Origin of the sequence: Streptomyces sp. NPDC016640 (assembly GCF_043076215.1) — a bacterium.
In the GTDB taxonomy this organism is placed as follows: Bacteria; Actinomycetota; Actinomycetes; order Streptomycetales; family Streptomycetaceae; genus Streptomyces.
In genome coordinates this window covers 1-55,986 of the sequence record NZ_JBIBRG010000012.1, presented here as the reverse complement: position 1 = coordinate 55,986, position 55,986 = coordinate 1, and the positions used below count along the sequence as shown (strand labels likewise).

Annotated in this window: 52 protein-coding genes and 2 pseudogenes (1 of these 54 only partly in view); 18 read left to right on the top strand and 36 right to left on the bottom strand. The window is 73.0% G+C overall.

The features are described 5' to 3' along the window. From ACF07S_RS23725 to ACF07S_RS23665, 13 genes are all read right to left on the bottom strand, one after another. A protein-coding gene (locus ACF07S_RS23725) for a DUF72 domain-containing protein (protein WP_391975033.1) crosses the window boundary here: on the bottom strand, window positions 1–225 show its 5' portion. 666 nt of this gene lie to the left of the window's left edge; 225 of the gene's 891 nt are visible here — the first part of the coding sequence; it begins with the start codon at window positions 223–225; its stop codon lies off the left edge, out of view. 213 nt (window positions 226–438) lie between these two features. Then, window positions 439–5,538 (bottom strand): hypothetical protein, encoded by a 5,100-nt coding sequence (locus ACF07S_RS23720; RefSeq protein ID WP_391975032.1) that lies wholly within the window; start codon window positions 5,536–5,538, stop codon window positions 439–441. A 179-nt stretch (window positions 5,539–5,717) separates the two neighbouring features. After that, window positions 5,718–6,626, bottom strand: a complete 909-nt coding sequence (locus tag ACF07S_RS23715; RefSeq protein ID WP_391975031.1) for an S-4TM family putative pore-forming effector — start codon at window positions 6,624–6,626, stop codon at window positions 5,718–5,720. A gap of 172 nt (window positions 6,627–6,798) precedes the next feature. Beyond that, window positions 6,799–7,311 (bottom strand): O-acetyl-ADP-ribose deacetylase, encoded by a 513-nt coding sequence (locus ACF07S_RS23710; protein ID WP_391965621.1) that lies wholly within the window; start codon window positions 7,309–7,311, stop codon window positions 6,799–6,801. Continuing rightward, the gene (locus ACF07S_RS23705) at window positions 7,308–8,717 is read right to left on the bottom strand and encodes a phytoene desaturase family protein (RefSeq protein WP_391965620.1); all 1,410 of its coding nucleotides are present in this window, start codon (window positions 8,715–8,717) and stop codon (window positions 7,308–7,310) included. Before ACF07S_RS23705 ends, ACF07S_RS23710 begins: the two co-directional genes overlap by 4 nt. A gap of 46 nt (window positions 8,718–8,763) precedes the next feature. After that, window positions 8,764–9,678: an inositol monophosphatase family protein gene (locus ACF07S_RS23700; RefSeq protein ID WP_391975030.1), complete on the bottom strand. Its 915-nt coding sequence runs from the start codon at window positions 9,676–9,678 to the stop codon at window positions 8,764–8,766. Between the two features lie 98 nt (window positions 9,679–9,776). Next, window positions 9,777–11,606: a gamma-glutamyltransferase family protein gene (locus ACF07S_RS23695; RefSeq protein WP_391975029.1), complete on the bottom strand. Its 1,830-nt coding sequence runs from the start codon at window positions 11,604–11,606 to the stop codon at window positions 9,777–9,779. A 286-nt stretch (window positions 11,607–11,892) separates the two neighbouring features. Beyond that, complete coding sequence (locus ACF07S_RS23690; protein WP_391965617.1) at window positions 11,893–13,167, bottom strand: MFS transporter; 1,275 nt, start codon at window positions 13,165–13,167, stop codon at window positions 11,893–11,895. A 3-nt stretch (window positions 13,168–13,170) separates the two neighbouring features. Then, entirely contained in the window at window positions 13,171–14,043 is an 873-nt protein-coding gene (locus tag ACF07S_RS23685; protein ID WP_391965616.1) for an ABC transporter ATP-binding protein, read from the bottom strand. After that, a complete protein-coding gene (locus ACF07S_RS23680) occupies window positions 14,040–15,101 on the bottom strand; it encodes a FecCD family ABC transporter permease (protein ID WP_391975028.1) in 1,062 nt (353 codons plus the stop codon). The genes ACF07S_RS23685 and ACF07S_RS23680 overlap by 4 nt, the downstream gene beginning before the upstream one ends. Then, a complete protein-coding gene (locus ACF07S_RS23675) occupies window positions 15,098–16,141 on the bottom strand; it encodes a FecCD family ABC transporter permease (protein ID WP_391965614.1) in 1,044 nt (347 codons plus the stop codon). The genes ACF07S_RS23680 and ACF07S_RS23675 overlap by 4 nt, the downstream gene beginning before the upstream one ends. After that, entirely contained in the window at window positions 16,138–17,184 is a 1,047-nt protein-coding gene (locus ACF07S_RS23670) for an iron-siderophore ABC transporter substrate-binding protein (RefSeq protein WP_391965613.1), read from the bottom strand. The genes ACF07S_RS23675 and ACF07S_RS23670 overlap by 4 nt, the downstream gene beginning before the upstream one ends. 280 nt (window positions 17,185–17,464) lie before the next feature. Next, entirely contained in the window at window positions 17,465–18,235 is a 771-nt protein-coding gene (locus tag ACF07S_RS23665) for an AraC family transcriptional regulator (protein WP_391965612.1), read from the bottom strand. 276 nt (window positions 18,236–18,511) lie between these two features. On the opposite strand from ACF07S_RS23665, the gene ACF07S_RS23660 reads away from it, so the two are divergent. Further along, window positions 18,512–18,820, top strand: coding sequence for a PadR family transcriptional regulator (locus ACF07S_RS23660; RefSeq protein ID WP_391965611.1), 309 nt, complete (start codon window positions 18,512–18,514; stop codon window positions 18,818–18,820). 156 nt (window positions 18,821–18,976) lie between these two features. Here ACF07S_RS23660 and ACF07S_RS23655 read toward each other — a convergent pair whose 3' ends face one another. Further along, window positions 18,977–20,245 (bottom strand): APC family permease, encoded by a 1,269-nt coding sequence (locus ACF07S_RS23655; RefSeq protein WP_391965610.1) that lies wholly within the window; start codon window positions 20,243–20,245, stop codon window positions 18,977–18,979. A gap of 278 nt (window positions 20,246–20,523) precedes the next feature. On the opposite strand from ACF07S_RS23655, the gene crcB (ACF07S_RS23650) reads away from it, so the two are divergent. The 5 genes from crcB (ACF07S_RS23650) to ACF07S_RS23630 all read left to right on the top strand — a co-directional run bounded on the left by crcB (ACF07S_RS23650) (window position 20,524) and on the right by ACF07S_RS23630 (window position 23,919). Continuing rightward, complete coding sequence (crcB, locus tag ACF07S_RS23650; RefSeq protein WP_391965609.1) at window positions 20,524–21,006, top strand: fluoride efflux transporter CrcB; 483 nt, start codon at window positions 20,524–20,526, stop codon at window positions 21,004–21,006. Beyond that, the gene (locus ACF07S_RS23645; RefSeq protein WP_391975027.1) at window positions 21,003–21,371 is read left to right on the top strand and encodes a DUF190 domain-containing protein; all 369 of its coding nucleotides are present in this window, start codon (window positions 21,003–21,005) and stop codon (window positions 21,369–21,371) included. Before crcB (ACF07S_RS23650) ends, ACF07S_RS23645 begins: the two co-directional genes overlap by 4 nt. Continuing rightward, window positions 21,368–21,742 carry a fluoride efflux transporter CrcB gene (gene crcB, locus ACF07S_RS23640; protein ID WP_391965607.1) on the top strand — a complete coding sequence of 125 codons (375 nt, stop codon included), beginning with the start codon at window positions 21,368–21,370 and terminating at the stop codon, window positions 21,740–21,742. Before ACF07S_RS23645 ends, crcB (ACF07S_RS23640) begins: the two co-directional genes overlap by 4 nt. 207 nt (window positions 21,743–21,949) lie before the next feature. Then, window positions 21,950–22,621: a hypothetical protein gene (locus ACF07S_RS23635; RefSeq protein WP_391975026.1), complete on the top strand. Its 672-nt coding sequence runs from the start codon at window positions 21,950–21,952 to the stop codon at window positions 22,619–22,621. A gap of 407 nt (window positions 22,622–23,028) precedes the next feature. After that, on the top strand, window positions 23,029–23,919 hold the full coding sequence (locus ACF07S_RS23630; protein WP_391975025.1) for a CAP domain-containing protein: 891 nt from the start codon (window positions 23,029–23,031) through the stop codon (window positions 23,917–23,919). Window positions 23,920–24,146: 227 nt separating this feature from the next. Here the strand turns inward: ACF07S_RS23630 and ACF07S_RS23625 are convergent, their stop codons facing one another. The 6 genes from ACF07S_RS23625 to ACF07S_RS23600 all read right to left on the bottom strand — a co-directional run bounded on the left by ACF07S_RS23625 (window position 24,147) and on the right by ACF07S_RS23600 (window position 30,512). Then, a complete protein-coding gene (locus ACF07S_RS23625) occupies window positions 24,147–25,148 on the bottom strand; it encodes a TIGR03842 family LLM class F420-dependent oxidoreductase (RefSeq protein WP_391965604.1) in 1,002 nt (333 codons plus the stop codon). An 11-nt stretch (window positions 25,149–25,159) separates the two neighbouring features. Then, window positions 25,160–26,563 carry a dihydropyrimidinase gene (hydA, locus tag ACF07S_RS23620; RefSeq protein WP_391965603.1) on the bottom strand — a complete coding sequence of 468 codons (1,404 nt, stop codon included), beginning with the start codon at window positions 26,561–26,563 and terminating at the stop codon, window positions 25,160–25,162. A 31-nt stretch (window positions 26,564–26,594) separates the two neighbouring features. Then, window positions 26,595–26,798 carry a hypothetical protein gene (locus tag ACF07S_RS23615; RefSeq protein WP_391975024.1) on the bottom strand — a complete coding sequence of 68 codons (204 nt, stop codon included), beginning with the start codon at window positions 26,796–26,798 and terminating at the stop codon, window positions 26,595–26,597. 26 nt (window positions 26,799–26,824) lie between these two features. Continuing rightward, entirely contained in the window at window positions 26,825–28,111 is a 1,287-nt protein-coding gene (locus ACF07S_RS23610) for an aspartate aminotransferase family protein (protein ID WP_391975023.1), read from the bottom strand. After that, window positions 28,108–28,950, bottom strand: coding sequence for a nitrilase-related carbon-nitrogen hydrolase (locus tag ACF07S_RS23605; protein WP_391965601.1), 843 nt, complete (start codon window positions 28,948–28,950; stop codon window positions 28,108–28,110). The genes ACF07S_RS23610 and ACF07S_RS23605 overlap by 4 nt, the downstream gene beginning before the upstream one ends. A gap of 170 nt (window positions 28,951–29,120) precedes the next feature. Next, window positions 29,121–30,512 carry a hypothetical protein gene (locus ACF07S_RS23600; protein WP_391965600.1) on the bottom strand — a complete coding sequence of 464 codons (1,392 nt, stop codon included), beginning with the start codon at window positions 30,510–30,512 and terminating at the stop codon, window positions 29,121–29,123. A gap of 571 nt (window positions 30,513–31,083) precedes the next feature. Here ACF07S_RS23600 and ACF07S_RS23595 point away from each other — a divergent pair. The 5 genes from ACF07S_RS23595 (at window position 31,084) to ACF07S_RS23575 (ending at window position 36,643) form a co-directional block, all read left to right on the top strand. Continuing rightward, window positions 31,084–31,194: a keywimysin-related RiPP gene (locus tag ACF07S_RS23595; protein ID WP_106409850.1), complete on the top strand. Its 111-nt coding sequence runs from the start codon at window positions 31,084–31,086 to the stop codon at window positions 31,192–31,194. A 25-nt stretch (window positions 31,195–31,219) separates the two neighbouring features. Beyond that, entirely contained in the window at window positions 31,220–33,091 is a 1,872-nt protein-coding gene (locus ACF07S_RS23590; RefSeq protein WP_391975022.1) for a lasso peptide isopeptide bond-forming cyclase, read from the top strand. A gap of 50 nt (window positions 33,092–33,141) precedes the next feature. Beyond that, window positions 33,142–33,396: a lasso peptide biosynthesis PqqD family chaperone gene (locus ACF07S_RS23585; RefSeq protein WP_391965598.1), complete on the top strand. Its 255-nt coding sequence runs from the start codon at window positions 33,142–33,144 to the stop codon at window positions 33,394–33,396. Next, window positions 33,393–33,854: a lasso peptide biosynthesis B2 protein gene (locus ACF07S_RS23580; protein ID WP_391965597.1), complete on the top strand. Its 462-nt coding sequence runs from the start codon at window positions 33,393–33,395 to the stop codon at window positions 33,852–33,854. Before ACF07S_RS23585 ends, ACF07S_RS23580 begins: the two co-directional genes overlap by 4 nt. Window positions 33,855–34,114: 260 nt before the next feature. After that, entirely contained in the window at window positions 34,115–36,643 is a 2,529-nt protein-coding gene (locus tag ACF07S_RS23575; RefSeq protein ID WP_391975126.1) for an ATP-dependent Clp protease ATP-binding subunit, read from the top strand. A 48-nt stretch (window positions 36,644–36,691) separates the two neighbouring features. On the opposite strand, the gene ggt is transcribed toward ACF07S_RS23575, so the two are convergent. Further along, a complete protein-coding gene (gene ggt, locus ACF07S_RS23570) occupies window positions 36,692–38,515 on the bottom strand; it encodes a gamma-glutamyltransferase (protein WP_391975021.1) in 1,824 nt (607 codons plus the stop codon). Between the two features lie 151 nt (window positions 38,516–38,666). On the opposite strand from ggt, the gene ACF07S_RS23565 reads away from it, so the two are divergent. Continuing rightward, window positions 38,667–39,422: a hypothetical protein gene (locus tag ACF07S_RS23565; protein WP_391975020.1), complete on the top strand. Its 756-nt coding sequence runs from the start codon at window positions 38,667–38,669 to the stop codon at window positions 39,420–39,422. 279 nt (window positions 39,423–39,701) lie between these two features. On the opposite strand, the gene ACF07S_RS23560 is transcribed toward ACF07S_RS23565, so the two are convergent. The 7 genes from ACF07S_RS23560 to ACF07S_RS23530 all read right to left on the bottom strand — a co-directional run bounded on the left by ACF07S_RS23560 (window position 39,702) and on the right by ACF07S_RS23530 (window position 44,617). After that, window positions 39,702–39,998: a hypothetical protein gene (locus ACF07S_RS23560; RefSeq protein ID WP_391975019.1), complete on the bottom strand. Its 297-nt coding sequence runs from the start codon at window positions 39,996–39,998 to the stop codon at window positions 39,702–39,704. Window positions 39,999–40,189: 191 nt separating this feature from the next. After that, the gene (locus ACF07S_RS23555; protein WP_391965593.1) at window positions 40,190–40,597 is read right to left on the bottom strand and encodes a DUF6278 family protein; all 408 of its coding nucleotides are present in this window, start codon (window positions 40,595–40,597) and stop codon (window positions 40,190–40,192) included. 76 nt (window positions 40,598–40,673) lie between these two features. Further along, window positions 40,674–41,453, bottom strand: coding sequence for an exodeoxyribonuclease III (locus ACF07S_RS23550; RefSeq protein WP_391965592.1), 780 nt, complete (start codon window positions 41,451–41,453; stop codon window positions 40,674–40,676). A 52-nt stretch (window positions 41,454–41,505) separates the two neighbouring features. Further along, the gene (locus tag ACF07S_RS23545) at window positions 41,506–42,141 is read right to left on the bottom strand and encodes an MBL fold metallo-hydrolase (protein WP_391975018.1); all 636 of its coding nucleotides are present in this window, start codon (window positions 42,139–42,141) and stop codon (window positions 41,506–41,508) included. Window positions 42,142–42,189: 48 nt separating this feature from the next. Then, window positions 42,190–43,488: a 4-carboxymuconolactone decarboxylase gene (pcaC, locus tag ACF07S_RS23540; RefSeq protein ID WP_391965590.1), complete on the bottom strand. Its 1,299-nt coding sequence runs from the start codon at window positions 43,486–43,488 to the stop codon at window positions 42,190–42,192. A 32-nt stretch (window positions 43,489–43,520) separates the two neighbouring features. Then, window positions 43,521–43,976, bottom strand: a complete 456-nt coding sequence (locus ACF07S_RS23535) for a transposase (RefSeq protein WP_391965589.1) — start codon at window positions 43,974–43,976, stop codon at window positions 43,521–43,523. Beyond that, entirely contained in the window at window positions 43,928–44,617 is a 690-nt protein-coding gene (locus ACF07S_RS23530; RefSeq protein WP_391965588.1) for a transposase, read from the bottom strand. Before ACF07S_RS23530 ends, ACF07S_RS23535 begins: the two co-directional genes overlap by 49 nt. Window positions 44,618–45,042: 425 nt before the next feature. On the opposite strand from ACF07S_RS23530, the pseudogene ACF07S_RS23525 reads away from it, so the two are divergent. From ACF07S_RS23525 to ACF07S_RS23515, 3 genes and pseudogenes are all read left to right on the top strand, one after another. Further along, window positions 45,043–45,435 (top strand): annotated as a pseudogene (locus tag ACF07S_RS23525) (DNA-directed RNA polymerase subunit alpha C-terminal domain-containing protein); the annotation flags it as partial. Between the two features lie 210 nt (window positions 45,436–45,645). Further along, window positions 45,646–46,497 carry a YihY/virulence factor BrkB family protein gene (locus tag ACF07S_RS23520; RefSeq protein WP_391965587.1) on the top strand — a complete coding sequence of 284 codons (852 nt, stop codon included), beginning with the start codon at window positions 45,646–45,648 and terminating at the stop codon, window positions 46,495–46,497. Window positions 46,498–47,851: 1,354 nt separating this feature from the next. Beyond that, window positions 47,852–49,090 (top strand): PP2C family protein-serine/threonine phosphatase, encoded by a 1,239-nt coding sequence (locus ACF07S_RS23515; protein ID WP_391965791.1) that lies wholly within the window; start codon window positions 47,852–47,854, stop codon window positions 49,088–49,090. A 78-nt stretch (window positions 49,091–49,168) separates the two neighbouring features. Here ACF07S_RS23515 and ACF07S_RS23510 read toward each other — a convergent pair whose 3' ends face one another. From ACF07S_RS23510 to ACF07S_RS23500, 3 genes are all read right to left on the bottom strand, one after another. Then, window positions 49,169–49,336: a hypothetical protein gene (locus ACF07S_RS23510; RefSeq protein WP_167551660.1), complete on the bottom strand. Its 168-nt coding sequence runs from the start codon at window positions 49,334–49,336 to the stop codon at window positions 49,169–49,171. Window positions 49,337–49,372: 36 nt separating this feature from the next. Next, window positions 49,373–49,729 carry a PRC-barrel domain-containing protein gene (locus ACF07S_RS23505; RefSeq protein WP_059420885.1) on the bottom strand — a complete coding sequence of 119 codons (357 nt, stop codon included), beginning with the start codon at window positions 49,727–49,729 and terminating at the stop codon, window positions 49,373–49,375. A gap of 311 nt (window positions 49,730–50,040) precedes the next feature. Next, a complete protein-coding gene (locus ACF07S_RS23500) occupies window positions 50,041–50,871 on the bottom strand; it encodes a hemolysin III family protein (protein WP_391975017.1) in 831 nt (276 codons plus the stop codon). Between the two features lie 268 nt (window positions 50,872–51,139). Here ACF07S_RS23500 and ACF07S_RS23495 point away from each other — a divergent pair, with 268 nt between their 5' ends. Continuing rightward, the gene (locus ACF07S_RS23495; RefSeq protein ID WP_391975016.1) at window positions 51,140–51,730 is read left to right on the top strand and encodes a hypothetical protein; all 591 of its coding nucleotides are present in this window, start codon (window positions 51,140–51,142) and stop codon (window positions 51,728–51,730) included. Between the two features lie 142 nt (window positions 51,731–51,872). On the opposite strand, the gene ACF07S_RS23490 is transcribed toward ACF07S_RS23495, so the two are convergent. After that, window positions 51,873–52,076, bottom strand: a complete 204-nt coding sequence (locus tag ACF07S_RS23490; RefSeq protein ID WP_031104458.1) for a cold-shock protein — start codon at window positions 52,074–52,076, stop codon at window positions 51,873–51,875. A gap of 245 nt (window positions 52,077–52,321) precedes the next feature. After that, complete coding sequence (locus tag ACF07S_RS23485) at window positions 52,322–52,660, bottom strand: MerR family transcriptional regulator (protein WP_391965584.1); 339 nt, start codon at window positions 52,658–52,660, stop codon at window positions 52,322–52,324. 1,220 nt (window positions 52,661–53,880) lie between these two features. Here ACF07S_RS23485 and ACF07S_RS23480 point away from each other — a divergent pair. Both ACF07S_RS23480 and ACF07S_RS23475 read left to right on the top strand, forming a co-directional pair. Continuing rightward, window positions 53,881–54,270 (top strand): annotated as a pseudogene (locus ACF07S_RS23480) (ATP-binding protein); the annotation flags it as partial. Between the two features lie 49 nt (window positions 54,271–54,319). Beyond that, window positions 54,320–54,679, top strand: a complete 360-nt coding sequence (locus tag ACF07S_RS23475) for a hypothetical protein (RefSeq protein ID WP_391965583.1) — start codon at window positions 54,320–54,322, stop codon at window positions 54,677–54,679. A gap of 101 nt (window positions 54,680–54,780) precedes the next feature. Here the strand turns inward: ACF07S_RS23475 and ACF07S_RS23470 are convergent, their stop codons facing one another. The 3 genes from ACF07S_RS23470 to ACF07S_RS23460 form a co-directional block, all read right to left on the bottom strand. After that, window positions 54,781–55,089, bottom strand: a complete 309-nt coding sequence (locus tag ACF07S_RS23470) for an SCO5918 family protein (protein WP_391965582.1) — start codon at window positions 55,087–55,089, stop codon at window positions 54,781–54,783. 51 nt (window positions 55,090–55,140) lie between these two features. Continuing rightward, complete coding sequence (locus ACF07S_RS23465; RefSeq protein ID WP_391965581.1) at window positions 55,141–55,545, bottom strand: CBS domain-containing protein; 405 nt, start codon at window positions 55,543–55,545, stop codon at window positions 55,141–55,143. 45 nt (window positions 55,546–55,590) lie between these two features. Beyond that, the coding region (locus ACF07S_RS23460; RefSeq protein WP_391975015.1) for a helicase-related protein at window positions 55,591–55,986 on the bottom strand (396 nt) is incomplete at its 5' end.

Below are 55,986 nucleotides of genomic sequence, written 5' to 3'. Positions count from 1 at the left end.
CGCCTTGACGTCGAAGCGGAACCCGTCCGGCGTGCGTTCCACCCACAGTTCGCTGTTGCGCCGGCGGGGCAGCGCGTAGTACCCGGAGTCCACTTCGACGACGGGCAGCCTCGACGCGTAGTGCCGCAGCCGCCCTTCGGCGTCCCGCCGCCCGCGCGGATACCAGCCGCTCGCCACCAGCTGGGGGTCCGTCCACGAACAGGCCCCGACCAGAATGTCACCCATGGGAGCCCGGTTACCCCGGGCTCCCGGGAGTGTGTCCCCCCCGGTCCGGTCGCCGTCGGCCGGCGTACGGCCGCCACCGCCTCCCCGACGTCGGCCGACGGGCGCAACCGGCAGGCGCACGGTCGTGGCCCTCCTCGGTTCGGCAGGGTGCCGCGCGGACCGGGGACACACCGGATCGCGACGCGTGGTGACGGAGCGGCCACCGGGCCGGCGTCATCCCGGGACCCGGCCGGAGGGGAAGCGCTCCCCCTGTGGGACCGTGTGCGCTCCCGGCGCTTCCCCCGCCGGGCGGGTGCCGGCGGGATCGAGGGGCGGGAGCCAGCGTCGGCGGCTGCCCTCCGCGTGCAGGAGCGTGCCCACACGCACCGTCTCCCGGATCATGTCCGGCCATCGGCTGCTGTCGGCGATCGCGAGCAGGTGCGCCCCCGGATCGTCGGTGCGCTTGCGGATGCCGGCCCGGACGATCACGCGCAGGATCTCCTCGGGGCCCTCCCAGCAGCCTGCGACGAGCTCCCTCCACTGCTCGGTCGTGACGCGTTCGGCGAGACGGGAGAGCGGCCGGTACCAGCGCTGGGCCAGGGCCATCGCCTGCCCCCTGGGGAGGGCGCGCAGGGTGGCGGAGGCCGCGCCGACCAGTTCGACGGCGTCCTGGGGCGACACGTCGGCGAGCCGCTCCACGAACCGCCCCAGGACCGTCACGTCGTCCACCTCGGTGGCCCTCGCCAAGTGGCTCCGCGCGCCGGCACAGGCCCTGGCGACGCGCTGCGGCGAGTCCAGTCCGTGGTGCCGGCACACCAGGCCCGTCAGACACCGGCGGGCCACCGTCCGGACGTCCCCGTGCCGGCCCGCCGCGCCGCCCCCGTCGGCGGTGGCACCCGCCAGGCCGTGCAGGGTGTGCTCCAGCCGCCGCCATTCCGCCGTGTCGAGTGAGCCGTTCGGACTGTGGTCGATGACGGTCTCGACCAGGAACAGCACGGTCCTGACGTGATGCGGATGGCCGCCCGGGGCGAGGATCTCGCCGAGACGCACGGCGCTCGGGGGCGTCAGGACTCCCCGGACGAGGAGTTTGCCGCGCAGGTGGAAGGAGCTCTTGGCGTTGGCCGAGCCGTAGTCGCCGGTCCAGGTGAGGTCGCACAGCCGCTCCAGCGCGCCGGCGTGCCGGTGCAGCGCGGCCGTCAGCCGCCGGTCGGCGTCCACTCCGGGGCGCCGCAGGGCCTCGTTCAGCCACACCGGGTCCAGACGTGGGTCGATGGTGTCCCGCGCGAACAACTCGTCGAGCAGCTCGGGGTGTTCCGGCACCAGCCGCTGAAGACCGAGCGCGATCTTCTGGTCCTCCTGCGTCACCCCCTGATTGCGGGTGAGGCCCTTGACGTGGCCTCTCTCCGCCCGGTCGGCCCGCCACAGCCGCAGGGCCCGCCGGGCGTGCGGGTGTCCGGCCGCCGCGGCGGCCACCAGCAGGTGGACCGCGCTCCGCTCGGAGAGCCAGATCCGGCGCAGTCCCGCCTCGGCGTCCCGCGCGCCGCGGCCTCGGCCCGGGCGGGAGTCACCCCCGTGGTCCGGGCGGGGATCGCAGCCGTCGTCCGGGCGGGAGCCGTCGCGTGGCCATGCCTCGTCGACCAGCCGGGCCGCGGTGGCCACGTCGAGACCGCGGCTCCAGGTGTGCTCCGCCAGCCGGTGGGCGAAGCCGGCGGGGGCGGGGCGGTCCAGCTCGCGCAGGCTCCGGGCCAGCCAGGTACGGACCGTGGTCGTGGCCGCGGATTCCGGACCGGAGGTCCGGCTCGACGGCGCGTCGCCGCCGATCGTGCCGGCGTCGCCCCGCCCGGCCATCAGCAGGGGCAGCAGCAGGTGGTCGGTGAGCAGGGGCAGGGCCGCGGGGCCCGCGGTGTCCGCCACCGCGTCGAGCAGGCGGCCGACCTCCTCGGACGACGCCGCGACCGCCACCTCACCCACGGCGCGCACCTGCGGATACGACATCGGCTCCGCCGGGCGCCGGACCGCCGCGACCAGGACGGTCTCCGGCGAGGGCCGCCGATCGCCGGTCAGCCAGGCGGCGGCCGTCAGCTTGCCCAGCGCCACCTGGAGTTCGAACCCCTCCTTGTTGCGGGGCTGCTCACGGCCCCAGCGATGCCGGAGGACCGGCCGGACCGCCCGGTAGGGGCGCTCGGGCCAGTCCTGCCGCCGCGCCGCGAGCCGCAGGCACCGGGCCATCGGGACCAGGTCGCACTGCGGATCCGTCATCAGCGCGCGCAGCCGGGGCCACACCCAGTCGGGCCGCTTGGGCGCCAGCGCCTCCAGCACGGCCAGGAACTTGAAGATCTCCGACTTCTCCCGGGTCAGCAACCAGGCCCACAGGCACTCCCGGGGAGGGCAGCGAGGGCCGCGGCAGGCGCCGTTGCCGCGCGCCGCGGAGGGACAGGCTCCGTCGATGACCGCGACGACACTCTCGGGCAGGCTCTCCGCGAGCCAGCCCAGGGCGACGAGCAGGGGGTGTCTCAGCTCCTCGTGGCCACGGCGCCAGATGCCGAGCAGTTCCTCGACGATCCGCTCGCGATCGCGGTGGCAGGACGTGGGCAGTGCCTCCAGGTAGACCCTGCCCAGTACCGGCGGCAAGGCGGCGACGGCGGGGCCGAAGTGCCGCCGCAGTTCGGCCCCCGGGGCGGGCAGACGTGCGTAGACGCGCATCAGCATGGCCCGCAGTCCGTGCAGTTCGGGCGGGCCGTCCCGGGTCCCGGACAGCAGTGACGTCAGCAGCGTCGTGCCCGCCGCGGCGGTACGGCCGCCCGCGCGGCCCGCCTGGACGAGGGCCTGCTCGGCGACGGCCAGCCGGAAGTGGTCGTCGGAGTGCTCCTTCAGCCAGTCGAGCAGCAGACTCAGGTGGGACGGCCCTTCCGGCACGGCGGTCCGGGAGAGCCGGCGGCCGGCCGCGTACTCGAAGAGGGTCTGGTGGAAGTAGGAGTACCGCTCCCCGGCATCCGTGCGCCGGCGCTCCACCACCCCGCGTGCCACGAGGCCCCCGAGGTCGTCGGCGCGGCCCGCGTCCCCGGGACCGGAGCGCAGCCCCGTCCTCACCTCGTCCGCCGTCAGGTCCAGGCGGCCTTCCTCCAGCATCAGCCGGGCCACGTCCTCACCGGCTGCGGAGAGATCGGGCGGCGGTGCCGTGCCCGGTGCGTCCCCGGCCCGCCGGTCCCGGCCGACGCGGTGCTCCCAGTACAGGTCGTACAGGGTGGTGGCGTCGATCTCCTCCACCAGGGGCACCTTGGGCGCGAAGGTCTCGAACAGCATGCGCAGGGTGAGCGGGGCCCGGCACACCTCGCGCATCGGCAGGCCCCGCACCGCGGCGTGCGAGACCGTGCGGCAGACCTCGTCCACGGAGACCTCGGACAGGCCCTCGTAGAAGTACCGGGCGTGGGAGCGGATGGCGGCCCGCTGCTCCCGCGCGCTGTACGGGCCGAGCGTCTTCCACTCGAGCGCGGAGTCCTCGACGTACGGCCGCAGGGTGCGCGCTTCCTCCTTGCGGCAGGTCATCAGCACGCTCACGGAGTGCTCGGCGGCGATGCCGAGCAGGACCTGCGCCAGGACGAGTCCCGCGGTGTCGGAGACGAGCAGGTCCGCGGTGTCCAGAAGGAAGACCGCGGGGCCCGGCAGCCGACGGCAGGCGGCCCGCACCGTCTCCAGGGTGAGTCCGGCGCCGGGTGGGGGGTTCCACAGGTCGCCCGCGCGCAGGAAGTACGGGCGTGGCCCGGCGGGATCCGCGGACAGCTCGCCGTGCAGCCGCCACAGCAGTGTGGTCTTCCCGGTGCCGGGCTCGCCGGTCACGCACGCCGAACGGCCCTCGCCCAGCAGACCCAGCAGTGACCATTCCAGGTCCCTCGGGACGGCGAGCGCCGCCAGGTCCAGAAGGGGCCCACCGGGGCCCGACGAGGCGCCCTGGTGTCCCGCGGCGACGACGGCGGTACGGCTGTAGGCCTCGAGGCGGTGGAGTTCGACGGGCGGGTCCTCGTCGGCGGCGCGGCCCCTCGGGATGCGGCCCCTGGCCGGAGCGGGTCGCGCAGGCCCCTGGTCCCGGAGGCCGGGGGCGACCCCGGGGCCGGAGGAAGCGGGTACGGCCGGTGGGACGGACGCCGGGGTGTTCGGCGGGGTGTTCGGTGGGGTGACCGGCAGCCCGGTGGAGGCCGGCGGTCCCTCGAACCGCTTCAGCAGTTCACCGCCGGCGTGTGCCGCGAGCCGGAAGCACCACCACCGGCCCGCCTCCCCCTGGTTCTCGTACGTGCTGAACCGCAGCCCCGTGGCGACGAGGGAGAGCAGGAACTGCGCGTACCACATGTCGTACAGACCGCCCTCCGCGGCCCGGGCGCAGGTCTGCCGCACCGCCCGCACCAGGCGGCTCGTCGCGGGCGGGATCCGGTCCAGGAGGTCCTTGTGCGGGCGCACCAGGTACCGGAGCAGGGTGTCGTCGCCCCGGGCCGCCTCGGCGGGGATCTCCGGGGCCAGGGCGGACAGGAGCAGCATCGCCACGTCACGGGAGAGCGGGGCGTCGTCCGAGAAGGTCGCCAGATCGATGAGCCGGAAGTCCTCGTACGCGGGGCTGCCTTCCTGGTGCGGCACCATGATGTTGTGCAGGTGGAGGTCGCCGTGCGCCCGCCCGCGGGCGATGTGCAGGACGGGGTCCGGCAGTCCGGCCCGGCCGGTGGCCATCGCCAGGGGATTGGGCAGGGTTCGCCCGTCGAGGCGGATCCAGGGGGTGCCGGCCTCCAGCCCCGCGATCCGCGAGCCGTACGCGAGCGCCGAGCCTCCGCCGGAGACGAGCGCGCCGAGTTCGCCGCGCAGGAACGCCGAGACGCCGAGGGGGACGGTTTCCCGGCTTCCCAGGCCGTCGTTCCACTCCGTCAGCAGCCACTTCGTCACGAAGGCGCAGGCGTCCGGGAGTTCGTGGGTGCCCAGACGGGCCATCGTGTCGACGTCGTACAGGCTTTCGCCCGCGGGTGACTGGAAGGTCAGCATGCGCCCGCCCTCCACCGGCCACGTCCAGAGCAGCGGAGCCACGCGGTCCGGCGCCGTCCGCTGCGCCCGGGCATGGGTGTGGCCTTCGCCGGCCTGGTCGGCGGCGGACACCTTGACCACCACGGCCCCCGGACGGGGAGTGACCCACACCGCGGCCAGCAGGGCTCCGCTGGCGCTCACGCCGGACGGCCGCCACGGGGGGTCGAGCGGCAGGACCGTGCCACCGTGCACTCCGCCTCGGGCCCACTCCGTCAGGGCGCGGGAAGCCCGTACGTCGTCGAAGACGTTCTCGAGGCCGTTCTCGTCGTCCACCGCGCCTTCCCCGGTCCAGGACCCCGTCGCGCCCGGCACGCGCCCGGCGTCAGCCGCGTGGGGGTCCGGACGCCGCGCCACCGCGGGCCATCGCCGACGGTACATCACCGCGTCGGTCCCCCGTCGCGGGAACGTCGACGTCGTTCGCCGGCACGCCTGTCGGCCGAACGGCCACGGTGTCAGCCGGGTTGTGGCGTCGTGCGGGCGACGACGTCCCGCAGGTCGCGCATCGCGGCCTGGAAGTCCGCCCGGTCCGCGCTCTTGAAGCGGCGGAAGAACCATCCGGGCACCCGTGTGTGCCCCTGCCGGGACTGGAAGATGACGTCCTGTACCTGCCGGGCGAAGACCAGCAGGCCGGCCGGGTCACCGCCCTCGGCGACCCTGGCCTCCAGCAGTTCCATCACCCGCTCGCGGTCCGCGACCACCTGCCGCTGCGCACGGCTCACCTCCACGCCCATGACCACCGCACCGAGCGAGGGCACGTACCACAGCAGCAGCAGGTCGAGCACGTCCATGCGGGTGGAGACACCGACGACGAGCCCCAGGCCCAGCCAGACCAGCACGGCCGTCAGCACGGTCCGGGCGTAGCGACGACGGACCCGCGCACCCCACCCGAGGTTCTGCTGCTGGCAGGCCAGCACGTCGTAGGGGTGCGGCAGTTCGGGTATCTCGTAGTAGTCGCGCAGCTCGGCCTCGCTGCCCGTGTAGCGCCGGCTGAGGCTGCTGATCAGCTGCGGGGCGGGCGGCGGCCCCGCCATCGCGCTGTTCCACTCCAGGCGGAACAGCCGGACGTCGAACGACTCCTGCAGCAACGCCGCACGGCGGGCCTCGCTGCTCTCCCACGAGGTGAGGCCGACGGAGTGCGCCACGGCCCACAGTCCGCCCACTACCGTCACCCAGAGGGTGAGTCCGGGCAGGAAGACGGTGACGAGTCCGGCGACGGCCAGCAGCACCGACACCCCCATCCGGCCGGTGGCCAGCCGCTGGGCCCTGCGGTGGGAGACGGCCATGGCCCGCAGCCGGTGCCGCGCCGCCTCGGCGTTCTGTTCCGACGGGATGCGGGAGCCCCCGACCGGCTCGCTGCCCATGACGTCCCCCTCGTCCTCGGCCCCGCTCCCCACTGTGCCCGCTGGTCCACGCTCTGTACACAGGGCCTTCGGCCCGCGGCGGGCGACGGGCGAACGCGACCGCAGCGGCCACCGTCACCGGTCACCGGTGACCAGTGACCGGCCGCGCAGAACGAGGCGCTGCGCGGCCGCGTCAGCGCAGCTGCGCGGCGAACGTCTCGTACGCGCGCTCGTCGAAGAGCACGAACCGGACCTCCTCGACCGATGTCTCCGCCGCCCGCACCGTCTCCACGGCGATCCGGGCTGCGTCCTCCATCGGCCATCCGTAGATGCCCGCGGAGACCGCCGGGAAGGCGACCGTGCGGGCGCCGAGTTCGTCCGCCACCCGCAACGACTCCCGGTAACACGAGGCCAGCAGTTCCGAGCGGTCCGTCCCGTGACCGAAGCGGGGGCCGACGGTGTGGATCACCCAGCGCGCGTCGAGGCGGCCCGCGGTGGTGGCGACGGCCCGGCCCACGGGCAGGCCCCGGCCGTACCGCGAGGCGCGCAGGGCACGGCACTCCGCGAGGATCTCCGGGCCGCCGCGGCGGTGGATCGCGCCGTCGACGCCGCCTCCGCCGAGCAGGGAGGAGTTGGCCGCGTTGACGATCGCGTCGGCGGTCTCGCCGGTGATGTCGCCCCGGACGAGCGTGATGGCTGGGGTCATGTCCGGCGCAGCCTCCTCCAGACGGCCTTCGCCGCGTTGTGTCCCGACATGCCGTGCACTCCGGGGCCGGGCGGGGTGGCCGAGGAGCAGATGAAGACGGCCGGGTGCGGGGTCGTGTACGGGGACGGCGACAGTGTGGGGCGCAGCAGCAGCTGGAGTCCGGAGACCGCGCCGGTGGCGATGTCGCCGCCGACGTAGTTGGCGTTGCGGGCGGCGAGTTCGGGGGGGCCGGCGGTGGCGCGGGCCAGGACCCGGTCGCGGAACCCGGGCGCGTAGCGCTCCAGTTGGCGTTCGATGGCGTCGGTGAGGTCGCCGGTCCAGCCGTTGGGGACGTGGCCGTAGGCCCAGAAGACGTGTTTGCCGGCGGGGGCGCGGGAGGGGTCGGCGACGCCGGGCTGGACGGTGATCAGGAAGGGCGCGTCGGGGGCCCGGCCCTCCTTGGCTGCGGCCCGCAGGGCGGCGGCGATCTCGGTGCTGTCCGCGCCGATCTGCACGGTGCCGGCGACGCGGGCCTGCGGGGCGGTCCACGGCACGGGACCGTCCAGGGCATAGTCGATCTTGAAGACGCCGGGGCCGTAGCGGTAGTTCGCGTAGTGGTTGCCGAAACCGGCGATGCGGGCCAGGGCGGTGGGCGAGGTGTCGAAGACGTAGGCGCGGGCGGGCGGCAGGTCGTCGAGGCGCTTGACCTCGTAGTCGGTGTGGATACTGCCGCCGAGGTCCTTCAGATACGCGGCGAGGGCGTCGGAGACGGACTGGGAGCCGCCGCGGGCGACGGGCCAGCCGCGGGCGTGCGCGGCGAGGGCGAAGACCAGGCCCACGGCGCTGGTGGCGAAGCCGTCGAGGGGGGCCATGACGTGGGCGACGAGGCCGGCGAACAGGGTACGGGCCCGCTCGTCGCGGAAGCGGCGGGTGAGCCAGGTCGACGGGGGCAGCCCGGCCAGGCCGAAGCGGGCGAGGGTGACCGGGTCGCGGGGCAGCGCGGTTCCCGGCAGGGACATGAAGTCGCGGGCCAGGGTGTCCCACTTGGACAGGAAGGGTGCGACGAGACGGCGGTACGCGCCGGCGTCGCGCGGTCCGAAGGAGGCGGCCGTCTCACCGACCGACCGGGACAGCACGGCCGCCGTGCCGTCCGGGAAGGGGTGCGCCATGGGGAGCTCGGGGTGCAGCCACTCCAGGCCGTAGCGCTCCAGGGGGAGGGCGCGGAACGCGGGTGAGTTGACGGCGAGGGGGTGCGCGGCGGAGCACGGGTCGTGCCGGAAGCCGGGCAGGGTGAGTTCCTCGGTGCGTGCCCCGCCGCCCACCGTGGCCCGCGCTTCGAAGAGGGCGACGGAGAAACCCCGCCGGGCCAGCTCCACGGCGGCGGTCAGCCCGTTCGGCCCCGCCCCCACCACGACCGCATCGAGCATCGACGGCACCTTCGGACTCCTTATGTCAGCCGGTGGCCACTGGGGATCAGGATATGCCGGGGCGCCGGCGTTCTCCCGGGGACCGTGGTCCGGGGGCGGGTGCGGGTGCGGCCCCGTCCGACAGCAGCCCCGCGATCCGGTGGGCGGTGGCCGCGTCCCGGGCCGCGGTGAAGGGCAGGGCGTTGCCGCCTCTGATGCTGAAGGGCAGGCCGGCGCGGGTGAGGTGGGTGCCGCCCGCCTCCTCGACGAGGAGCACACCGGCCGCGTGGTCCCAGGCCGCTTCCCAGTTGAAAGCGGTGGCGTCCAACTCTCCGCGGGCGATGGCCAGGTACTCCAGTCCGGCCGAGCCGCAGGCGCGGGGGGCCACGCCGTCCGTCCGCAGGCCGAGCAGGGCGCGCTTCTGTTCGTCCGTCGTGTAGTCGGGGTGGGAGGTGGCCACGCGGAGATCGCGGCCGGGTTCCGGGGAGCCGGCGTGGAGCCGCTCGCCGTCGAGGTGGGCGCCGCGCCCCCGGACGGCCGTGGCGAGCCGGTCGTGTGCGGGGGCGTAGGTCCAGGAGGCGTACGGCACCCCGCGCCGGACGAGGGCGACCAGGGTGCAGAAGCCGGCGTCGCCGTGCACGAACTGGCGGGTCCCGTCGACGGGGTCGACGATCCAGACCGGCGCGTCGCCCTGTATCGCCTCGTACGAGGCGGGGTTGGCGTGCACCGCCTCCTCGCCCACCACGACGGAGCCCGGCAGCAGGGCGGGGAGCACTTCGGTGAGGTACAGCTCGGCCTTGCGGTCGGCGTCGGTCACCAGGTCGTGCGGGCCGGTCTTGAGATCCACCTCGTGCGCGGCGAGCCGGCGCCAGCGCGGCACGATCTCCTGCGCCGCGGCCTTGCGGATGGCTTCCTCCACGTCGAAGGCGTGCCCGGCGAGAAAGGCGAGAAACTCGTCGATGGTTTCGTTGTCCTCGATCATGCCTCCATGAGAGCACGCGCCACTGACAATCCCCACCGCTCCGGTGCACTCCGGGTGGAAGCGGTGTGAATTCGGGGTTCCCGCCCCCTGGGCGGGGCTCAGCGGCCCACCGCGTAGCCCTGCATGCCGCGCGGGTTGGCCGCCGCGGACAGGACGCCGGTGGCCGGGTCCCGTGCGACGGCGCAGAGCCGGCCCTCCGACCAGGCGTCCCCGACCGTCACCCGGTGGCCGCGGCGCCGCAGCTCCGCCACCACGGCCGGGTCGGTGCGGGACTCGACGGTGACGCTGCCGGGGCGCATGCCGCGCGGGTAAAAGGAACCGGGGAAGCTGTCGTTGTGCCAGTTCGGGGCGTCGATCGCGCCCTGGAGGTCGAGTCCGCCGCGTACCTCACCGCCCAGGACGACGGCGAGGAGGAAGTGCAGCTGCCACTGGTCCTGCTGGTCCCCGCCGGGCGTGCCGAACGCCATCACCGGCACCCCGTCGCGCAGCGCGACGGACGGCGTGAGGGTGGTGCGGGGGCGGCGGCCCGGGGTGAGGGTGTTCGGCAGGCCGTCCTCGAGCCAGGTCATCTGCAGCCGGGTGCCGAGCGGGAAGCCCAGCTCGGGCACGACGGGATTGGACTGGAGCCAGCCGCCGCTGGGGGTGGCGGCGATCATGTTGCCCCAGCGGTCGACGATGTCGAGGTGGCAGGTGTCGCCGCGGGTGCCCCCGTCGCCGAAGACGTCCGGTTCGCCGGGCACGGAGGAGGCCGGGCCCTTGGCGACGGTCGGCTCTCCGGCGCCCATGGGGCCGGAGCCGGGCTCGTCCGCGAGCACCGTGCGCGCGTGGGCGCTCAGCCGCGGGGTGCGCCCGCCGGGGCTGCCGGGCCGCAGGTCGTGGGAGGCACGGGGGCCGACCCTGGTCCGCCGTTCGGTGTTGTACTCGGCCGACAGCAGGTCCTCGAGCGGCACCTCGGCCGCGTCGCCGTACCAGGCCTCGCGGTCGGCCATGGCCAGCTTGCAGCCCTCGATCAGCAGGTGCACGTAGTCGGCGGAGCCGTGGCGGGGCAGTTCCGGCGGGAGCAGCGCGAGCTGCTGGAGCAGGACCGGGCCCTGGCTCCAGGGGCCGGCCTTGCACACGGTCCAGCCGTGGAAGTCGTACGTCGCCGGAGTCTCGTAGGTGGCGGACCAGGCGGCCAGGTCGGCGGCGGTCAGCGTGCCGCTGTGCCGCTCACCGCTGGTGTCCATGGTGGGCCGCGCCGCCTGCCGGACCAGCGCGTCGGCTATGAAACCCGTGCGCCACACCTCCCGCGCGGCGTCGATCTGCGCCTCCCGGTCCCCCGCCCCGGCGACCTCGGCCAGCAGCCGCCTCCAGGTGGCGGCGAGGGCGGGGTTGCGGAAGAGCGCGCCGGGGCGGGGCGCCCGGCCGCCGGGCAGGTACACCTCGCCCGAGGAGGTCCACTCCGTCTCGAACAGCTCCCGTACGGTCTCGACGGTCCCGACGACGCGCTCCACGGGCGGGTGCCCGTCCTCGGCGTACCCGACGGCGTACTTCAGGACGTCGGCCAGGGGCTTGGTGCCGTGGTCGCGCAGCAGGAGCATCCAGGCGTCGAAGGCGCCGGGCACGGCCGCGGCGAGCGGTCCGGTGCCGGGGACGAGGTCCAGGCCGAGGCCCCGGTAGTGGGCGGCGCTCGCCCCGGCCGGTGCGACGCCCTGCCCGCACAGCACCCGCACCTCCCCGCCGGCCGGTGCGAGCAGGATCGGCACCTCGCCGGCCGGGCCGTTGAGGTGCGGCTCGACGACGTGCAGCACGAAGGCTCCCGCCACGGCCGCGTCGTAGGCGTTGCCGCCGTCCTCCAGCACGGCCATGGCCGACTGGGAGGCCAGCCAGTGGGTGGAGGACACCATGCCGAAGGATCCCTGCAGCGTGGGCCGGGTGGTGAAGCGCATCTCTCACCTCAGTGTTCGCGTGTGTCCGCCGTTCCCGCCCCGCCCCGGACCCGCTGCGGGAGGAAGCCGGGAGAGCGGAGCTCGGTTCCGGTCGGCCGGATCAGGCGCCAGACTACTGACCGGTGGCGTTCCGTCGGCCGCGCCCGGCGGACGTACGCCCCGGCCGGTCCGCCGTGCGGCGCGGCGGGGCGGGGCGGGGCGGGGGACGGTGACACGGCCGGAGTCGGGTCCGCGCCGGTGGGGGACGTGACGGCCGCACCCGTGAGCGGGCCCGGACCACGTCACGTCACGGGGTCCCGGCGTCCCGGCCGGCGCGGCGGCGGGCGTCCTCGTCGGTGTCGGCGTCGTAGCTGACGAGCTTCGGCAGCGCGGCGGTGAGCAGGCCGACCGCGGCGACGCAGGCGAGTCCGCCGGTCCAGATCGCCGGGCGGGCGCCGGTCCAGCCGGCCATCGCCCCGGCGCGGACCTGGCCGAGTTGCGGACCGACGCTGTAGGAGAGGACCTCGATGCCGGCGAGCCGGCCGCGCAGCCGGTCGGGGATGGTCTGGTTCCAGATGGTGGAGCGGCCCAGTCCGCTCAGCATGTCCCCCGCTCCGGCCAGACCGAGGCAGGCCAGCACCAGCCAGATGTTCGCCGTCCAGCCGGCCGCCGCCATGGCCAGGCCCCAGCCCGTCGCGCCGAACACCACCAGCAGGCCGTGCCGCCGTGTCCGGGACACCCAGCCGCTGGTGAGGCTGACCAGCAGCGACCCGACGGATCCCGCCGCGTACATCAGGCCCAGCGACCAGTCGGCGTCGAGCTCGTCGGCGAGGAAGGGGAAGATCGTGTTGGGGAAGGCGAAGAACATCGCCGCCAGATCGACCGCGTACGTACCCAGCAGCACCGGCCGGGACCAGGCGTACCGGGCCCCCTCGACGATGCCGCGCAGCGACGGCCGGGCCGCGTGCTCGACGGGCGGCACGGGCGTCAGCCGGCGGCACATCAGGACCGACGCGGCGAAGCAGACCACCGTGGTGGCGTACGCGGGGCCGTTGCCCGCGTACGCCACGACCAGGCCCGCCAGCGCGGGTCCGGCGATCGCGCCGGCCTGCCAGCGCAGGGCGTTCAGCGCGGCCGCCGCGGCGAGCTGGTCGTGCGGGACGATCCGGGCCAGCAGCGAGTCCAGGGCGGGCCGCTGGAGTCCGGCGAGTGCGGCCACTCCGGCGGCCACCAGGTACAGCGGCCACAGCATGGGGTGCGGCAGCATCGCGTTCAGCAGCAGGACGACGGCCAGGAGTCCCAGGCCCGCCTCGGTCAGCACGATGACCTTGCGCCGGTCCACGGCGTCCGCGAGTGCCCCGCCGTACAGTCCGAAGACCACCAGCGGCACCAGTTCGACGGCTCCCATCGCACCCACCGCCAGCGGTGAGCCGGTCAGGTCCTTGATCTGGAGCGGCAGGGCGATCAGCGCCATCACGCTGCCGAGGTAGGTGACCAGGCCCTGCACCCACAGGAGGCGGAAGTCCCGGGAGGAGCGCCAGGGCGCCAGGTCGGGGAGGACGGCGGCGAGCTTCGGTGGCATGGTTCAGCGGCTCCCGGCCGCCTCGGACGCGGGACGCGGGCCGGCTTCGGGCGACGGCGGCGCGGGCACGGCCCCGGCCGTCGAGTGGTGGCGCCCGATCGGCAGCACGAGGGGCTTGCCCGAGACGGGGTCCTCGACGACGCGGCTCTCCATGCCGTACACGGCCCGGACCGTCTCCTCGGTCATGACCTCCTCGGGCGTTCCGGCGGCGTGCAGCCGCCCGGACGCCAGGGCGACGAGCCGGTCGGCGTAGCGGGCGGCCAGGTTGAGGTCGTGCAGGACCATGACGATCGTGGTGCCGCGGGTGCGGTTCAGGTCGGTCAGCAGGTCGAGGACCTCGATCTGGTGGCTGATGTCGAGGAACGTGGTGGGTTCGTCGAGCAGCAGCAGGTCGGTCTGCTGGGCCAGCGCCATGGCGATCCACACGCGCTGGCGCTGGCCGCCGGAGAGCTCGTCCACGGACCGCTCCGCCAGGTCCGTGGTGCGGGTGGCCTCCAGTGCGGCGGCGACCGCCGTGTCGTCCTGGGCCGTCCAGCGGGAGAAGGCGCGCTGGTGGGGGTGGCGCCCCCGGCCGACCAGGTCGAGGACGGTGATGCCCTCGGGGGTGACCGGTGACTGCGGCAGCAGGCCGAGGGTGCGGGCGAGTTCCTTGGCCGGGGTGCGGTGGACCTCCTTGCCGTCCAGGACGACCCGGCCGGTGCGCGGGACGAGCAGCCGGGACATCGAGCGCAGCAGGGTCGACTTGCCGCAGGCGTTGGCGCCGACGATCACCGTGATCCGCCCGGCCGCGAGGGTCAGGTCCAGGCCCTCGATGACGGCACGGTCGCCGTAGCCGAGCGTGAGGTCCTCGGTGGCGAGGGTGTGGGACGCGGTCACAGTGAGCCTCCGGCCCGGTTGGTGCGGACGATCAGGTAGACGAGGTAGGGGGCGCCGAGGACGCCGGTGACGACGCCGACCGGGTAGCGGGTGTCGAAGGCGTACTGGCCGGTGAAGTCGGCGACCAGGACGAGCAGGGAACCGACCAGGCCGGCCGGGACCAGCAGGGATCCGCCGGTTCCGGTGAGCCGGGCGGCGATCGGCCCGGAGAGGAACGCGACGAAGGCGATCGGTCCGGCCGCCGCGGTGGCGAACGCGATCAGCCCGACGGCCGCGACGATCACCGTGACGCGGGTGCGTTCGACGCGGACGCCGAGCGCGGAGGCGGTGTCGTCGCCCAGGCTCAGCGCGCTCAGGTTGCGGCCCTGGGACAGCAGCACCGGGCCGAACGCGAGCACGGCCAGGACGGTGGGCACGGTCTCCTCCCACGTCGTGCCGTTGAGACTGCCCGTGAGCCAGCGCATCGCCGCCTGGAGGTCCCAGTCCCCGGCCCGCGACAGGACGTAGGAGGTGACGCTGTCGAGCAGGGCGGCGATGCCGATGCCGATCAGGATGAGCCGGGTGCCGGCGACCCCGTCGCGGAACGCGAGGGTGTACACCAGCAGCGCCACCCCGAGGGCGGCGGCGATCGCCACGGCGGACACCTCGGTCTCGCTCAGCGAGAAGGTCACGATGGCGATGGCGGCCGCCGCGCTCGCGCCCGCGCTGATGCCGATGATGTCGGGGCTGGCGAGCGGGTTGCGGAGCATCGTCTGGAAGGTGACGCCGGCGATGCCGAAGCCGAACCCGGCGGTGAGGGCGAGCACCGCCCGCGGCAGGCGCAGCGTGCCGACGGTGAAGGACGCGCCCGGCACCTGCTCGCCCATGACCACGCGCAGCACGTCGCCGGCCGGGTAGAAGGTGTGCCCGGCCATCAGCGTGGTGACGAAGGCGGCGGCGACGAGCACCAGCAGGGCCGCGACGACCAGCCGTCGCCGGTACGCGCCGCGGACCCGGGCGCGGGTGACGGCGCGCAGCGTGGACGGGGCGGGGGCGGCGGGGGCGGCGGGGGCGCTCACAGGGATCTGACCTTCTGCCGGCGGACGATGTGGATGAAGAAGGGGGCACCGATGAGCGCGGTCACGATGCCCACCTCGATCTCGGACGGCCGTGCCACGACCCGTCCCACCACGTCGGCGGCGGTCAGCAGGACGGCGCCGCTCAGCGCGGAGAAGGGCAGCAGCCAGCGGTGGTCCACGCCCGCCAGCAGCCGGCAGGCGTGCGGGACGACGAGTCCGACGAAGGCGATCGGCCCGGCGACGGCGGTGGACGCGCCGCACAGTACGACCGCGCCCAGCGCGGCGGTGGCGCGGACCAGGGCGACCCGCTCACCGAGTCCGGCGGCCAGGTCGTCGCCCAGTGCCAGCGAGTTGAGGGCGCGGGCGGAGGCCAGGCAGATCACGAAGCCGACGGCGAGGAACGGTACGACGCTGCCGAGCTGTGCGTGGGTGGCGCCTCCGACGCCGCCGATCTGCCACAGCCGGAAGGTGTCGGAGATGTCGTTGCGCGGCAGCACGACGGCGCTGACCAGCGAGGCGAGCGCGGCCGAGATGGCGGCACCGGCGAGGGCCAGTTTCAGCGGGGTGGCGCCGCCGCGTCCTAGGGAGCCGACGACGTACACGAAGCCGGCGGTCAGGGCCGCCCCGAGCATCGCCACCCAGATGTAGCCGGACACCGACGCGAGGCCGAAGTGGGCGATGGCGGTGACCACGGCGAGCGAGGCGCCCATGTTGACGCCGAGGATGCCGGGGTCGGCCAGCGGGTTGCGGGTGACCCCCTGCATGACCGCGCCGGAGAGGCCCAGGGCGGCGCCCACGACGACGGCCAGGAGGGTGCGCGGGATGCGGTTGGCGACCGCCGCCTCCTCCAGGGTGCCCTCCGCTCCGCCGAGCGCCGACCAGACGTCGGCCCAGGCGACGTCGCGGGAGCCGAGGGCGAGGGAGGCGGTCATGGCGGCGATCAGGACCGCGGCGACCACGAGGAGCCAGGTCACGCGCACGCGCGCCGGGCGCCGCAGCGGGGCGGCGTCCGGCGCGTGCGGGGTCTCGGTGACGGTCACGCGACCTTGTCCGCGGCCTCGGCGAGTGCCTTCACGTAGTCCTCCAGGACGTACGGGATGGCCAGCGGGGTCGGGTTGGCGGCGGTGGCCAGCGGGGTGCTGCCGGGCAGCAGGTAGAGGGAGTCCCGCTCGACGGCGGCCAGCTTGGAGGTGAGCGGGTCGTTCCTGAGCGCCTTCAGCAGCTCGCCCGTGTCGTCGCCGTAGCCGGTGATGATGTCGACGTCGTTGAAGTCGTCGATGCGCTCGGCGCTCTTGGACAGGACGAACTTCTTCGTCGACGCGGACGGCCCGGAGACGCTGGCGGGGATCTTCAGGCCGAGGTCGGTGAAGAACTGCGTGCGGGTGTCGTGGGTGGTGTAGAAGCCGACCTGGCTGACGTTCTTGGACGACACGTGCGTCATGAACATCGCCGTCTTCCCCTTGAGCTGGGGGTACTTGGCGGCGGTCTTCTCGATCTGCCCCTCGAGGTCGGCGATCAGGGCGTCGCCCTCGTCGGCCAGTCCGATGGCCTTGCTGTTCAGGCGGATGATGTCGCGCCACGGGGTGGCCCAGGCGGCCTCGGGGTAGGCCACCACGGGGGCGATCTGGCTGAGGGTCTCGTAGTCCTGCTCGGTCATTCCGGAGTACGAGGCGAGGATGACGTCCGGCTTGGTGTCGGCGACGGCCTCGAAGTCGATGCCGTCGGTCTCGTCGAACAGGACCGGCGTCCTGGCGTCGAGTTCCTTGAGCCGCTTCTCGACCCAGGGCAGCACGCCGTCGCCGTCGTCGTCACCGAAGTTGGCCCTGGCCATGCCGACGGGGACGACGCCGAGGGCGAGCGGCACCTCGTCGTTGGCCCAGTTCACGGTGGCGACGCGCTGGGGCTTGGCGGGAATCTCGGTGGTCCCGAGCGCGTGCTCGATCGTCACCGGGAACTGTCCGGAGTCCTTGGCGCCGGCGGTGGCGCCGTCGTCCTTGGTGTCGCCGGACTGGCCGCCGCAGGCGGTGAGTCCGAACAGGAGGGCCGCCGCGAGGGCGAGTGCGCGAAGGCGCGGGGTTCTCATCGACCCGAGTTCCACTTCTGGTCCGGGGTGCCGGGGCTCGCACGTCCGGACCGCGGACTGTGGGTCGTGGAGCAGGAGGGCACCAGACTTGCTAGGGCAAGTTAGGTAAGGCTTGCCTGCACAGAGTATGAAGTGGGGGCCCGTCGATCAATCGAGCCTTTTCGACAGCCCTTGTAGCGATCGGGACACGCGGCGGTGCGGGCCCCGCGCGCACCGGGCGGTGGACGCCGTCGCCGTCATCCGTCGACGTCCTCGCGGAACGGCCGTCCGGTCCGCGCCGTCAGCGCGTCCGGAACCTGCCGGGAGTCATGCCGGTGGTCCGCCGGAAGGCCGCCCCGAAGGCGCTCGCCGAGCGGTAGCCGACCGCGTCGGCGACCACGTCGACCTCGAAGCCGAGGGTCAGGAGCTGCACGGCGTGCTGGGCCCTCACCGTGGCCACCCAGCGGGCGAAACTCGTGCCCGTCTCGCTGTGGAAGGCACGGGTCAGCGTGCGCGCGCTGCATCCGAGGGCGGCGGCCCAGCCGGTCAGGGTGCGCTGGTCGGAGGGGTCGGCGCGGACGACGTCCACGATCGGCCGCAGCAGCGCGGAGGTGGGCAGCTGTACCAGCAGTGCCCGCGGCGACGGCCGCAGGACGTCGAGGACCATCGTCTCGGTCACGGCCCGGGAGTGCCGGGGCAGGTCCGGCTCTTCGAGCCGCTCCAGGAGGAGCCGGAGCAGCGGGGTGATCTCCACGGCCACCGGCACGCCGGGCAGGGCGGACACCGTGCCGTGCCGGAAGAAGTGGGCGCGGTAGGAGGTGCCGGCGACCGCGGAGGCGGAGTGCAGCTGTCCCGCCGGCATCCACAGGCCCAGCGTCGGCGTGATGCACCACACCTGGGAGCCCACCACGGCCGTGGACGTGCCGTGCTCGGTCCAGAGCAGTTCGTGCCACGGGTGGGAGTGTTCGTTCCACGCCGTGTCGGCGGCGACGACCTCCTCGTACCCCTGGATCACGAAGGGCACGTCGACCTCGCCCGCGGCGAGCGCGGGCAGTTCCCTGGTCACACGCATGCGGTCAGGCTAACCGGAGTCCTGGTCCCGCCCGCCGCCGTGTCCGAGGAGCCCGGCGGTCCCACGCGCCGCCTCGCGGGCCGGACGTCCGGCCCCGACGGGGGTGGCGGAGGCGGGGCCGTCCGGTCGCCGCGACCGGGCGGGTGCGGCCGGGGCTCCCCCGCCGCCCGCCCCGCCGGCGGCCGTCACCGGGGCGGGCGGTACCGGGACGTAGGATCGAGTGCCGATATCGGTTTCGTCACTGCTCCTGGCCGGGGGCGGAAGGTGGGGAGAGGCTTGCGGGAGTTCCAGCGGGGCGCGGTGCGGCTGCACATCCTCCACCACGCCGCCGCGGAGGAGATCCACGGCGCCTGGATGACGGAGGAGCTGGCCCGGCACGGCTACCGGATCAGCCCGGGCACCCTCTATCCGACGCTGCACCGGCTGGAGGCCGACGGGCTGCTGACCTCCGAGCAGCGGGTGGTCGACGGGCGCACCCGGCGGGTGTACCGGGCGACGGAGGCGGGGAAGCGGGCGCTGGCGGAGGACCGCCGGGCGCTGAGCGAGCTGGCCCGGGAGGTCCTCGGGGACGACTCGCCCGGCTGAGGCGCGGCCACCCGGACCGGCGTCGGGGAACAGCAGCGCGGCCGGGAACTCCGAGGGCGTCCTCGGCAGCCGACCGCAGCCCCGGCCGCGTGGCCGGCTGCCGAGGACGCCCCCGGTGCGGCTGGACGCCGGGGCCGGCTCCGGGCCGCGACCGGTTCAGCCCCGGGCCGCGACCGTTCGGCGGACGCCGTACACGGCGGCGCCCGCCGCCAGGACGGCCGCGCCGGAGATCACCGACGCGACGGGCAGCGCGAAGGCCAGGACGACACAGCCGGCCAGACCGGCGACCGGCACGACCCGGGCCGGACGTCCCTCGTGGGGGGCGAGCGTGAGGGCGGAGGCGTTGGCGACCGCGTAGTACGCGAGGACGCCGAAGGAGGAGAACCCGATCGCCGCCCGCACGTCCGCCGTGGCGGCGACCACCGCGACGATCAGGCCGACGGCCAGCTCCGCGCGGTGCGGCACCTTGAACCTGGGGTGAACGGCGGCCAGGGCGTGCGGCAGGTGCCGGTCCCGGGCCATCGCCAGGGTCGTGCGCGAGACCCCCAGGATCAACGCCAGCAGCGAGCCGAGCGCGGCCACCGCCGCGCCCGTCCGCACGACCGGCTCCAGCCCGCCGGCGCCCGCGGCACGCACCGCGTCCGAGAGCGGCGCCTCCGCCCCGGCGAGCCGCGCCGGCCCCAGGACCAGCAGCACGGACACCGCCACCAGCGCGTACACGACCAGGACGATGCCCAGCGCCAGCGGAACGGCCCGCGGGACGGTACGTGCCGGATCGCGGACCTCCTCACCGAGCGTGGCGATCCGCGCGTACCCGGCGAACGCGAAGAACAGCAGGCCGGCCGCCTGGAGCACCCCGCCGACGGTGACGTCGTCGCCGACGGCCAGGCGCGCCGGCTCGGTCGTGCCCGACGTGAGCACGGCGGCCACGACCGCGGCGAGCACCGCCAGGACGACGGCGACGATCACCCGCGTCAGCAGCGCGGACTTCTGCACGCCCGTGTAGTTGACCGCGGTCAGCGCCACCACGGCGGCCACCGCCACGGCGTGGGCCTGGCCGGGCCACACGTACGAGCCGACCGTCAACGCCATCGCCGCGCAGGAGGCGGTCTTGCCGACCACGAAGCCCCACCCGGCCAGACAGCCCCAGAACTCGCCGAGCCGCTCACGGCCGTAGACGTACGTACCGCCCGAGGCCGGGTAACGGGCGGCGAGACGGGCGGAGGAGGTGGCGTTGCAGTACGCCACGACGGCGGCCAGGGCCAGCCCGATCAGCAGCCCGGAGCCGGCCGCGCGGGCGGCCGGGGCGAGCACGGCGAAGACACCGGCGCCGATCATCGCTCCCAGACCGATCACGACGGCGTCGGACACCCCCAGCCGCCGGTGCAGCTCCTCCGGTGCGCCGGCGGTCGACGGCTTGCTCATGACCCACTCCTTCGGCGGCGCGTCCACGCCTGTGACGGACTGCGATATCGGCAGACGATACGGGACGGCGAGGGCCGCCCCGCCTCGTCCAGGGGGCCACGAGGTGAACGTCCGGCCCGCCGGTTACGCTGGGAACCGGCGGTCCTCGGGGAACCGGGGCCGCGCGGCGGTGGGGCTCGCCGCACCCGAACCGCAGCACGTATGCCGCCGACAGTCCCTACTGGTGATGGCTCCCGCCCGTGTGCCCGGGCGAGGACACGAGTAGGAGACGCACGACCATGGCAGCTTCCCCCGGCAGAATCGCCGAACCCGCCGACCGCACGATCACGCCGCCGCCGCTCGTCCCGAGCCGCGTGCCCGCCCGCGGACAGGCGTCCGTGATCGCCGCCGTCGCGCTCGGCGGCGGGCTCGGGGCCGCGGCCCGCTACGGAGTCTCGCTGCTGTGGCCCACTCCCGCCACCGGCTTCCCCTGGGCCACACTGGCGGTCAACACGGCCGGATGCGCGGCCATCGGCGTCCTCATGGTGATCGTCACCGACGTCCGGGCCGCGCACCGCCTGGTGCGGCCCTTCTTCGGTACCGGCGTCCTGGGCGGGTTCACCACCTTCTCGACCTACGCCGTGGACGTCCAGCGCCTGGTGGCGGACGGCCACGCCCGCACCGGCCTGGCCTATCTGGCGGCCACCGTGCCGGCCGCGATCGCGGCGGTGTGGTGCGGGGCGGCCGGCACCCGCCGGCTGCTGCCGCGGAGGCGGGCGTGACACGGCCGCACGGCACCGCACTGCGGGTGGCGGTCTTCGTCGGGGAGCACGACACCTACCGCCACCGGCCCCTGTCCAGCGAGATCGTCCGCCGCGCGCACCGGGCCGGACCGGCGGGGGCGAGCGTCTTCCGCGGCATCGGGGGCTCCGGCGCCTCCTCCCCGATCCACGCCAGCCGGCTGCTGCCGCTGAGCGGGGACCTGCCGGTGGCCGTCGTCATCGCCGACGTCGAGGAACGCGTCCGCGCCTTCCTGCCGCAGCCGGACGAGCCGGTCACCGGGGGGCCGGTGATCCTCGACGACTGCGAGGTCGCCCGCCTCGCCGGCCGGGACGGGAAGCAGCGGGACGAGGGGGGCGAGGCGTGAACTGGCTGCTCGTCGTCGCCGGCGCCATGGTCGGGGCACCGCTGCGGTATCTGACCGACCGGGCGGTCCGGGCCAGGCACGACACCCTGTTCCCCTGGGGCACCTTCACCGTGAACGTCGTCGGCTGCCTGGTTTTCGGTGTGCTGACCGGCGCGGTGGCCCACGGCGCCGCGTCGGACCCGGTGCGGCTGCTGATCGGCACCGGGTTCTGCGGAGCGCTGACCACCTACTCGACCTTCTCCTACGAGACCCTGCGGCTGGCCGAGACCGGGGCGCGGTTCCTCGCGGCCGCCAATGTGGCCGCCGGCGTCGTCGCCGGGCTCGGTGCCGCGTTCGCCGGCGCCGGCCTCGCGCGGGTGCTCTGGGCCTGAGCGGGTGACCGCCCGCGCACCCCGCCCCGTCCGCACATCACCCGTTCGCGGAGCAATCGCGGCGAATCACTCCGCCCGGCGGTGCGCCACCGTCACCGCGTGCCCACGGAGCGAGTTGACCCTTTCGCACCACGGGGATGCGTGTGACACTGACGTCCCGTCCGCAGTGCGGACCCCTTCCGCACCGTCCCCCTCGAGAAGTGCGCCGTGCGTTCCTTTCCTCTGCCGATCGCCCTGACCGTGCGGCTGTCCCCGGTGATCGTCCTCGCCGCGGCAGGCTGGGCGCTGTCGTCCGGCCCGCTCGCCGCGCCGCAGGCCGCCGAGCAGAAGCCCACCGGGACGACGGGAACCCAGTCCGCCCCCGCCTCCGCCCCGTCGGCGACGCAGGTGCCGAAGACGTACACCGCCGCGCCCGCACCGTGTGACAGCATCACCGGAAAGACCGTCAAGTCCCTCGTTCCGGGCGCGAAGACGGCCGGCAAGGAGATAGCGTCCACGGACGCCGAACTGCGCCGCACCTGTTCCTGGAACGCGCTCAAGGGGTACGAGTACCGCTGGCTCGACGTGTCCTTCGAGGTGCTGGCGTCGGACGAGGCGGCGGCGGGTTCGTACCGGGGGCGCCTGGAGGACAGGAGCGGCGGAGGCCCGGTCCCCGGGCTCGGGGACGAGGCGTACTCCGTCGTGGACCTCGCCACCGAGGACGAGCAGCAGACCCGGGAGGGCGTGGTGGTGGCCCGCGCCGCCAACGCGCTGGTGATCGTGACGTACAACGGCAGCGACTTCGAGTCGAAGAAGGCGCCGAGCACGGACGAGATCAACAAGGGTGCCATCAAGGCCGCCGCGGAGGCGGTCGCGGCCCTGGCGGACGGGCGGGGCTGACCCGGCGGTCCGCGCCCGGCCGGGTGCGCTCGCCGGCCTCGCACACCGATACGGAATTGACGATTCCGTGACATCCCTCACACCGTACTCCCGATCTGCACGGGACGCTTAGTAGAAGCGGCGCCGACGAGATGGGGGACTTGTCCGTCTTGCCGCGAACGCGGGACGGGCCGAGGGGAGGGGTGATCCGGTGAGTGGTCGCGGGTCGGGGCTTCTTCGCCGAACGACGGTTTCTGACGGGGCGGCAGGCGCTGTGGAAGCTCCGCCGCGGGCAGGTCTGCACGCCGCTCCGCCCGCCGCAAGACCCCCGGGGAGCTACGAGACGCAGTAGTAGAACCGCCCTTTGCGCCCGGTGCCGGGCCGTCCCAAGAATGACCAGCCTCCGGACAGCAGGGGTGAGGCCACTCATGGGCAAGCATCGTCATCAGCAGAAGTACCGGCGGACGGTCGTCGCGGCGGTCGCCATGGGCGTCATAGGCATACCCTCCGTCGCCATGGCCTGTACCGACTGGCCCGCCGGCGGGGAACGGCAGGAGCGGAGCACCGCCGGCCCGGACACGGCCGGCCACAGGTGGGGCGGCCCCGACCGGTACGGCCGGTGGAGCAACCAGCGGCACGGCGAGCCCACGGCGGCACCGACGGGCACACCGACGGGCACGCCGTCGGCCACCGCGAGCCCTTCGACGACCGGCGCGCCGGAGCACAGCAGCGCCGAGCCGTCACAGAAGCCGACGCACAAGCCGTCGCAGAAGCCGAAGAAGACGGCCCCCGAGGCATCCACCTCCCGTCCCGTCACCACGGCCCCCGAACCCACCACGGCGGCTCCCAAGCCCACGACGGCGGCCCCGAAGCCCACCACGGCCGCCCCCGAGCCCACCGCCGGTGCTTCGAGTCCCGCCGCGACGGGCGGCACCCAGGCCTCCGGGGCCGTCGCCGGGGTCGTGGAACTCGTCAACGCCGAGCGCGGCAAGGCCGGCTGCTCCCCGGTGAAGGTGAACGCCACCCTCACCGAGGCCGCGCAGAAGCACAGCGAGGACATGGCGGCGAGCGGCAACATGTCCCACACCGGCTCGGACGGCTCCTCGCCCGGCGACCGCATCACACGCGCCGGCTACGACTGGAGCACCTACGGCGAGAACGTCGCCTACGGCTACTCCACTCCCGAGCAGGTGATGGCCGGCTGGATGACCAGTCCGGGCCACCGGGAGAACATCGTCAACTGCGCGTTCAAGGAGATCGGCGTCGGTCTCGCGCAGCCGGGCGGCTACTGGACCCAGGACTTCGGCACGGCGCGGTAGCCGCCGTACGCTCGCGCGCGCCGGTGCCCCGCCGCCGGCGCGACGTGCACGACGGGCGCCGGAGGCGAGGAGCCGGGTGGGGGTGTCGTGCGCCGTCCCCACCCACAGGGCCGTGAAGTCGCACGCGGCGGGAGCCCGGCGCGTCCCGCCGGGTCGGGGACGGGGTTCCCGGGCGGCACGGGCGGGACGGCCGCGGTCGGGGGCGTGTCCTTCGGCAGGGGCGCCGGTCAGCGGCTGAGTGCCGGGATGATCTCCGCGCCGTACGCGTCGATCGTCGTCTCCTGCGCGTCGTGCATGTCGTACACGGCGAACTGGTCCACCCCCAGCCCGCGCAGTGCCTCCAGCTTCTCGATGTGCGCCCCGGCCGGCCCGAGCAGGCAGAACCGGTCCACGATCTCGTCGGGTACGAAGTCCGTGGACGGGTTTCCGGCCCGCCCGTGGTGGCTGTAGTCGTAGCCGTGCCGTTCCTTGATGTACGCCGTCAGCGCCTCGGGGACCATGCCGGAGTGCTCGCCGTAGCGGGCGACCAGGTCGGCGACGTGGTTGCCGACCATGCCGCCGAACCAGCGGCACTGCTCACGGGCGTGCGCCAGGTCGTCACCGACGTAGGCCGGGGCGGCGACGCAGACGGTGACGGAGGCGGGGTCGCGCCCCGCCTCCGCCGCCGCGGCGCGGACGGCCTTCACCATCCACTCGGTCAGATACGGATCGGCGAGCTGGAGGATGAAGCCGTCGGCCTTCCGCCCGGCGAGGGCGAGCGCCTTGGGCCCGTACGCCGCCATCCAGACGGGCAGCCTCCCGTTCCGCACCCACGGGATCCGCAGCGGCTGCCCGTCGACCTCGGATTCGCGTCCCTCGGCGAGATCGCGGATCGCGTCGATCGCCTCGCCCAGGCGGGCCAGGGTGGTGGGTCTGCGTCCGGCGACGCGCATGGCGGAGTCGCCGCGGCCGATGCCGCAGACGGTGCGGTTGCCGAACATGTCGTTGAGGGTGGCGAAGGTGGAGGCGGTGACCTCCCAGGTGCGGGTGCCCGGGTTGGTGACCATCGGGCCGACCTTCAGTCCCGTGGTGCCGGCCAGGATCTGGCTGTAGATCACGAAGGGCTCCTGCCACAGTACGGCGGAGTCGAAGGTCCAGCCGTGGGTGAAGCCGTTGCGTTCGGCGCGCTTCATCAGGCTGACCACCCGCGAGGCCGGCGGGTCGGTCTGCAGTACGAGTCCGAAGTCCATGCGCGGCGCTCCTAGGTGAGGTACTGGCAGGTGGCACGGGGGGTGTAGACGCCGTGTCCGGCGCGCCCGGTGTACTCCCGCCCGGTGATGACGGGGACGCCGCGCGAGAGGACGGTCTCGACCCGGCCGGTGACCCGCTTGCCCTCGTAGGCCGAGTAGTCGACGTTCATGTGGTGGGTGCCGGCGGAGATGACCTGTTCGGCGTGCGGGTCGTAGATCACGACGTCGGCGTCGGCGCCCGGCGCGATCGTGCCCTTCTTGGGGTAGAGACCGAACATCCGGGCCGGGGTGGCGCAGGCGATCTCGATCCAGCGGCGGCGGGTGAGGTGCCCGTCGAGCACGGCCTGGTGGAGCAGGTCCATGCGGTTCTCCACGCCCGGGAGGCCGTTGGGGATCCTGGAGAAGTCGCCGCGGCCGAGTTCCTTCTGGCCCACGAAGCAGAAGGGGCAGTGGTCGGTGGAGACCACCTGGAGGTCGTTGGTGCGCAGTCCCCGCCAGAGCGCGGCCTGGTGCTCCCTGGGCCGCAGCGGGGTGCTGCACACGTACTTGGCGCCCTCGAAGTCCGGCTCGGCGAGGTTGTCGGTGGACAGGAACAGGTACTGCGGGCAGGTCTCACCGAAGACGTTCAGCCCCTCGTCGCGGGCCCGGGCCAGCTCGGCGACCGCCTCCGTCGCGGAGACGTGCACCACGTACAGCGGGGCCCCCGCGACCTGCGCGAGCCGGATGGCGCGGTGGGTGGCCTCGGCCTCCAGCAGGGCCTTGCGCACCTCGCCGTGGAAGCGGGGGTCGGTCTCGCCGCGGGCCAGGGCCTGTTCGACGAGGACGTCGATGGCGATGCCGTTCTCGGCGTGCATCATGATCAGTCCGCCGTTCCCGGCGGAGCGCTGCATGGCGCGCAGGATCTGCCCGTCGTCGGAGTAGAAGACCCCGGGATACGCCATGAACTGCTTGAACGACGTGACTCCCTCCTCCACCAGGAGGTCCATTTCCTTCAGCGTCCCGGCGTTGACGTCCGAAACGATCATGTGGAAGCCGTAGTCGATCGCGCAGTTGCCCTCCGCCTTGGCGTGCCAGGCGTCCAGGCCCTGGCGCAGGGAGTGCCCGACGCTCTGCACGGCGAAGTCGACGATGGTGGTCGTACCGCCCCAGGCGGCGGCCCGGGTGCCCGTCTCGAAGGTGTCGGAGGCGAAGGTGCCGCCGAACGGCAGCTCCATGTGGGTGTGGGCGTCGACGCCGCCCGGAAGGACGTACTTCCCGGTGGCGTCGATGGTCCGCGCGGCGCTGAACGACTCGGCGGCCGGGGTGCCGGAGGCGGCGAGGGCGGCGATGCGGCCGTCCTCGATCAGGACGTCGGCGTGGATCTCGTCGGAGGCGGTGACGACGAGGCCACCCCGGACGACGGTACGGCTGCTCATGCTGCTCCCTCTCCTCGCGTGCTCGGGGCTGTCAGGGTGCGGTCAGCGGCACGTGGGCGCCGGGGGCACGGTCACGGTGCGGTCCGCTGCGCGCCGCCACGCGCCGCATCGCCCCCGGCGGAGCGGGGAAGGCACGGCCGAGTCCTGGGAGCACGGCCGAGTCCGAGGAGCACGGCGCGGGGACCTGCCGGACCGAGCGGGCCGGTGCCGGTGCCGGTGACTCCCAGGTGGTCATGGCGGGTCCTTCTGCTCGGTGTGCCGCTACCGGATGCTCCTCAGGGCGCTCTCGAGGATCGCGGCGCCCTCCTCGGCCTCCGCGACGTTGAGGGACAGCGGCGGGGCGATGCGCAGGGCGCTGGTGCTGTGGCCGCCGCCCTTGCCGATGAGCAGGCCGCCCTCGCGGGCCGCCTCGAGGACGGCGGACGCCGCCTCGGGGTGGGCCTCGTCGGTGCCGGGCTTCGTCAGCTCGATGCCGATCATCAGTCCGCGTCCGCGTACCTCCCGGACGGCCGGCACCTGGGCGCAGGCGGCCCGCAGCCGCTCGATGAGCAGGCCGCCGACCCGGCGGGCGTTGCCCTGGAGGTCGTGCTCCAGCAGGTAGGTGAGGTTGGCCAGGCCCGCCGCCATGGTGACCTGGGTGCCGCCGAACGTCGAGATGCTGTTGGCGTCCAGGCAGTTCATGATCTCGGCACGGGCGACGACCCCGCCGACGGACATGCCGTTGCCGATGCCCTTGGCGAAGGTCAGCATGTCGGGCGGCCCGCCGCGGCCGTGGGCCTGCCAGCCCCAGAAGTGCTCGCCGGTGCGGCCCCAGCCGGTCTGCACCTCGTCGGAGATCCACAGGATGCCCCGCTCGTGCAGCACCTCGCGGAAGGCCGCGTACAGGCCGTCGGGCGGCGAGGTGAAGCCGCCGACGCCCTGGATCGGCTCGGCGATCAGCGCGGCGGGCGGGCGGGTGTGGCCGAGCAGGTCCTTCAGGTCGTCGACGCAGGCGGCGACGAAGTCGTAGTCGTCGAGGTCGGCGAACGGGCCCCGGGTGCGCACCCCGCCGTGCACGTACAGCGTCTGCAGCGGGGTGAGCGAGGTCGGGGACCAGCCGCGGTTGCCGGTGATGCCGACCGAGCTGAAGGAGCGGCCGTGGTAGCTGTTGCGCATCGCCAGCACCGTGTTGCTGCGCCGGTGGGTGGTGGCGAGCAGCAGGGCGGTGTCGTTGGCCTCGGTGCCGGAGGTGGTGAAGAAGACCCGGGCGTCCGGGATGCCGCTCAACTGGGCGATGCGCTCCGCCAGTTCCACCATCTGCCGGTTGAGGTAGAGGGTGGAGGAGTGCAGGATCCGCCCGGCCTGCTCGCTCACCGCCTTGGTGACCTCGGGCAGGGCGTGGGCGGTCGCGGTGGTGAGGATGCCGCCGAAGAAGTCGAGGTAGCGGTTGCCCGCGGAGTCCCAGACGTGGCGGCCCTCGCCGTGGGTGATCTCGATGGGCTCCTCGTAGTAGAGGGCGAGCCAGTCGGGGAGCACGGAGCGGTGGCGGCCCAGGAGGTCGTCGGTCACGGCCGCACCAGCCCTTCGTAGGCGTCGGGGCGCCGGTCGCGGTAGAAGGCCCACTGCTGCCGCACCTCTTCGACGAGGCCGAAGTCCAGGTCGCGGACCACGAGTTCCTCCTTGCTGTCACTGGCGACGTCGCCGACGAACTGTCCGCGCGGGTCGACGAAGTACGAGGTGCCGTAGAAGTCGTTGTCGCCGTACTCCTCCACGCCCACGCGGTTGATCGCGGCGACGAAGTACTCGTTGGCGACGGCCGCCGCCGGCTGCTCCAGCCGCCACAGGTGGGACGAGAGGCCGCGGTGGGTGGCGGACGGGTTGTACACCAGCTGGGCGCCGTTGAGGCCGAGTTGCCGCCAGCCCTCCGGGAAGTGCCGGTCGTAGCAGATGTAGACGCCGACCTTGCCGACGGCGGTGTCGAAGACCGGCCAGCCGAGGTTGCCGGGGCGGAAGTAGAACTTCTCCCAGAAGCCCTTGACCTGCGGGATGTGGTGCTTGCGGTACTTGCCCAGGACGGTGCCGTCGGCGTCGATCACGGCCGCGGTGTTGTAGTAGTGGCCCGACTGCTCGATCTCGAACACCGGCACGACGATCACCATGCCGGTCTCACGGGCCAGCTCCCGCATCCGGCGGGTGGTCGGCCCGTCGGGCACGGGCTCGGCCCAGCGGTAGTGCCCGGGGTCCTGCACCTGGCAGAAGTAGGGGGAGTTGAACACCTCCTGGAACCCGATGACCCGCGCACCCCGCCGGGCCGCCGCGCGGGCGTGCTCCTCGTGTTTGACCAGCATGGACTCGGTGTCGCCGGTCCAGGTCGCCTGGACCAGAGCGGCACGTACGACGTGGGTCATGAGCTGCTCCTTCGACGCGGCGTCAGCGCCTCCGCCCCCGTGGAAACGGGCCGTAGGGGGACGAACGTAAGCCTCTCGGACGGCCTTGCCAAGACCATCGTCGTCCGGGCCCCGGAGTCGATCGTGTTTGACACCCCGGTGGGTGAGCCGGCCCGGGCCGCCGGATCCGGTCAGGCGGCCAGTCCCGCGACGCGCAGGGCGTGCAGCAGGTCCCGGTGCCGCTCCTCGGAGACTCCCCGGGCCGCGGTGAGGAGCAGGGGGACGAGGCGTCGCGGGTCCTCGGCGGCCGTGCGGGCCGCGTCCTCGGGGGTGCGCATCCGGACGCAGGCGTCGAGCAGCGCCCCCGCCTCGCGGTGCCGCTCCCGGGCGGTCAGGGCGAGTACGGCCCGCCCGATCTCGCCGGCCGGCCGCACGACGCCCTGGCGCAGGATCCGCTCCCCGTCCTGCGCGCGGCCGGCCCCGGTGAGCGCGTCGGCCGCGGCGACCAGCCGGTCGGCGGGCAGCGAGGCGGCCTCCCACAGCAGGGTCGCCCAGTCGGCCCCCAGCCCGGCCCGCGCCATCTCGTCCGCGAGCAGCGGGAACCGGACGGCGGGCCAGTGAGCGGCCTCGCTCAGCACCGCGTGCGCCTCCCCGCCGCGACCCTCGGCCCGTAACCGGGCGAGCACCCCGACGATCCGTCCGGCCTCCCGCCGGTCCGCCGCCTCGACGCGCCGCTCGGCCCGCGGCTCCTCCCCCACGGCCCGGGCGGCACCGGCGAAGCGCGCTCCGCGTGCGGCGGGCGCGGCTGCGGGCGGCCCCGGTACGGCCGCCGGGGGCACGGGAAGGGGGCCGGCCTCCTCGTCCACCGCCCCGGCGAACCGGGCCCCGCCCCGCCGTCGTCCGCGCCGCCCGGGGGCGGGGGCGGGGGCGGAGTGCGCGGCTCCGGGGCCGTGCCGGCCGGACGAGTGGGGGCCGGGGGCCGGGTGCCGGTCTTCGGGCCTGCCGGGCACGTCCGGCGCGTCCGGCGCGTCCGGCGCGTCGGAGCGTATCGGCGGCGGCCGTCCGGCCGTCCCCTCGCGTCGCTCGAGGGACGTCAGGCGGGCGGTGATCTCCGCGCACCGGGCCGTGGCGCGGCGGTGGTCGTCGTCGGCCCAGGCGAGGTCGAGACCGAGGGCGTCGGCCTCCTCGCGGGTGGTGGCCGAGGCCAGCCGCAGGGCCAGCTCCGCCCGGCGCTCCGCCGCGTACCTCTGCTCGCGCAGCATGACGTCGAGCCGGTCGCCCAGGGCGTCCCGGGCCCCGGGACGGGCGTCGTACGCGGCCAGCGCGGCCGCGTGCAGGGAGCGGGCCGCCGGGGCCTCGGCCGCGGCGGCGCCGGGACCGTACCCGGCGGCGAGGTCCTGGAGCAGCGACTCCACCACGTCCCAGGGCGGCGGCTCGCGTCCGTCGAGGCAGGCCCGCATGCCGTCGGGGTCCCGCTGCCAGAACACCGCGCACCAGCCGCCGGACCGGTCCAGGCGCGCCAGCAGACCCCGCAGGTGGTCAGTGAACTCCCGGATCGGTTCCGGGAGTTGCTCCGCTTCCATAACCGACTCCCGTCAGGTTCGGAGTTCTCGGCTCCGTAGGTAACACCCGTCGTGTTACGGCGGCGCTACGGAGAGTTTTCCGGCGGGATGCGAGCCGGGCACCGGGGCCCGGACCCGGGCGGCGACCGGGCCGTTCGGCGCGCGGCGCCCCGCCGGCCGGTCCGTCGACAGCCCGGGCGTGTTCGCCGCTCTCCCCCCACTCGTGGAACGGAAGGGCGTGGTGCGCACCGTCGGACCGTGGGCGCCCCCCGGCGGCTCCCCTCCGGAACCGGCGCCGGAACCGGTACGCCGGCCGGACCGGCCGACGTGGAAGCCCAGACGGCAACGTGCCTCCACACGTACGCCCGAGTCCGTCCCCCACCGCGTGGCCCGCCGGGCGGACGGAACCGGAGCGGCCGGCAAGCGGAACCGTCCGCCATTGGCACATGGTCATACTTTTCCGGATCTTCTTGCCCGGCCCCGCCGCTCTGCCGCTAGCTGGATGCCGCACCGTTCCCCGCCCTCGGCTCCCGATGAGCCGGGGCACGTCGACGAGGGGGACGGTCCGAGCAGTCAGCACGCGAGGAGAGTCATGAAGAAGGCATACGAAGCGCCGACCCTCGTCCGTCTCGGCACCTTCCGCAAGGAGACCGGGCTCCTGGGCAAGCACGGCAACGACCGTCTGATCCTGAGCAAGAACTGACGGACGACGGTACCGACCCGACCTCATGACACCACTGCACGCAAGTGCGGGGACGGGCCCCGGCGACGCGCACTTCGCGGTCTTCACCGACCGCGAGGAGGCGGCCGCCGCGGCCCGCTCCTTCGCCCGGCCCGGCTGCCGGACCGTGAACCATCCATCGGGCCGGCCCTGGCTGGTCGGCCACTGGCACGACGACGAGGCCGTCGCGGTGCGCGCCGGTGACACCGCCCTGGCCGTCATCGGCTGCTGCCCCGTGGAGAGGGACGAACTGCTGCGCAAGGCAGCCCGGTTGCGCGACCTCGCCGAGGTCGGCGAGCTGGCCCGCTCCCTGCCGGGCAGCTTCCACCTGGTGGCCGCCCTCGACGGAACGACGCGGGTACAGGGCACGGCCTCCGGCCTCCGGCTGGTCTTCCACGCGGAGATCGCCGGCACGAGGGTCGCCGCCACCCGCGCCGACGTGCTCGCCGAAGTCCTCGGCCTCGACCCCGATCCCGCCGAACTGGCCGTCCGGCTGCTGTGGCCCGCCCCGTACCCGCTGTACGAGACGTCCCTGTGGCCCGCGGTCACCGCCGTACCCCCGCAGGACGCGGTGGTCGTCGCCGCGGACGGGCGTACCGCCCGGCACACCCGCTGGTGGACGCCGCCGGAGCCGGTCGTACCGCTGGCGGCGGCGGCCGGCCCGGTCCGTGAGGCGCTCCGGGAAGCCGTCGACGCGCGCACCCGGCGGGGCGGCGTGGTCAGCTGCGACCTGTCCGGCGGGCTGGACTCCACCTCGGTCTGCTTCCTCGCCGACCGCTCCCCCGCGCGCGTGGTGGCCGGCACCTGGCCCGGACGCGACCCCGCGGACACCGACCTGTACTGGGCCGAGCAGGCGGCGCGGCACCTCCCCGACGTCGAACACGTCGTCTGGGACGCCGACGCCTCGCCGCTGGTCTACGACGACCTGCTCGCCGTCGACGACGTCCTGGACGAACCCACCATCGGCGTCATGGACCGTTCCCGGGCCCTGTACCACCTGCCGGGACTCGCCGCCCGCGGCAGCCGCGTCCATCTGACCGGCATCGGCGGCGATCACGTGGCCTGGTGCTCCGAGGCGTACTACCACCGGCTGTTGCGCACCCGCCCGCTGGACGCCCTGCGGCAGCTGCGCGGGTTCCGGGCCCTGTGGCAGTGGCCGCTCGGCGGCACCGTCCGCGCCCTGGCCGACACACGGCCGTACCGGCAGTGGCTCGCCGACGCAGCCGGCCGGCTGCGCGAGCCGGCGGCCACGTCCTCGGTCGCCACGGGACTCGGCTGGGGCACGGCGCCCCGCCTGTTCGGCTGGGCGACCGCGGACGCCGGGCACCTGGCGCGGCGGGCACTGCTCGACGCCGCAGCGACGGTCACGCCCCTGCACCCCGACCGGGGCATGCACGCGGACCTGGAGCAGATCCGCTCCACCACGCGTGTCATCAGGCAGTGGGACCACATGGCGGCCCGCACCGGCCTGCCGATGGCCTCGCCCTTCCTCGACGACCGGGTCGTCGAGGCGTTCCTCGCCGTGCGCCCGGCCGAGCGCGTCACCCCCTTCCGGTACAAGCCGGTGCTGACCACCGCGATGAGCGGAGTGGTTCCCGAGCCGTGCCTGCGCCGGACGACCAAGGCCACGGCCTCCATGGACGCCTCCAACGGGCTGCGCGAGAACCGCGCCGACCTGCTGGCGCTGTGGGAGGACTCCCACCTGGAGCGGCTCGGTCTGGTGGACGGGGCCGAGCTGCGCCGCCTCGCCCGGCGGCCCGCCTCCCCCGGGCTGTCCGACGCCATCCTCTACTCGACGATCGCCGCCGAGGTGTGGCTGCGCGGGCTGGCCCGCAGCCGCGGCGACTCCCGTGCCGGCACCGGCTCCCGTATCCCGTAGCCCTCCGCGGCCGCGCGGTCCCGCCCCGCGGCACAGAAAGGCGATGTCCCATGCCCCTGCGCTTCGACGCCCACGTCTCCACGGCCGAGACCGGCTACGGCACCGTCCTCCTGGACGAACGGGCCGGCACCTACTGGGAGTTGAATCCGACGGCCACCCTGGTGGTGCGCACCCTGCTGGACGGCGGCGAGGCGGCGGACGCGGCCGCCGCGCTGGTCCGCGAGTTCGACATCGAGCGGGCGCAGGCCCTGCGGGACGTCCAGGGCCTCGTCGCCGACCTGCGCGAGGCGGGGCTGGCCTCATGACGACGCCCAGCGCACTGGAACGGCCCACCGGGGTGCCGCTCGGCCGGCGCGTGGCGGCCCGTTCGGTCCTGCTGCCCGCCGTCCTGCTCGCCCTGCTGCCGCCGCGCCGTATCCGCGCGGTGCTCCGCGTCCTGCGCCGCGGCGCGGCACCCGCCACCGCCGTGCAGGCCGGGGCCGCCCGGGACGCCCTGTGCGCGGTCAGCCTGCGCTGCACCGGGCCGAAGGGGTGCCTGCCGCGTTCCCTGGGCGCCGCGCTGCTGTGCCGGCTCGGAGGCACGTGGCCGACCTGGTGCGCCGGGGTCCGCGTGGTACCGCCCTTCACCGCCCACGCCTGGATCGAGGCGGAGGGCCGCCCGGTCGGCGAAGGCGTGCCCGACGGCTACTTCGCCCGGCTGGTCTCCGTCGAACCGCCCTCCCGCCGACCGCACCGCCGACCGCACCGCCGACCGCACCGCTGACCGCGGGCCCGGCAACCGGCCACCGCCCGCCGGCCCGGCCCTCGGCGCCGCCGGACGAGCCCGGTCCGCACCCGGGACGCGAGCCGGGGAGCGGCGCCGGCCACCGTCGTGCGGGACGCCGCCCGGGAAGCGGCCGCGGGGCGTTCCCCGGCACCTGCCTGGACGTGCCCGCCCCCGCGGAACGTGTCATCGTGGCTTGAGCGAGCCCGGACCGGGTCACCCAGCCCCGGCACGTCTCCTCAGCGAAGGAACGGATGACGATGACGAGTGGTTTCGTCGGCCCCGAGGGCGACCCCTTCGCGGAATTCCTCGCCCGCTTCTTCGGCGGCCAGCGCCCCCGCCAGATCGACATCGGCCGGCTGCTCAGCCAGCCCGCCCGGGAACTGGTGCGCGGCGCCGCCCAGTACGCCGCCGAGCACGGCAGCCGGGACCTGGACACCCAGCACCTGCTGCGCGCCGCCCTCGCCGCCGAGCCGACCCGGAGCCTGCTCAGCCGGGCGGGCGCGGACCCCGACTCGCTGGCGTCGCAGATCGACGACCGGTCGGGGCCGGTCCAGCACGGTCCGGGCGACGTCCCGCCGCCGACGTCGCTGTCCCTGACACCCGCCGTCAAGCGGGCCCTGCTGGACGCGCACGAGCTGGCCCGGGCGAGCGGCGCCGGCTACATCGGCCCGGAACACGTGCTCAGCGCACTGGCCGCCAATCCCGACTCGGCCGCCGGGCACATCCTCAACGCGGCCCGGTTCGCCCCCTCCGGCCCGCCGGAGGCGCAGGAGGCACCGCCCTCCCGGCCCGAGCGTCCCCGTCCCGCCACGGGCACGCCGACCCTGGACAAGTACGGCCGCGACCTGACCGCGCTGGCCCGCGAGGGCCGTATCGACCCGGTGATCGGACGGGACCAGGAGATCGAGCAGACCGTGGAGGTGCTCTCCCGGCGCGGCAAGAACAACCCGGTGCTCATCGGTGACGCGGGCGTCGGCAAGACCGCCGTCGTGGAGGGGCTGGCCCAGCGCATCGCCGAGGGGGACGTGCCCGACGTGCTCCTCGGACGGCGCGTGGTCGCCCTGGACCTGACGGCGGTGGTCGCCGGCACCCGCTACCGGGGCGACTTCGAGGAGCGGATGACCACCATCATCGAGGAGATCCGCTCCCACTCCGACCAACTGATCGTCTTCATCGACGAGCTGCACACGGTCGTCGGCGCCGGGGGTGGCGGCGAGGGCGGCTCGATGGACGCGGGCAACATCCTCAAGCCCGCCCTGGCCCGCGGTGAGCTGCACGTCGTCGGCGCGACGACGCTGGGCGAGTACCGCAGGATCGAGAAGGACGCGGCGCTGGCCCGCCGCTTCCAGCCGATCCTGGTACCGGAGCCGGCCCCCGCGGACGCGATCGAGATCCTGCGCGGCCTGGTGGACCGGTACGAGGCCCACCACCAGGTCCGCTACACCGACGGGGCGCTGGTGGCGGCGGTGGAGCTGTCCGACCGCCACCTCAGCGACCGCCGGCTGCCCGACAAGGCCATCGACCTCATCGACCAGGCCGGCGCCCGGGTACGGCTGCGGGCCCGCACCAAGGGCACGGACGTACGGGCCATGGAACGCGAGGTCGAGCAGCTGACCTGCGACAAGGATCAGGCGGTGGCCGACGAGCAGTACGAGCGGGCCACGCAGTTGCGGGACCGCATCGTGGAGCTGAAGCGGCGGATCGCGGACGCCGGCGGCGACGGCGAGGTCGACGAGGGGCAGAGCCTGTGGGTGGACGCCGAGGCGATCGCCGAGGTCGTGTCCCGGCAGACGGGCATCCCGGTCAGCCGCCTCACCGAGGAGGAGAAGGACCGGCTGCTGGGCCTGGAGGGGCATCTGCACCAGCGGGTCGTCGGCCAGGAGGAGGCGGTGCGCGTCGTCTCGGACGCGGTGCTGCGCTCCCGCGCGGGCCTCGCCAGCCCGGACCGGCCGATCGGCGGTTTCCTGTTCCTGGGGCCGACGGGGGTCGGCAAGACGGAGCTGGCGCGGGCGCTCGCGGAGGCGCTGTTCGGCAGCGAGGACCGGATGGTGCGCCTCGACATGAGCGAGTACCAGGAGCGGCACACGGTCAGCCGGCTGATCGGCGCCCCGCCCGGATACGTCGGCCACGAGGAGGCCGGCCAGCTGACCGAGGCCGTGCGCCGGCACCCGTACTCGCTGCTCCTGCTGGACGAGGTGGAGAAGGCGCATCCGGACGTCTTCAACATCCTGCTCCAGGTCCTCGACGACGGCCGGCTGACCGACTCGCAGGGCCGGACGGTGGACTTCACCCACAGTGTCATCGTGATGACCAGCAATCTCGGCTCCGAGGCCATCACCCGGCGCGGTGCCACCCTGGGCTTCGCCACGGGCGGCGCGGACGCGGACGAGGAGGCGCGGCGCGAACAGGTCCTGCGGCCGCTGCGGGAGCACTTCCGGCCCGAGTTCCTCAACCGGATCGACGAGGTCGTGGTGTTCCGCCAGCTCACCGCCGAGGAGCTGCGGCGGATCACCGACCTGCTGCTGGAGGGCACACGGCGCGGGCTGAAGGGCCAGGGCGTCGCGGTGGACTTCACCGACGCGGCCGTGGACTGGCTGGCCCGGCGCGGCCACCAGCCCGAGTACGGCGCCCGGCCGCTGCGCCGCACCATCCAGCGGGAGGTCGACAACCAGCTGTCCCGGATGCTCCTGGACGGCCGTGTCAAGGAGGGCGGCCGGGTGACGGTCGACGCGCAGGACGGACGCCTGACGTTCCGCACGCGGGAGACGCCGGCTCCCGAGCTGTGAGTGCGGCGGCCTCCCCGGCGTGACCCCGGGAGGACCGCCGCGGGCGGCCTACCGCGCAGGACGTACGACCATCGCCGAGCCGCCGCCCCTGCGGACCTTCTCGGCGGCCGCGAGCCATGTGCCGTCCGGCAGCCGCTGGACGCCGGTGGTCGCGCCGATCTCCGGGATCTCCCGGAAGGAGTGCCCGATGGCCTCCAGACTCCGCCGCACCTCACTGCCGTACAGGCCGGGTTCGAGGTCCGTCCGCGCCGTGTTGCGCTGGCTGGCCCGCGGCGCGGCGATCGCGTCGACGAGCGGCAGTCCGCGGTCGAGGAAGCCGGTGAGGGTCTGCAGCACGGTGGTGATGATGGTCGAGCCGCCGGGCGAGCCGAGCGCCACCACCGGCCGGTCGTGCCGGTCGAGGACGATCGTCGGCGAGATGGACGAGCGGGGCCGCTTGCCGGGTCCGGGCAGGTTCGGGTCGTGCACGGCCGGGTTCGCCGGGGCGAAGGAGAAGTCCGTCAGCTCGTTGTTGAGCAGGAATCCGCGGCCGGGCACGGTGATGCCGCTGCCGCCGGTCTGCTCGATGGTGAGCGTGTAGGCGACGACGTTGCCCCACCGGTCGGCGGTGGTCAGGTGCGTGGTGTTCTCGCCCTCGTACGTCGTCGGGGCCGCCGTGCCGCCGCTCGCGCAGGGCCTGGGGTCGCGCGGATCGCCGGGGGCGAGCGGGCTGGTGAGGACGGCGTCGTCCTCGATCAGGCACCCGCGCGAGTCGGCGAACCGCTGGGAGAGGAGTTCCTTCGTCGGTACGTCCTCGAATGCGGGGTCGCCGACCCAGCGGCCCCGGTCCGCGAACGCGATGCGGCTCGCCTCGATGTGGCGGTGCAGGTAGCGGACGTCGCTCGCCTCGGACAGGTCGGTCCGTTCCAGGATGTTGAGGGCCTCCCCGACCGTGGTGCCGCCGGAGGAGGAGGGCGCGACGGAGTAGACGTCCAGGCCGCGGTAGGAGGTCCTGGTGGGCGGCCGGGACTTGGTGCGGTAGGCGGCGAGGTCCCGTGCGGAGAGTTCGCCGGGGCGGGCGTTCCAGCCGGATTCCGGGTCCACGGGCGGCTTGTCGACCGTGTTCACGATGTCCCGGGCGATGTCGCCCCGGTAGAGGGCGTCGACGCCCTTGCGGCGCAGCTCGGCGTAGGTGCGGGCCAGGTCGGGGTTCTTGAAGGTGGAGCCCACGACCGGGAGTTCACCGCCCGGCAGGAACAGCTGCGCCGTGTCCGGGAAGTAGCGGAAGCGGGTCTCGTTGGCGGCGGTCTGCTCGCGGAAGGTGCCGTCGACGGTGAAGCCGTCGCGGGCGAGGCGTTCGGCGGGCTCGAGGACCGCGTCCAGGCTGTTGTTGCCCCACTCGTCGAGCACCCGCTGCCAGGTGGCGGGCGTTCCGGGGGTGCCGACGCCGAGACCGCTGCTGACGGCTTCGGCGAACGGGACGGGCTCGCCGTTCTCCAGGAACAGGCCGGAGTCGGCGGTCAGCGGGGCGGTTTCGCGGCCGTCGACGGTGTGCACGGCGCGGGACCGCGCGTCGTAGTAGACGAAGTAGCCGCCTCCGCCGATGCCGGCCGAGTAGGGCTCGGTGACGCCGAGCGCGGCGGCCGTGGCGACGGCCGCGTCGACGGCGGTGCCGCCCTCGCGCAGCACCTCGATCCCGGCGGCGGAGGCGTCGGGGTCGACGCTGGAGACGGCGCCGCCGTATCCGACGGCCACCGGGACCTTGGGGGCGTGCGGGGCGGGCCGGTCGGGCCGGTCGGGTTGTTCCCGCCCGGGCGGCGCCGCCGCCCCCACCGACACCACGGCGGCACCGACCGCCAGGACCGCGAGACTCCGTACGACAGGGCGACGCATCCGCACCTCCGGTAAGGGGACGTCCGTGCAGCTTAGTTCGTGGCCGTGCTCGCGCCGGTGAGGTCGCGGGGCGTGCCGTCACGGCGTCCGGGGCGGCTCCCGGCCCGCGTGTCGAACACGGGTTTGCGTCGGCCCGCTAGCATGCGCCCCCATGACCGACGACGTGCGCAACATCGTTCTGGGCGTGGTGGCCGCGGGCATCGGCGCCGCGCTGGGCTGGCTCGCCCGCACCCATCTGTGGAAGCGGAGGCTACGGCGCAAGCAGACGTTCTTCGGCCTGCCGGCGAACTCCGAGTCGCTGCTCGTCGTCAACCGCGATCCGGCGACGGCGGAACCGGCGGTGCACCGCTTCGACGTGTTCTCGCTGCTCGAACTCTCCGCGCTGATCAAGGACTGCGGGGCGCACGTCCAGGTGGTCACCCAGGACACGGCGCACCAGGGCTTCGGCGAGCGCACGGAGTTCTGCGTCGGGAGTCCGGGTTCGAACCGGCGGATGGTGGCCCACATGGCGGCCATGCTGCCGGGGGTGCGGGTCAACGTCGATCCGGAGCCCGGCCCGGACCGGGGCGCCTTCCAGATCGGCGGCGAGCGCTACCGCATGGACCCGGGCGTCACCGAGTACGTGCTGCTGGCCCGGCTGACCGCGGGTGAACGGCGCGAGACGCGGCCGGTGTTCCTGTTCTGCGGGCAGCGTGCGATCACCAACCAGGCCGCCACCCGCTATCTCGCCCGCCACCACGAGCGGCTGGCGCGCAAGCACGGTTCCCATTCCTTCGTGCTGCTGCTGAAGGTGATCAACTCGCAGGCGTACGGCCCCGATGTCGTCGAACTGGTCGCGGACGTCACCAAGGCCGCGCAGACCCCGCTGAAGGCTCCCGCGCCGCGCAAGGACCACCGGGCGGGCTGAACCCCCGCGCACCGGTGAGGCATCGGGCTCAACCCGTCCGGCGCGCAGCTGACCTTCTCCTCGCGGCGACCGACCGTGGTGCGGGTCGGTCCGCGCTGTGCGAGCAGTGATCTCCGGCTGCCGCCGGACGGGACTGGCCGATGTGATCCGCCGCCCGTGTGGGCGGCCCCCTCCCGGTGGTGGAGTCCCCGCTTCCGACACGGAGTCCCCTCCCTCTCCGGGACGAAGGGAACATGGTAGTCGAGGTCCGGGCGGACGGGGGTCCGGACGTCATCCCGCTCAGTGCTTGAGGATGGTGGGGAGGAAGTCCTCGGCCCGGTCGCCGTCCGGGTCGCCGGAGGACTTCTCGGGCGTGCGCTCCTCGACGGCCCGGCCGTCGGCCGTGAGGACCACACGGTGGGCGGCCGGGCGGGCGAAGCCCGTCCCGTGCGTGACCACGATCATGGTGATGCCCTCGCCGGCCGGTTGATGCACGGCCTCCAGGACCCCGTCGATCATCTCCCCGTCCCGCGGGACACGCGGATCCCCGGAGTACTTGCTGACGTCACGCGACTCGATCAGTGGATCGACGACCATACCCACCCCTACTCACTCTCAGCTGTGTGGTGGTCGCCGCAACGTATCCAGGCAAGATCGCCGGGACGACGCGACACGCACTTTTCAGGCATTAGCCATATTTACCCTGGCCGTCTGCGCACCGGTCGCACGTCCCCGCCCGTCCCCGCCCGTCTTCGCCCCGTGCCTCTTCGCGGCCGGCGGCCGGGGCCTCACGCCTCCGCGACCTCCGCGTACAGCTGCGACAGCTCGGGCACGCCGTCGGCCGCCCATTCGTGTCCGGAGTCGACGACGTCGAACTCCCGGCCGCCGGCGAGGCGCACGACCGGCTGCCCGTCGGACCGGATCTCCCAGGCGGCCCCCGGCACGGTGCGCACGATGACGGTGCCGAGGTACAGCCCCGCGTCGTTACCCAGCCAGGCCGACGCCTCCTCGTCGTCCCGCCAGCCCGGGACCAGCTGGTCCAGCGCCGCCAACGAGGCCGGGGAGTCGTCCAGCCGGACACCCGCCCGGTACGCCTGGGAGCGCAACAACTCGCACTCGGCCAGGAGTTCCGCGATGCCCTCGGGGCCGGGAACCCCGGCCTTCCGGCGCCGGCTGCCCAGGAAGGGGATGTTCATACCTCCAGCCTGTCATTCGTACCGCTCCGTGCACCACAGGCGCGCGGGACCGGACGGCGGCCGGCGCCGCGGGCCGTTACACGTCCAGGTCCACCACGACCGGCGCGTGGTCCGAGGCGCCCTTGCCCTTGCGCTCCTCACGGTCGACGTAGGAGTCCGAGACCGCCTGGACGAAGGGCGCGTTGCCGTACACCAGGTCGATGCGCATGCCGCGGTTCTTGGGGAAGCCCAACTGGCGGTAGTCCCAGTAGGTGAACGGGTGGTCGTACTTCAGCGGCCGCGGGACGACGTCGGACAGGCCGGTCTCGCGCAGGGAGGCCAGGGCGGCGCGCTCGGCGGGGGTGACGTGGGTGGAGCCCTCGAAGGCGGCCCGGTCGTGGACGTCGTCGTCGGTCGGGGCCACGTTGTAGTCGCCCAGGACCGCGAACGGGCGGCTGCCCGCCGCGTCACCGGCCACGGCCGTCTTCAGGGCCTCGAACCACTGGAGCTTGTAGGCGTAGTGGGGGTGGCCCACCTCGCGGCCGTTCGGCACGTAGACCGACCAGACGCGGACCGGGCCGCAGGTCGCGGAGAGGGCACGCGGTTCCACGGTACCGTCGTAACCGGGGTCGCCGGGCAGGCCCTTGACGACGTCCGCCAGACCGACGCGGGAGAGCACCGCCACCCCGTTCCACCGGCCGGTGGCGTGCACCGCCGCCTCGTAGCCGAGTTCCCTCAGCTCCTCCACCGGGAACCGCTCCTCGGCGACCTTGGCCTCCTGGAGGCACAGCACGTCCGTGCCGCTGCTCTCCAGCCAGGCCAGGAGCCTCGGCAGGCGGGCGGTGATCGAGTTCACGTTCCACGTCGCGATGCGCATGCTCCACAACCTACCCGCCGCCCCCGACAGCCCCCGGCCGCCGCCCGCCGGCTCACACCTCGGCCGAGGTCCCCGGGGCGAGCCGCAGGTGCTCGGCGCCGCCGAGGGCGCCGATCTGGCGGTCGTAGACGGGGCGGGCCAGGTCGGTGAGCAGGGCGTCGTGGATGTCGTAGGCGCGCCGCGGCCGCACCTCGCGGACGTAGTCGATGACCTCGGAGATCTTGTTCCAGGGAGCCATGACGGGCAGCATCAGCGTCTCGACCGGCCGGTCGGGGACGGTGAGCGCGTCGCCGGGGTGGAAGAGCTTCCCGCCGTCGACGAGGTAGCCGACGTTGGTGACGCGCGGGATGTCCGGGTGGATCACCGCGTGCAGTTCGCCGTGGACCTGGATGTCGAAGCCCGCGGCGGTGAAGGTGTCGCCGTGGCCGACGGTGTGCACCCGGCCCGGGAACGCCGCCGAGATCTGCTCCGCGACCGACTTCAGGGTCCAGATCTCGACGGCCGGATCGGCCTCCAGGGCGCTGCGCAGCCGGCCCTCGTCGAAGTGGTCGGGGTGCTCGTGCGTGACCAGGACGGCGTCCGCGCCGAGTGCGGCGTCCTCCTCGCTGAACGCTCCAGGGTCCAGGACGAGGACGCCTCCGTCCTTCTCCAGGCGGACACAGGAGTGCGACTTCTTCGTGAGCTTCATACGCCCATCCTGCCCCCGTGCGCGCCGGCGCGCGGGACGCCCCCCGGCTCACTCCTGGGGCGTGGTCTCCTCGCGCACGACCTGCTGGGCCACCCGGAACGCGCGGTTCGCCGCGGGGACGCCGCAGTAGACGGCGGTCTGGAGCAGCACCTCCTTGATCTCGTCCGGGGTGAGCCCGTTGCGCAGGGCGGCCCGGGTGTGGAAGGCGAGTTCCTCCATGTGACCGCCGGCGACGAGGGCGGTGAGGGTGACGCAGCTGCGGGTGCGCCGGTCGAGTCCGGGACGGGCCCAGACCTCGCCCCAGGAGTAGCGGGTGACGAGCTCCTGGAAGTCGCCCGAGAACTCGTCGGTCCCGGCCAGCACCCCGTCGACGTGCGCGTCGCCCAGCACCTCCCGGCGGACCTTGAGCCCGACGTCGTACGCGTCCGGTCCGCCCTGTGGCTGCTGCGGTGCGGCGGGCGGGGCGATCTCGGCGACGGGGACCTGCTGCGGCGGGGCGGCGGCCGGTACCGGCTTCACCGCCGCGGCGGGCAGCGCGATGTGGCCGGTGGCGGTGTCGAAGGCGGGCTGCCAGGCGGTGGAGAAGTGCCGCACCAGCAGGTCGGTGACGGCGGCGGGCTGCTCCACCGGCACCAGGTGCGAGGCGCCCGGTACGACGGCGAGCCGGGCGTCCGGGATCCCGGCGACCAGGGTGCGCGCCTCGGCGGGCCCGGTGACCTGGTCCTCGGAGCCGACGAGCACCAGGGTCGGCACGCCGACGCTGCCGAGTCCGGCGCGTACGTCGAACGAGGCGAGCGCCTCGCAGGCGGCGATGTAGCAGCCGGGGTCGGTGGTGCGCACCATCTGCACGGCCCACTCGGTGATCGCGGGCTGGGCGGCGGCGAAACCGCCGGTGAACCAGCGCTCGGGAGCGGAACGGGCGATGGGGTCGAGCCCGTTGGTCCGCACGATCACGCCGCGCTGGCGGAACTCGTCCGCCGTGCCGAAGCGGGGCGAGGCGGCGATCAGCGCGAGGGAGGCCAGGCGCTCGGGGTGGCGCAGGGCCAGCTCGATGCCGACGGCGCCGCCGAGCGCGCAGCCCGCGTACCCGAAGCGCTGCACCCCGAGGCCCTCCAGGGTGGTGAGCAGCCGTGTGGCGAGGTCGGCGACCGAGCCCGCGGGGCGGGCGAGGGCTCCTCCGTGTCCCGGCAGATCGAACCGGAAGACGCGCCACTGCTTCGTCAGTTCGGGAACCTGCCGGTCCCACATGTGCCATGTGGTACCCAGTGAGGGACCCAGGATCAGGACCGGGGCCTCTTCTGGCCCGTCAAAGCGGTATTGCAGGGTGTTCGGCGGTGTCTCACTCACGCCCCAGACCCTCTCACGTCTCACAGACGCCCCTATAACGCGGGGGTACGGGAAACCGGTCTGACCAGGTTAAAGACCTCGCGGGCGGCATATCGCTTGAGGCATCGGATGATCTCACGCCGGGTCTTGCCCTCCTGGGTGCGGCGTTCGTAGTACGCCTGGGTGCGCGGGTCGTGGCGCAGCCGGGTGAAGACGATGCGGTGCAGGGCGGCGTTCGCCTGGCGGTCGCCGCCGTAGTTGAGCCGACGTGTGCGCCGCCGCCCCGACGAGTACTCGATGGGGCTGACTCCGCAAAGGGCAGCAAAGGACGCCTCGCTGTTCAGCCGCTCGGGGTTGTCTCCCATGGTGATCAGGAGAGTGACGGCGCTGTCCGGACCGATGCCCACCGGCACGAGCAGCTGCGGGGCGTGGAGTTCGACGAGCCGGGTCAGGCGTTGGTTCAGCTCATTGATCTGCGCGGTGAGCTGTTCGATGCGCTCGGCGAGCATGCGCAATGTATGTGGGTGGCCTGGGTCACCGCGTCCTCATCGCCCCCACCGTCGGGTGGGCCGAGGCGCGCGCAGGTGCGGAACAACTCGGCATTGCCCAGGCTCGACATTCGTTCCCGCAGGGCGGGGTCGGCGATGACCAGGACGGCCTTGAGCTGGTTGATCGCCTGGGTGCGGGCCTTGACCGCGGAATCCTTGGCCAGCTTGTACATCCGGGCACCGTGCACCGGGCCGTCGCCGGACTTGGCCCGGGCCCGGCCGCGACCGCTGAGCACAGCTCGCGCGGCGGCCTGCGCATCGAGCGGGTCCGACTTCCCGAGCAGCCGGCGGGCCGATCGGTCGGGCCGGTTCACCTCGTACACCTGGATCTGCTGAGCCAGCAGGTAGCGGGACAAGCCCGCGCCGAAGGTGCCCGTGCCCTCCACGCCGGCCCGGCGCACCGTCCCCCGCTTGCGGGCCCAGACGAGCAGCTGTCGGTAGCCGGCCGCCGTCGCGGGAAAGGACTCGGTTCCCAGGACCTTCCCGAGCGGGGAGATCACGGCGGCGACATGCACCTCGCCGTGCGTGTCCACGCCCAGCACGACCTCGCGCCGAACGAGAGGATCCGTGCTGGAGGAGGTGCTGCTCTGTCGGGTCTTCATGCTGGTTCGCCTCCCACGTGGTGACGTGCCGGCTGGGTGGATGGCACCGGCCTGCTCGGGCGGTCTGAACCGTGATGGCGCCTGATCGTGGCAAGGCCCCTATGGGGACACGCCCTGTGGCTCGGTGGCAGGCAGCATCCCGCGACGACAGTCGACAGGTCCGTGACTGGACACTTCGGTCAAAGATCTCAGGAGTCAGACCCCGTCCGGGATGGCACTGCACAACCGTCCCATCGATCCCGGTACAGCGGCATGACTCGATCGTGGCCGGATGGCTTCGGCCGAATCGATGCTCAACTTGATTGCCCGGGTTGACAAGGCGTTGACATTCGTCCCCTCCTGACCGGTATTGACGGGGAGATGTCAAGCAAGGAGGTGGTGACCTCACCGGCTGCGGTTCCTACTCCGTGATCAGCACCCCGATGGCCATGGCGTCGGCCGGTAAGACCCTGGTCGAGCTGTTCGGTCTGGCCCGTGAGCTCAACATCGACGCCGAGGGCATCGACATGGGCCCGTCCCCCACGGACGCCGCCCTCGCCGCTGATCTCGCCCTGCCGATCGAGGAGCTCGAGCTCACCGTCCGGTCGTACAACTGCCTCAAGCGTGAGGGCGTCCACTCCGTGGGTGAGCTCCTGGCGCGCTCCGAGGCCGACCTCATGGACATCCGTAACTTCGGTGCGAAGTCCATCGACGAGGTCAAGGCGAAGCTGGCCGGCCTGGGCCTCAAGGACAGCCCGCCCGGATTCAACCCGACCGCCGCCGCACTCGGTGCGGACGACGACTCGGACGGGGGTTTCGTGGAGACAGGGCAATACTGAACGCTGCGCCGCGCCGGTCATAGAGACACCTCGCGCACAGGGACAGGAGAATCCCCACGCTCTGTTCACCGCGCGGTGCCAAGGGGCCGTGACGCCCGCGACCGTCCCGCCTTCCCAAGCACGTCGGGTAACCCCGGCACGCGTGCCGGGTTCTGTCGCACCGCAGTGCTGGATGGTGGCCCGCGGACGAAGAGTGAGAGCATCCGCGTCATGGATGATGCAGACGGTCACACGGCTCGGTGGTGGGTGGCGTTGCGCCGGACGCCGATGGCCGTCTGGAACGACGACGTCACGGACTGGGCCGCTGCGCTGACCTACTATGCGGTTCTGGCCCTGTTCCCGTTGCTGCTGGTGATCCTCTCGATCCTGGGTCTGACCATGCCCACGGCCAAGCCGGAGGTCATTGACCGCATGACGCAGGCGGCCCCGGCCGAGTCCCGCGCGCTGCTGCGCAGCACCCTGCGGCAGATGGCCGCACAGCCGACGGCGGCATGGACGCTGATCTTCGTCGGAGGGGCGGGGGCCCTGTGGTCGGGATGCAGTTATCTGAGCGTCTTCCGCCGGGCGTTGTACTCCATGCATCGGATCAGCGCGGACCGGCCGGTCTGGCGTACCGCTCCGCGCATCATCGCCACGGCACTCGTCCTGAGCTCCCTGCTTCTGACGTCGACCCTCGCGTTGTTGCTCACCGGCGGCCTGGCCCGGCGTCTGGGGCAGGCTCTGAGTCTGGGTACCGGGCCCCAGGCCACCTGGGACACGCTGCGGTGGCCAGTCGTGGCCGCGGTCGCCGTCGCCTTGGTGCTCGTCCTGTACCGGTCAGGACCGGCATCCTCCCGCCCTGTTCGGAGGATGGCGCCCGGCGGCACACTGGCGGTGGCGCTCCTGCTGACCGTCTCACTCGGATTCGCCGTCTACACCTCCCTGGTCAGCACCTACGACCGTCTGTACGGTTCACTGGCAGGCGTCGTGGTGTTCCTGGTCTGGCTGTGGCTCTCCAACCTGTCCCTCCTGATCGGCGCTCAGTTCAACGCAGAGCTGACGAAGCCTGCGAACGGGGAATGAGCCGGTCTTCCCGTACCTGCGGCTGACCGCCCGTACCCTTGGGGCCGGTTCGCCGCGGCCCCGTGGGCAGTGGCGGCCTCTGACCTCGCGCGGCGCGCCGTCCGCCGCCTGGACCGGCAGGGCACCGCACAAGGTCAGCGCGATCACGGGCCAGGGTGGCGAGGGGAGACCACAGGCCGGCCGCGAGCGCGGCGATGCCAGGTTGGTAGCCGGGCATGGAAAAGCAGTCGGCGTCGTGCAGGCACATCACGCGCCACCACCGGTGCCCCTCCTGTTCGGGGTGCGGGTCCGGCGCGGAGCCCGGGCGGGCGTCCACTCACTCAGGCCCTGTCGAGTCAGACCACCCATCGGGCATCCGGGGCGGCGGATTCGGGGCCTCGCCGAATCCGACCATCTGCCCGGCCTCAAGACACAGGTCATCGGCCGAACTGCGGCTCCGAGATCTCGAGCTCACCGCCTGGCACGTCCTGCACGCAGACCGCAGGTCGGACGATTCGACTGGGCGGAAAGCCTCCTCGACGCCTGGACCAGCGCCTGAACGACTGCTCCTCCAGGCATCCGCGCAGGGCATGCGGCGCCCGAGTCGGCACGTGGCGCGCACCCCGGCCTCGTACCCCTACTCCTCCGGTTCGGTGTTGCAGCACCTTGCGAGCAACTCTGGTCGCCGATGAACTGCGACAGGTACGGTGAGGCGGCCGAGCCCGGGACAACGCCTGATGTGACCGAGTACAGGAAGGTACCGTCCGAGGTGGGCCGCCCCGGACGCACGCACCTCAACGGAGCAGGGCCGCGCAGCCATTGCTGGTCGGCCCTACTCCTGTGCGCCACAGGTCCTGTCGGCGCCCGGCACAAGATCATCCCCTTGTTCGGCCGAAAGGACGGCTGGCACGGGCCGCGGCAGTCACCGGACACGGCGTGCACTATCCCTCGGGCAAGGCTGCGAGGTCAGGCCGGGTTGATGTTCTCGACCTGCGGGCCCTTCTGGCCCTGGGAGACGTCGAACGGTGGGCGCCCGAACGGCGTACAGCTCGGGGCCCCACTACTGTTTGTCGTCTCCGGTGCCAGCGTGGCATGAACTCTGGTAGGCCGGATGACTACGAGGTCCAGGCGTTCCACACGGCGACGGTGGCCAGGCCGTTCGACGAACAGCCGGCCGACACGTTCATCCGTTCAAAGGCTCTGTGGTGCAATAACATCTACCGGGCACCGGGCTTGGCGCAGCCCCTCGCATCCCCGGGCCGAAGCCCTGAGCAGCAGCGAGCAGCGAGGAGTCACCGTGACCGTGCGCGGGCCTGACGGGGACGGTGGGCACACCACTCGTACTCCCGCGAACGGGGGTGGCCGGGGCAGGGAGATAACCCTGGCGGAGACGCTGGCCGCAGCGGAGTCCGCGGCGCCTGTGGAGTCGCTCGACGTGGTCGCGGGCATGCTCAAGGAGCGCCTCGGGGCCGCGTCGGTGTCGTTCCTCATCACCGACTTCACCGGTGGCTCGGTCGTACGGCTGGGGGCGGCGGGCAGCATCGATACCGATGAACCCGCCCGGCGCATCACGCTGCGAGGCACCCTGTACGACGACGTGATCCGCACCCAGCGGCCGCGCGTGGAGGACAAGGGCGAGGGCGCGCTGGTGCGGATCGTCGCCCCGGTGACGAACCGCGGGGACGCCATCGGGCTCCTCGAACTCTTCCTGCCCGCGGCGCCGGACGCGGAGGTGATGCGTGAGATCGGCGAGACCGCGCACGCCCTGGCATACATCGTCATCGCCAACCGGTCCTACACCGACGTGTACCAGTGGGGACGCCGCACCAGCCCGCTGAGCCTCGCTGCGGAAATCCAGCACCGTCTGCTCCCGGCGTCGCTGGCGTGCGAGGCCGCGCAGTTCGCGGTGGCCGGGGCACTGGAGCCCGCCGACCACGTCGGGGGCGACACCTTCGACTACGTGATCGACCGGGACACGGTCCAGCTCTCCGTCACCGACGCCATGGGTCACGATGTCGACGCCGCGCTGCTGGCCACCCTCCTGGTGGGCGCCCTTCGCCGGGCGCGGCGGGCCGGCGCCGACCTCGCCGAACAGGCCCGACAGGCCGACCAGGCCATGCGTGAACACGGCCGCCAGAGCTACGTCACCGGCCAGCTCCTGCGCATCAGCCTGACCGACGGCAGGACCCAGTTCATCAACGCCGGCCACCCCTGGCCGCTGCGCATGCGGAACGGCCAGGTGCGGGAGATCACTCCGAAGATCGATATGCCGTTCGGCTTCCAGGTCCCCCACACCTACCGGGTCCAGTCGCTGGACCTGCAGCCGGGCGACCGGCTGGTGATGCTGACCGACGGCATGCTGGAGCGCAACGCCAACAGTCTCGATCTGTCCGACCTGATCGTGCGCACCCGCGCGCTGCATCCCCGCGAGGCCGCCCGCACCCTCATCGCGGCGATAGTCGACGCCAACCACGGCCACCTGCAGGACGACGCGACCGTCATGTGCCTGGACTGGCACGGCGTCGGCCACTCCGAGCGGGACGCCGACACCGGCGCCGACCTCTCCGACGCCTCCGCCCCGTCGCGGACGGGGCGGACCACTCCTGGGCGATGACTCGACGACTGCTCCGACCCCCCGCTGCGTCCGGTCCCCGGACGGGCGGCCCGTGGGGCGCTTGCCCGGCTGACCGCGTCACCTGGGGAGGCGCCTGCGGCGGCGGCCCAGGCGTAGGCCGAGGAGGACGAGGTCGGCGACCAGAACCACCACGCCGATGACCAACAGGTAGAACAGGCCCTTGGCCACCACACCGATGATGCCGAGCACGATGGCCACAATGAGCAGCAGGAGGAAGAGAGCCATTGGTGTCACCTCATGGTGGGGACGTGGGTGAGGGCATCAGCGGCGGGCGAGGCGACGTTCACCGCCCGCACCCGTTCGGTAGGCGAGCTCGTAGTGCGCGAAGACTGTCTTCTCGTCCTCCGCGAGCAGTTCGCCGTCCGTGCCGATCGAGGGCGCTTCCTTGACCTGCTTCTTGTCGTAGGCGACCTTCAGATAACCGGGACCGACCGTCGCGTCGCCCAGGGGGACGAACACGAGCCGGTGCCGGGTCGGCAGGCCGACCGTCACCGTCGCGAACGCGGGCTGGTCTGTGGCCGTGTCGACATAGACCGCCTCCAGGACGCCGATCTTGTGCCGCTCGTGGTCGACCACGTCGCGGCCTCGCCATTCCCTGATGTCTTCCGCCTCGAACACGGAGAGCCCTCTCTGTCTCAGGTCAGCTGAAGACCGCTGTCGTCTTTCTCTCGCTCCTCCCTCCTTACCTGCCTACGGAGCATCACACCCTGGACAGCAGCCAACTTTCAGGGCGGACGGCGGCGCGTACGACCTCGTATCCCTGGCCCCTCCACCGGCGTACGCGTGACGCGCCACAGCGAACCATCCCCCTGATGTCTTCCGCCTCGACTTTCACGCGCGGGGCGATGCCTCGGCGACCGCCCGGCCCGCCGCGGTCCAGCACGCGGCGACGTGGGCGATGAGCGGCGTACCGGAACACTGTCGCGGGGTCAGTAGGTGGCGAGGGAGATGGCGGTGTAGTGCGCGGTGAAGGCCACCACGGTCAGCGCATGGAAGACCTCGTGGAAGCCGAACCAGCGGGGTACGGGGTCGGGCCGCTGGAGGGCGTAGACCACCGCGCCCGCGCTGTAGAAGAGACCGCCGACAACGATCAGGACCACTACGGCGGCTCCGCCGGTGTGCAGGAAGTCGGGCAGGTAGCTGACCGGTGCCCACCCCAGCGCCAGGTAGCACGGGGTGTACAGCCAGCGCGGGGCTCCGACCCACAGGACCCGGAACGCGACGCCGGCCAACGCTCCTGTCCAGACGATCCACAGCAGCACGGACCGCTGGTCCGGCGGGAGGAGGAGCACGGCCAGGGGAGTGCAGGTGCCGGCGATGATCAGGAAGATGTTGGCGTGGTCGAGGCGTCGCAGAAGAGCCTCGCCGAGCGGTCCCCAGGTGCCTCGGTGGTAGATGGCGCTGGTCGCGAACAGCAGCCAGGCGGTAACCGAGTACACGGCGCAGGCAAAGACCGCCTGTGGAGTACGGGCCAGGCAGATGAGCACGACGCCTGCGATCAGTGCGGCGGGGACCATTCCGGCATGGAGCCAGCCACGCAACCTCGGCTTGATCGGTTCGGCCAGGTCGGCCACCCGCTCCACCAGAGCAGCGACCGAGTGAGCCCCCTCCCCCGCATGGTCGCCCGGTGATCGGTCGGGTAGCCCGCCTGCACGGCGCTCTGCAGGCGCTGACACGACGTGATCACATACGACTTCAGCGGCGTCGCGGGACACAGCTTCTCGTCCTCCCCCGGGCTCCTGGGTGTTACTGGCAACCATGCGGTCATGCTAGGAAACCTCACGCGGATACATGACGGGTGGTGGTCCAGAACCCCAGAGCCACGTCGCCGGGCGCGGGCCGGTTCGCCACCGTGTGAGCTCCAGCCCCCGTTGGCGCTACCGCCAATTGGGCTTGCCGAAGCCGAGCAGAACGGCTGGTCATGGGAACGATCAGGGCTTCCAAACGGGCATCTCCGCTCGCCTACGCGCAAGATCGCCGATGCTTCCTGAGGTCCGCCCCCACGTATCCACCGCCCCCGCAGACCAGTTGGAACACCAACTGGACCTGGCTCCGCATCTCGAAGCCGGCCAGCTCGATGTGGAGCGCGTCGCCGGGATTGCGATGGTCGCAGCCGCCCACTCCGATGGCTATGCGGCCACCGGCCATCTCCTCGGGCTGCTGGCCGCGCTGCGTGCCCCCACCAAGGCAGGAGAACGCTTCTGGTCGGACCTGTGGAGGTCGTCCGGCACCGCGTACCTGCTGCCCCTCAACATCAAGGCTCCGGTGCTGCGTTCGCTGGCAGGAGAAGGAACCGCCCTGGCCCGGCAGGTCCTCTCGGCCGTCGATGAGATGACCCTGCCCCAGCGCGTCGCGGCCGGGGAGGTGATCGGTCAGGCCCTCGTCGAGTCCGACCATCTGCCCGACCTCAAGACACAGGTCATCGGAGAACTGTGGCTCCGAGATATCGAGCTCACCGCCTGGCGCGTCCTGCACGCAGATCGCAGGTCGGACGATCCCGGCTGGGCAGAAGGCCTTCCTCGATGCCTGTACGAGCGTCTGAGCGTCGGCTCCTTCGAGCTGGACGGCAGCCGCGCAGGACATGCGGCTCCCGTGCCCGACGACGCTTGCAGCGACTGAGGTCATGAAGCTTCGGGCCGAAGTCGCACCGGCCCCGGCCCGGCACGAGAGGAGGCGCCTTCGTCCAGGTGGGTGGCAGGGCCCGCAGAGGCGGCGGCCACCTGGACGCGGCGTGCGCGATCCCGCGGACAGGTCTGCGAGGTCAGGCCACGTTGATGTTCTCGGCCTGCGGACCCTTCTGGCCCTGGGTGACGTCGAACGTCACGGCCTGGCCCTCCTGGAGCTCACGAAAGCCCGTGGAGTTGATCGCGGAGTAGTGCGCGAAGACATCCGGGCCGCCGCCGTCCTGGGCGATGAAGCCGAAGCCTTTCTCCGCGTTGAACCACTTCACAGTTCCCGTTGCCATGTCTCATGCCTTCCAGTCGATGAACGCCTCCCACTCGATGTGGCAGACGGAGGTGATCGCCCTGGTCCCTGCGGCACAGCACAGCAAAACGCCCACACCGAAGGCGTGGGCAAGAGGGAATTCCGAACCACGACAGCTGACGCAGACGCTACACGCCCACACACCGCGTCACCATAGGAAATGATCACGCCGTACACCGAGATTGTGCGTGCGGTGCCCGCCGAACCTGACGGGCACGGCTCATCTCATGCTGCTGCCGTTGGGTTCGCTGATTCGGCGGCGCGGCGGTATTCGGCGTTGAGGCGCTGGGCTTCCTCGAGCTGGTCTTCGAGGATGACGATCCGGCAGGCGGCCTCGATGGGGGTGCCGTTGTCGACGAGTTCCCGGGCGCGGGCGGCAACGCGCAGCTGGTAGCGGGAGTAGCGGCGGTGGCCGCCTGCGGAGCGGAGTGGGGTGATGAGGCGGTGTTCGCCGATGGCGCGCAGAAAGCCCTGTGTGGTGCCGAGCAGTTCGGCGGCCCGGCCCATGGTGTAGGCGGGGTAGTCGTCGTCATCGAGACGGCCGAACGTGTCGTCTGCTGTCATTGCACCTCTCTGTGGAACGCGTGGAGGGGCCCTGGCGCCGTACTGCCGCCAGGGCCCCGAAGGAACTACTACACCATCTGCCAGCCCTGATACTGCACCGGGCCTCTGTTTCCGCAGACCCGACCGAGACGCTGTCGGGGGCGCGGGGATCGCGGTTGCTCGACCGGAGACCACCTCACTATCGATGTCCTGCGGTACCCGGGTCCAAGACTTCCACCCGGGCGATCCTGATGGCGCTCGGCTCCTCCGTTCTTCCCTCTTGATCAACTACTCACTGACGGAAACTGCGCACTGCTGGTGGCCTCGAACAGCGCCACTCTTCGGCAGCCAGCCCCGTCGCCCGTCCTGCGTCTGCTCTGGCTTGGAACCCCACTGCCGAACCTCCCGGTGCGCGCGCCCGCAGCCGACGCCTTCACCGAGGTTCTGCTCACTGACTTCACTGCTGGGTACTGCGAACCTTCACTTACTGGTACTGCCACTGCAGTACTGCCTCACGGCGGCCCCTGATCACTGCGGGCCACCCGGTCCGGTCGTCAGTCCCGTCGCCGTCCTGCAACCGCTCTGGCTTCGGAACTCCACCACCGCACCGCCCTGCGAACTGCAACTGCGTACCGTTGCCTGGCAGTTCATGTCTGCCGGGCCTCTCTTGATCTCGGCTACGACAGAAACCTTAACCACACCGCCGGCCAATGTCTACTCCAGCGGGCATAGATTTCCGCGTGCTAGAAGATGAGGTACTCCGCCTCGGCCAGTCTGCCTCGACCGGTCCATGGATGGTTCAAGCAGCTGCGAGGCTCTGTCCGGCGCTCGCAGTGACCCACCACCGCGTGGCATGTCGGCCTGGGCGGGACGTCGCCGCGCTGCGGCTATCGTCGGCGGGCACCGGCCAACGCTGCGTCTCGTGAAGAACCCCACCGACCGGCACGGACGTTTCCAGCCGTGACGCCCCCAGGTCGGCCGTGGACGAGCGTGGCAGGAGGCCCTGCGCCGCCCTCGACGATCCCGGGATGATCGAGCAGCTGGTGGCGAACCGGCACGGCCCCTGACTCGAGCAGTCCGCGGGCTGCGGAGACACAAGCTCACGGCAGCAGGTGCCGTCATGCGTCGACGGTGGTCCTCCGTCCCCTTCAGGCAAGCACTGGGGCTCTGCGGGGTTGTCAGGTGGAGGGGCGGGGCACACGGGCAGAGGCATGAACGATCCAGAGACCAGGGTGACCCTGATGATCACGGTGATGGCCAGCGCCGCAGCCGTCCGTTCCACCACAGCCATTGCCGACGCACGCGATACGGCACGGGCCTTCCTCGAAGGCTTGCAGCAGCCGGCCGTTGCTCCTGACGCGGCGGACACTGTGGTCTTGGTCGTGTCCGAGCTCGTCACCAACGCCCTGCGCCACGGCGGGGGCCGCTGCACACTGGAACTGACTGCGCACCCCGACACCATCGAGGTCGCCGTTCACGACCCCAGCCGGCATGTGCCGCGGATGCGCACCCCTGACCTGCACGGCGGCACCGGCGGCTTCGGCTGGCCCATGGTCACCGACCTCGCCCACGCCACGGCGGTCACCCGCCGGGCCTGCGGCGGCAAAACCGTGAGCGCCTTCATCGCCCGGCAGCGTCACCGCTCAAGCAGCCGAATGGCCGACGAATATAGTCCGACGCATGTCGAAGCCTGACGAGCTGCTGGTTGACGTCGCCGCCCTGGTGGAGTCCGGCCAGAGCAACCAGATGTCCCTGACCGTGGTCACCCGTGGCGCTGTCATCACCGGTCGGCTGGCTGCCGAAGCGGTGTGGAGGCAGAGGGTGTCGGGTGTGCTGAGGGATTCCGCCCGCTTGGGCGAGTTCGCCGCCGTCTTCGACGCCCCCCTGAACGGGGACGGGCCGCCCACGCATCTGCACTTCCATGTCGCCCGGATCCTGCAGGGCACGGTGGGGATCCCGGAGACGGGCGGGATGTACCGGGTTGCGATCGAGGACGTCAATGCCTGGACCGTGGGCGACTTCAGCTACTCCGACCACTGAGCGACGGCGACAGGAACCGGCTGGACGCAGTGTGGGCCCGACCGGTACGCCGGTCGGGCCCACACTGCTGGTCTGGTATCGGCTCGTGTCTGGTTACCCGGTCAGACCGTGACGGGGGTGCCGAGCATCGCGGAGGCGTGCTGCATCGGGCTGAGAATGCCCAGGGGCGCTGTCTTGGGAACGGTGCGGCAGGTGAAGCCGAGCTGAGCCATGGCCCGCAGGACTTCGGCGGCGCTGAAGTCACGGCGGTCCTGGCGCGTGACGACCTGGCCGACCTGCTTGACGGGGTAGTGGCGGCGGCCGATGATCACCGATTGGCCGGTGACCGGTTCGGGCTTGATGCCCTTCATCGATTCCAGCACGCCGCCCTTGGTGAGCTCGAAGGGGAAGCGGGCGATGACGCAGCGCATGTGGCCTCACAGAGAGAAGGAAAAGAGCGGTCCGACCAGGGGCACGGTGTTTCAGCGGGAGAGGGCGAGGATGCCCAGGGCGCTGCCTTGCTCGTCGACCACCGGCAGGGCACCGAGCTGACGGGTGCGCATCGCGTGCTCGGCTTCGGCCATCGTGGTCACGGGTGAGGCGAACGAACCGTGGTCGCCGAGGATGTCGCGCAGGCGGACACGGTCCGTGTAATCGGAGCCGTCACGGACGGCGGCTAGTTCGGTCCAGGTGACCAGGCCGGTGCACTGGCCGTCCTGGTCGCAGACGACCAGCCGGCCCGTGCGTGCGGCGGCCATGACGGCCAGCGCCACCTCGACGCTCATGTCGTCACACACCTGCGGTCCGGCCGCGTCCATGACCTCCACCGCCGTCCTGTGCGCGGGATCGGTGTCCGCCGGGCGGGGCTGCATCGGAACCAGCATCAAAAGGTGCCTCCTGCAGAGATGGGCCAGATTCCTGATCACCAAGTTCTAGGCCACCGCGCCGACGACAGACTGGCGCACGGTCGCGCGCCGGGTCGCCGAGGCGGGGCGGCGGCGGCCTCGGGAGGTGGTGCCGCGCTTGGGGCGTTCGACTACCGGTGCGGTGATGACGACCGGGATGCCGGACGGGGCCTGGGCGCCGGTGATCCGGCTCAGGGCCTCGTCGCCCGAGCGGATCTGGGTGGTCTGCGGCCGGATCCCGGCGTCGGACATGAGGCGGTCCATGCTGCGGCGCTGGTTCGGGGTGACCAGGGTGACGACGCTGCCGGACTCGCCGGCGCGGGCGGTACGGCCGCCGCGGTGGAGGTAGTCCTTGTGGTCGGTCGGCGGGTCGACGTTGACGACGAGGTCGAGGTTGTCGACGTGGATGCCGCGCGCCGCCAC

Excerpts from the sequence above, each read along its gene's own strand:
- ACF07S_RS23565 (WP_391975020.1), top strand. The coding sequence starts at position 38,667 with ATGACCGACGACGTGCGCAACATCGTTCTGGGCGTGGTGGCCGCGGGC.
- ACF07S_RS23510 (WP_167551660.1), bottom strand. The coding sequence starts at position 49,336 with ATGGCTCTCTTCCTCCTGCTGCTCATTGTGGCCATCGTGCTCGGCATC.
- ACF07S_RS23630 (WP_391975025.1), top strand. The coding sequence starts at position 23,029 with ATGGGCAAGCATCGTCATCAGCAGAAGTACCGGCGGACGGTCGTCGCG.
- ACF07S_RS23655 (WP_391965610.1), bottom strand. The coding sequence starts at position 20,245 with ATGAGCAAGCCGTCGACCGCCGGCGCACCGGAGGAGCTGCACCGGCGG.
- ACF07S_RS23715 (WP_391975031.1), bottom strand. The coding sequence starts at position 6,626 with ATGGGCAGCGAGCCGGTCGGGGGCTCCCGCATCCCGTCGGAACAGAAC.
- ACF07S_RS23600 (WP_391965600.1), bottom strand. The coding sequence starts at position 30,512 with ATGGAAGCGGAGCAACTCCCGGAACCGATCCGGGAGTTCACTGACCAC.
- ACF07S_RS23590 (WP_391975022.1), top strand. The coding sequence starts at position 31,220 with ATGACACCACTGCACGCAAGTGCGGGGACGGGCCCCGGCGACGCGCAC.
- ACF07S_RS23500 (WP_391975017.1), bottom strand. The coding sequence starts at position 50,871 with ATGGTTGCCAGTAACACCCAGGAGCCCGGGGGAGGACGAGAAGCTGTG.
- ACF07S_RS23555 (WP_391965593.1), bottom strand. The coding sequence starts at position 40,597 with ATGAACATCCCCTTCCTGGGCAGCCGGCGCCGGAAGGCCGGGGTTCCC.
- ACF07S_RS23575 (WP_391975126.1), top strand. The coding sequence starts at position 34,115 with ATGACGAGTGGTTTCGTCGGCCCCGAGGGCGACCCCTTCGCGGAATTC.
- ACF07S_RS23550 (WP_391965592.1), bottom strand. The coding sequence starts at position 41,453 with ATGCGCATCGCGACGTGGAACGTGAACTCGATCACCGCCCGCCTGCCG.
- ggt (WP_391975021.1), bottom strand. The coding sequence starts at position 38,515 with ATGCGTCGCCCTGTCGTACGGAGTCTCGCGGTCCTGGCGGTCGGTGCC.
- ACF07S_RS23485 (WP_391965584.1), bottom strand. The coding sequence starts at position 52,660 with ATGACAGCAGACGACACGTTCGGCCGTCTCGATGACGACGACTACCCC.
- ACF07S_RS23475 (WP_391965583.1), top strand. The coding sequence starts at position 54,320 with ATGTCGAAGCCTGACGAGCTGCTGGTTGACGTCGCCGCCCTGGTGGAG.
- crcB (WP_391965609.1), top strand. The coding sequence starts at position 20,524 with ATGGCAGCTTCCCCCGGCAGAATCGCCGAACCCGCCGACCGCACGATC.
- ACF07S_RS23470 (WP_391965582.1), bottom strand. The coding sequence starts at position 55,089 with ATGCGCTGCGTCATCGCCCGCTTCCCCTTCGAGCTCACCAAGGGCGGC.
- ACF07S_RS23530 (WP_391965588.1), bottom strand. The coding sequence starts at position 44,617 with ATGAAGACCCGACAGAGCAGCACCTCCTCCAGCACGGATCCTCTCGTT.
- ACF07S_RS23605 (WP_391965601.1), bottom strand. The coding sequence starts at position 28,950 with ATGACCCACGTCGTACGTGCCGCTCTGGTCCAGGCGACCTGGACCGGC.
- ACF07S_RS23595 (WP_106409850.1), top strand. The coding sequence starts at position 31,084 with ATGAAGAAGGCATACGAAGCGCCGACCCTCGTCCGTCTCGGCACCTTC.
- ACF07S_RS23560 (WP_391975019.1), bottom strand. The coding sequence starts at position 39,998 with ATGGTCGTCGATCCACTGATCGAGTCGCGTGACGTCAGCAAGTACTCC.
- ACF07S_RS23695 (WP_391975029.1), bottom strand. The coding sequence starts at position 11,606 with ATGCGCTTCACCACCCGGCCCACGCTGCAGGGATCCTTCGGCATGGTG.
- ACF07S_RS23690 (WP_391965617.1), bottom strand. The coding sequence starts at position 13,167 with ATGCCACCGAAGCTCGCCGCCGTCCTCCCCGACCTGGCGCCCTGGCGC.
- ACF07S_RS23665 (WP_391965612.1), bottom strand. The coding sequence starts at position 18,235 with ATGCGTGTGACCAGGGAACTGCCCGCGCTCGCCGCGGGCGAGGTCGAC.
- ACF07S_RS23625 (WP_391965604.1), bottom strand. The coding sequence starts at position 25,148 with ATGGACTTCGGACTCGTACTGCAGACCGACCCGCCGGCCTCGCGGGTG.
- ACF07S_RS23670 (WP_391965613.1), bottom strand. The coding sequence starts at position 17,184 with ATGAGAACCCCGCGCCTTCGCGCACTCGCCCTCGCGGCGGCCCTCCTG.
- ACF07S_RS23585 (WP_391965598.1), top strand. The coding sequence starts at position 33,142 with ATGCCCCTGCGCTTCGACGCCCACGTCTCCACGGCCGAGACCGGCTAC.
- ACF07S_RS23535 (WP_391965589.1), bottom strand. The coding sequence starts at position 43,976 with ATGCTCGCCGAGCGCATCGAACAGCTCACCGCGCAGATCAATGAGCTG.
- ACF07S_RS23545 (WP_391975018.1), bottom strand. The coding sequence starts at position 42,141 with ATGAAGCTCACGAAGAAGTCGCACTCCTGTGTCCGCCTGGAGAAGGAC.
- hydA (WP_391965603.1), bottom strand. The coding sequence starts at position 26,563 with ATGAGCAGCCGTACCGTCGTCCGGGGTGGCCTCGTCGTCACCGCCTCC.
- ACF07S_RS23705 (WP_391965620.1), bottom strand. The coding sequence starts at position 8,717 with ATGCTCGATGCGGTCGTGGTGGGGGCGGGGCCGAACGGGCTGACCGCC.
- ACF07S_RS23490 (WP_031104458.1), bottom strand. The coding sequence starts at position 52,076 with ATGGCAACGGGAACTGTGAAGTGGTTCAACGCGGAGAAAGGCTTCGGC.
- ACF07S_RS23615 (WP_391975024.1), bottom strand. The coding sequence starts at position 26,798 with ATGACCACCTGGGAGTCACCGGCACCGGCACCGGCCCGCTCGGTCCGG.
- ACF07S_RS23700 (WP_391975030.1), bottom strand. The coding sequence starts at position 9,678 with ATGATCGAGGACAACGAAACCATCGACGAGTTTCTCGCCTTTCTCGCC.
- ACF07S_RS23520 (WP_391965587.1), top strand. The coding sequence starts at position 45,646 with ATGGATGATGCAGACGGTCACACGGCTCGGTGGTGGGTGGCGTTGCGC.
- ACF07S_RS23580 (WP_391965597.1), top strand. The coding sequence starts at position 33,393 with ATGACGACGCCCAGCGCACTGGAACGGCCCACCGGGGTGCCGCTCGGC.
- ACF07S_RS23710 (WP_391965621.1), bottom strand. The coding sequence starts at position 7,311 with ATGACCCCAGCCATCACGCTCGTCCGGGGCGACATCACCGGCGAGACC.